The organism is Rikenella sp., from assembly GCF_056799795.1.
The window spans coordinates 1-49965 of record NZ_JBQIQO010000014.1 but is presented as its reverse complement, the minus strand read 5'-3'; the positions used below and the strand labels follow the sequence as shown (position 1 = coordinate 49965).

Annotated in this window: 44 protein-coding genes and 5 tRNA genes; 22 read left to right on the top strand and 27 right to left on the bottom strand. The window is 58.1% G+C overall.

Going from position 1 to position 49965, the window contains the following annotated elements; all coding sequences use genetic code 11:
• Positions 1-290: 290 nt before the first annotated feature.
• From ACTO3O_RS05155 to ACTO3O_RS05130, 6 genes are all read right to left on the bottom strand, one after another.
• Positions 291-779 (bottom strand): ExbD/TolR family protein, encoded by a 489-nt coding sequence (locus tag ACTO3O_RS05155; protein ID WP_294594408.1) that lies wholly within the window; start codon positions 777-779, stop codon positions 291-293.
• A 2-nt stretch (positions 780-781) separates the two neighbouring features.
• Positions 782-1360, bottom strand: coding sequence for an ExbD/TolR family protein (locus ACTO3O_RS05150; RefSeq protein ID WP_294594406.1), 579 nt, complete (start codon positions 1358-1360; stop codon positions 782-784).
• 12 nt (positions 1361-1372) lie between these two features.
• A complete protein-coding gene (locus ACTO3O_RS05145) occupies positions 1373-1795 on the bottom strand; it encodes an ABC-2 transporter permease (RefSeq protein ID WP_294594404.1) in 423 nt (140 codons plus the stop codon).
• Between the two features lie 109 nt (positions 1796-1904).
• Positions 1905-2714, bottom strand: coding sequence for a MotA/TolQ/ExbB proton channel family protein (locus ACTO3O_RS05140; protein ID WP_297625346.1), 810 nt, complete (start codon positions 2712-2714; stop codon positions 1905-1907).
• A gap of 483 nt (positions 2715-3197) precedes the next feature.
• Positions 3198-3285: transfer RNA gene (locus tag ACTO3O_RS05135), tRNA-Ser, on the bottom strand.
• Positions 3286-3468: 183 nt separating this feature from the next.
• The gene (locus tag ACTO3O_RS05130) at positions 3469-4482 is read right to left on the bottom strand and encodes an asparaginase (RefSeq protein WP_297831339.1); all 1014 of its coding nucleotides are present in this window, start codon (positions 4480-4482) and stop codon (positions 3469-3471) included.
• A 116-nt stretch (positions 4483-4598) separates the two neighbouring features.
• On the opposite strand from ACTO3O_RS05130, the gene ACTO3O_RS05125 reads away from it, so the two are divergent.
• On the top strand, positions 4599-4757 hold the full coding sequence (locus ACTO3O_RS05125; RefSeq protein WP_297831336.1) for a hypothetical protein: 159 nt from the start codon (positions 4599-4601) through the stop codon (positions 4755-4757).
• An 825-nt stretch (positions 4758-5582) separates the two neighbouring features.
• On the opposite strand, the gene ACTO3O_RS05120 is transcribed toward ACTO3O_RS05125, so the two are convergent.
• A complete protein-coding gene (locus ACTO3O_RS05120; protein ID WP_297625359.1) occupies positions 5583-6137 on the bottom strand; it encodes an NADH peroxidase in 555 nt (184 codons plus the stop codon).
• Positions 6138-6174: 37 nt separating this feature from the next.
• Positions 6175-6603, bottom strand: a complete 429-nt coding sequence (locus ACTO3O_RS05115; protein ID WP_297831333.1) for a Fur family transcriptional regulator — start codon at positions 6601-6603, stop codon at positions 6175-6177.
• Between the two features lie 318 nt (positions 6604-6921).
• Here ACTO3O_RS05115 and ACTO3O_RS05110 point away from each other — a divergent pair, with 318 nt between their 5' ends.
• From ACTO3O_RS05110 to ACTO3O_RS05075, 8 genes are all read left to right on the top strand, one after another.
• Complete coding sequence (locus ACTO3O_RS05110) at positions 6922-7194, top strand: NVEALA domain-containing protein (protein ID WP_297831331.1); 273 nt, start codon at positions 6922-6924, stop codon at positions 7192-7194.
• Between the two features lie 58 nt (positions 7195-7252).
• Entirely contained in the window at positions 7253-8371 is a 1119-nt protein-coding gene (locus ACTO3O_RS05105; protein WP_297831326.1) for a DUF4934 domain-containing protein, read from the top strand.
• Positions 8362-8916, top strand: a complete 555-nt coding sequence (locus ACTO3O_RS05100) for a hypothetical protein (protein WP_297831321.1) — start codon at positions 8362-8364, stop codon at positions 8914-8916. Before ACTO3O_RS05105 ends, ACTO3O_RS05100 begins: the two co-directional genes overlap by 10 nt.
• 252 nt (positions 8917-9168) lie before the next feature.
• Positions 9169-9834 carry a succinate dehydrogenase cytochrome b subunit gene (locus ACTO3O_RS05095; protein ID WP_297831318.1) on the top strand — a complete coding sequence of 222 codons (666 nt, stop codon included), beginning with the start codon at positions 9169-9171 and terminating at the stop codon, positions 9832-9834.
• A 49-nt stretch (positions 9835-9883) separates the two neighbouring features.
• The gene (locus ACTO3O_RS05090) at positions 9884-11830 is read left to right on the top strand and encodes a fumarate reductase/succinate dehydrogenase flavoprotein subunit (RefSeq protein ID WP_297625383.1); all 1947 of its coding nucleotides are present in this window, start codon (positions 9884-9886) and stop codon (positions 11828-11830) included.
• Between the two features lie 362 nt (positions 11831-12192).
• Entirely contained in the window at positions 12193-12936 is a 744-nt protein-coding gene (locus ACTO3O_RS05085) for a succinate dehydrogenase/fumarate reductase iron-sulfur subunit (RefSeq protein ID WP_294593598.1), read from the top strand.
• Positions 12937-13125: 189 nt separating this feature from the next.
• Entirely contained in the window at positions 13126-14310 is a 1185-nt protein-coding gene (locus ACTO3O_RS05080; protein ID WP_297830111.1) for a M43 family zinc metalloprotease, read from the top strand.
• 87 nt (positions 14311-14397) lie between these two features.
• Positions 14398-14625 (top strand): hypothetical protein, encoded by a 228-nt coding sequence (locus tag ACTO3O_RS05075; RefSeq protein ID WP_294593602.1) that lies wholly within the window; start codon positions 14398-14400, stop codon positions 14623-14625.
• Between the two features lie 1160 nt (positions 14626-15785).
• Here ACTO3O_RS05075 and ACTO3O_RS05070 read toward each other — a convergent pair.
• Positions 15786-16526, bottom strand: a complete 741-nt coding sequence (locus tag ACTO3O_RS05070; RefSeq protein ID WP_297830113.1) for a polyprenol monophosphomannose synthase — start codon at positions 16524-16526, stop codon at positions 15786-15788.
• A gap of 60 nt (positions 16527-16586) precedes the next feature.
• Here ACTO3O_RS05070 and ACTO3O_RS05065 point away from each other — a divergent pair, with 60 nt between their 5' ends.
• The 5 genes from ACTO3O_RS05065 (at position 16587) to ACTO3O_RS05045 (ending at position 20821) form a co-directional block, all read left to right on the top strand.
• Positions 16587-17582 (top strand): hypothetical protein, encoded by a 996-nt coding sequence (locus ACTO3O_RS05065; RefSeq protein ID WP_297830115.1) that lies wholly within the window; start codon positions 16587-16589, stop codon positions 17580-17582.
• 37 nt (positions 17583-17619) lie between these two features.
• Positions 17620-18072, top strand: coding sequence for a D-aminoacyl-tRNA deacylase (gene dtd, locus ACTO3O_RS05060; protein ID WP_297830117.1), 453 nt, complete (start codon positions 17620-17622; stop codon positions 18070-18072).
• Between the two features lie 64 nt (positions 18073-18136).
• Complete coding sequence (locus tag ACTO3O_RS05055; RefSeq protein WP_297830118.1) at positions 18137-19138, top strand: polyprenyl synthetase family protein; 1002 nt, start codon at positions 18137-18139, stop codon at positions 19136-19138.
• A gap of 32 nt (positions 19139-19170) precedes the next feature.
• Entirely contained in the window at positions 19171-20544 is a 1374-nt protein-coding gene (locus tag ACTO3O_RS05050) for a dihydroorotase (protein ID WP_297830120.1), read from the top strand.
• A gap of 130 nt (positions 20545-20674) precedes the next feature.
• Positions 20675-20821, top strand: a complete 147-nt coding sequence (locus ACTO3O_RS05045; RefSeq protein WP_297830123.1) for a hypothetical protein — start codon at positions 20675-20677, stop codon at positions 20819-20821.
• A 568-nt stretch (positions 20822-21389) separates the two neighbouring features.
• Here ACTO3O_RS05045 and rpoC read toward each other — a convergent pair.
• The 18 genes from rpoC to pyrE form a co-directional block, all read right to left on the bottom strand.
• A complete protein-coding gene (gene rpoC / locus ACTO3O_RS05040; protein WP_297830125.1) occupies positions 21390-25640 on the bottom strand; it encodes a DNA-directed RNA polymerase subunit beta' in 4251 nt (1416 codons plus the stop codon).
• A gap of 411 nt (positions 25641-26051) precedes the next feature.
• On the bottom strand, positions 26052-29894 hold the full coding sequence (rpoB, locus tag ACTO3O_RS05035; protein ID WP_297830127.1) for a DNA-directed RNA polymerase subunit beta: 3843 nt from the start codon (positions 29892-29894) through the stop codon (positions 26052-26054).
• A gap of 722 nt (positions 29895-30616) precedes the next feature.
• On the bottom strand, positions 30617-30994 hold the full coding sequence (rplL, locus tag ACTO3O_RS05030; RefSeq protein ID WP_294592379.1) for a 50S ribosomal protein L7/L12: 378 nt from the start codon (positions 30992-30994) through the stop codon (positions 30617-30619).
• A gap of 253 nt (positions 30995-31247) precedes the next feature.
• On the bottom strand, positions 31248-31778 hold the full coding sequence (gene rplJ / locus ACTO3O_RS05025; protein WP_294592381.1) for a 50S ribosomal protein L10: 531 nt from the start codon (positions 31776-31778) through the stop codon (positions 31248-31250).
• 25 nt (positions 31779-31803) lie between these two features.
• Positions 31804-32493 (bottom strand): 50S ribosomal protein L1, encoded by a 690-nt coding sequence (gene rplA / locus ACTO3O_RS05020; protein WP_297830129.1) that lies wholly within the window; start codon positions 32491-32493, stop codon positions 31804-31806.
• Positions 32494-32516: 23 nt separating this feature from the next.
• The gene (rplK, locus tag ACTO3O_RS05015) at positions 32517-32960 is read right to left on the bottom strand and encodes a 50S ribosomal protein L11 (protein WP_294592387.1); all 444 of its coding nucleotides are present in this window, start codon (positions 32958-32960) and stop codon (positions 32517-32519) included.
• Positions 32961-32985: 25 nt separating this feature from the next.
• Positions 32986-33549 (bottom strand): transcription termination/antitermination protein NusG, encoded by a 564-nt coding sequence (nusG, locus tag ACTO3O_RS05010; protein ID WP_294592390.1) that lies wholly within the window; start codon positions 33547-33549, stop codon positions 32986-32988.
• An 80-nt stretch (positions 33550-33629) separates the two neighbouring features.
• Positions 33630-33818 (bottom strand): preprotein translocase subunit SecE, encoded by a 189-nt coding sequence (secE, locus tag ACTO3O_RS05005; RefSeq protein ID WP_297830132.1) that lies wholly within the window; start codon positions 33816-33818, stop codon positions 33630-33632.
• A gap of 131 nt (positions 33819-33949) precedes the next feature.
• Positions 33950-34023, bottom strand: a tRNA-Trp gene (locus ACTO3O_RS05000).
• Between the two features lie 65 nt (positions 34024-34088).
• Positions 34089-35276, bottom strand: coding sequence for an elongation factor Tu (tuf, locus tag ACTO3O_RS04995; protein ID WP_297830134.1), 1188 nt, complete (start codon positions 35274-35276; stop codon positions 34089-34091).
• A gap of 49 nt (positions 35277-35325) precedes the next feature.
• A tRNA-Gly gene (locus tag ACTO3O_RS04990) sits at positions 35326-35398 on the bottom strand.
• Positions 35399-35716: 318 nt separating this feature from the next.
• Positions 35717-35798, bottom strand: a tRNA-Tyr gene (locus tag ACTO3O_RS04985).
• Positions 35799-35948: 150 nt separating this feature from the next.
• Positions 35949-36608 carry a S24 family peptidase gene (locus ACTO3O_RS04980; protein WP_297830136.1) on the bottom strand — a complete coding sequence of 220 codons (660 nt, stop codon included), beginning with the start codon at positions 36606-36608 and terminating at the stop codon, positions 35949-35951.
• A 264-nt stretch (positions 36609-36872) separates the two neighbouring features.
• A complete protein-coding gene (locus ACTO3O_RS04975) occupies positions 36873-37385 on the bottom strand; it encodes a PH domain-containing protein (RefSeq protein WP_294592405.1) in 513 nt (170 codons plus the stop codon).
• Positions 37386-37887: 502 nt separating this feature from the next.
• Positions 37888-38712 (bottom strand): TatD family hydrolase, encoded by an 825-nt coding sequence (locus tag ACTO3O_RS04970; RefSeq protein WP_297830138.1) that lies wholly within the window; start codon positions 38710-38712, stop codon positions 37888-37890.
• Positions 38664-40889, bottom strand: a complete 2226-nt coding sequence (locus ACTO3O_RS04965; RefSeq protein ID WP_297830140.1) for an alpha-N-acetylglucosaminidase — start codon at positions 40887-40889, stop codon at positions 38664-38666. Before ACTO3O_RS04965 ends, ACTO3O_RS04970 begins: the two co-directional genes overlap by 49 nt.
• Entirely contained in the window at positions 40889-41320 is a 432-nt protein-coding gene (locus ACTO3O_RS04960; RefSeq protein ID WP_297830143.1) for a polyketide cyclase, read from the bottom strand. The genes ACTO3O_RS04965 and ACTO3O_RS04960 overlap by 1 nt, the downstream gene beginning before the upstream one ends.
• A 671-nt stretch (positions 41321-41991) precedes the next feature.
• Positions 41992-42621 carry an orotate phosphoribosyltransferase gene (gene pyrE, locus ACTO3O_RS04955; protein ID WP_297830145.1) on the bottom strand — a complete coding sequence of 210 codons (630 nt, stop codon included), beginning with the start codon at positions 42619-42621 and terminating at the stop codon, positions 41992-41994.
• A gap of 12 nt (positions 42622-42633) precedes the next feature.
• Here pyrE and ACTO3O_RS04950 point away from each other — a divergent pair, with 12 nt between their 5' ends.
• From ACTO3O_RS04950 to ACTO3O_RS04915, 8 genes are all read left to right on the top strand, one after another.
• Positions 42634-43293, top strand: coding sequence for an NUDIX hydrolase (locus ACTO3O_RS04950; RefSeq protein WP_297830147.1), 660 nt, complete (start codon positions 42634-42636; stop codon positions 43291-43293).
• A gap of 146 nt (positions 43294-43439) precedes the next feature.
• Positions 43440-43517: transfer RNA gene (locus ACTO3O_RS04945), tRNA-Pro, on the top strand.
• A 96-nt stretch (positions 43518-43613) separates the two neighbouring features.
• Positions 43614-43850 carry a hypothetical protein gene (locus ACTO3O_RS04940; protein ID WP_297830149.1) on the top strand — a complete coding sequence of 79 codons (237 nt, stop codon included), beginning with the start codon at positions 43614-43616 and terminating at the stop codon, positions 43848-43850.
• Positions 43835-44062, top strand: a complete 228-nt coding sequence (locus ACTO3O_RS04935; protein ID WP_297830151.1) for a hypothetical protein — start codon at positions 43835-43837, stop codon at positions 44060-44062. The genes ACTO3O_RS04940 and ACTO3O_RS04935 overlap by 16 nt, the downstream gene beginning before the upstream one ends.
• A 1276-nt stretch (positions 44063-45338) precedes the next feature.
• A complete protein-coding gene (locus tag ACTO3O_RS04930) occupies positions 45339-45824 on the top strand; it encodes a NanQ anomerase/TabA/YiaL family protein (protein ID WP_297832691.1) in 486 nt (161 codons plus the stop codon).
• Positions 45825-46002: 178 nt separating this feature from the next.
• Complete coding sequence (locus tag ACTO3O_RS04925; RefSeq protein ID WP_482596530.1) at positions 46003-47610, top strand: sulfatase family protein; 1608 nt, start codon at positions 46003-46005, stop codon at positions 47608-47610.
• A gap of 6 nt (positions 47611-47616) precedes the next feature.
• Positions 47617-48300 (top strand): hypothetical protein, encoded by a 684-nt coding sequence (locus tag ACTO3O_RS04920; protein WP_297832685.1) that lies wholly within the window; start codon positions 47617-47619, stop codon positions 48298-48300.
• Positions 48297-48779 carry a pyridoxamine 5'-phosphate oxidase family protein gene (locus ACTO3O_RS04915; protein ID WP_297832682.1) on the top strand — a complete coding sequence of 161 codons (483 nt, stop codon included), beginning with the start codon at positions 48297-48299 and terminating at the stop codon, positions 48777-48779. Before ACTO3O_RS04920 ends, ACTO3O_RS04915 begins: the two co-directional genes overlap by 4 nt.
• Positions 48780-49965 lie beyond the last annotated feature (1186 nt).

Here is a 49965-nt window from a genome sequence, read left to right as displayed (position 1 = left end):
GCGTGGCGCGCGGCTGTTCTACGGGAGGGTACTGCCCTCGGGCCGGGCGGGCCCCACGTCCCGTGGACGGGAAATGCTTACGCATTTCAACTGGCAGCCTCAGCCAACCCTTTGGCCCGCACCAGGCAAATGAGCCCCAGCTTCCCGCAATGCCTTTCGCAACAAAAAAAGGGTTTCTCTCGAATGAGAGAAACCCTTAACTATCCTATGCGAGTAAGTCTTAGAATTTTGAGTCGAAACCCGCTTAACTAAGCCTACTTTCACACAGCTACAACAGGCCCGATAAAAAGCTACCGTCCCTGCTGAGCCTTGTCTTTTTCCTTTGCCGCCGCATAGCTGATCGAAAGCGCATTAGCCCGCCGCAACTCCTGTTTGATATCCGTCACCAGCCCCATCTTGGTCGTGGCGTCGATCTTCAAGCTGACGGTCATATCCGGCCGTTCGTTTTCTTTCAGTTTGTCGCGTTCGGCAGCGATGAACTCGGTGATGTTGGTCAGCGAGCTATACGCTCCGTTGAGCTGGATACGCGGCGCCGTCCCGAGTTGCTGAACGAACTCTTTCTTGGGCGGCCCCACATAGATGTAGCTGACCAAAGATTTTTTTTCGAGTTTCTGTGCTTCGCTCGCCTTCGGAGAGTCGATCTGCACCTTCAGTTCCACCTCGCGCATCGTCGTGGTGGCCATGAAGAAGAACAGGATCATGAAGACAATGTCCGGCAACGAAGAGGTAGAAATCCCCGGAGTACCTTTTCCTCCGCCCTTTCTTTGAATGATTGCCATAATTATTTTCCTCCTGTCAGGTTACGCGGTTCGGCTTCCGAGATTTTGACCGGAATCGCCTTGTTAATCGCCTTCTGCTGTTCAGGGCTCAGGTCGGAATACGGCCTCCCGAACGATTTTTGCGCCAGGTCGTTCTTCGCTTCATTATAGGCCTTGGTCAGTTCGTTCTGCACCTTGAGGTACATTTCGTAACTGGTACCGCGGTCGTTCTGGAGCGAGATCAGCCCTTTGCTCACCGGATAGCTGCCGAGCAGCGGGATTTCGGTCATCTCCTTCTCCGGCATAGTGGGATCGTTGGTCGGGTTGGTGATAAAGGTTTTCGCCTTTTCGCTCAGCCCCGATATATCCATCCGTTGTCCCGCCACCAGGAGCTGGTTATTGCCGCTGACGAACACCTGGAGCACATTCCGCTCGTGGGCGTCCATCCCCGGGTCGTTGTCCTGTTCGACCAGAGGGGGCAATTTCCGAGAGATCCCCGAATCGACGTTCATCGAAGTCGTCATCAGCCAGAAGATGAGCAACAGGAACGCGATGTCGGCCATAGATCCGGAATTGATTTCTGGAACTTTTCTTTTCGCCATCTTCGTGAGCGGTTATTTTTTGATGAGTTTGTAGACTTCACCGAAGAGGATGCTGAGGATCACCCCGATGAAGGCGATGTAGGTGGCATAGAGCGCCGTATCGCTGAACTTGAGTTCGAACGAGTCGTCCATCGTCTTGCCGCTGGCGAGCCGGATCGGTTCGTCGCTCGCCAGAGCGTACGACACGAGGAGCACGACCACCAGCACACCCAGTCCGATCAACGAGCGGGTCGCGCTCTTCGGATTCTGGAAGACGGCGAACAGCGGCATGATAATCACCAGCGCAATCGTGAGGAGCACCATCACCAAAGCCCAGATGAGCATCATGTTGAGCGTCACGCTCTCTTCGCCTTCGACGAAGGTCGCTGCCCCGACAACCACCAGAATGGCCGAAACGATCAGGAGGATGTATTTAATAATCGAAAGGTATTTCATAGTTTCGTTTGTGCCAAAAGCACGCCACGGTCGCTCCCGCAGTCCGCCCGGCCGGGAAGTTCACTCCCTCGCCGGTCGCCGCACGGAGCCGGAGCCGTGTATGCGCGGGTTATTTTTTCAGGTATTTGGTCAGGATGTCCACCAGCGAGATGGAAGCGTCTTCCATCGAGATCACGATGCTATCGATCTTAGCAACCAGATAGTTGTAGAAGAGCTGGAGAATCACAGCGGCGATAAGCCCGGCCACGGTGGTCAAAAGGGCGATTTTCATCCCCCCTGCAACCAGCGCCGGAGCGATATCCCCTGCCGCTTCGATGGCGTCGAACGCCGCGATCATACCGACCACAGTACCCATAAACCCGAGCATCGGCGACAGAGCGATGAAGAGCGAGATCCACGACATACCGCTTTCCAACTGCCCGGCCTGTACCGACCCGTAGGAAGCCACCGATTTTTCGACCACGTCGATCCCTTCGCTGGTCCGGTCGAGCCCCTGATAGAAGATCGAAGCCACCGGCCCGCGGGTATTGCGGCACACGTCCTTGGCAGCTTCGATACCGCCGTTATTCAAAGCATCTTCAACCTTTTCGAGGAGTTTTTTGGTATTTACGGTAGCGAGGTTCAGATAAATCACGCGTTCGATCACGATCGCCAGACCCAGCACCAAGCAGAGGAGGATCGGCGACATCCAGCCCACACCCCCTTCGATAAATTTCTGTTTCAGTGCCTGGTGCATCGGCTGCCCGCCCAAGTCTTCGCCGGCCACAGCGTCAGCAACGGCTTCTTCGGCCGGGGTGATTGCGTCGGTCTGTTCGGTCTGAGCCGCAGCGGTCGAGTCGGCAGCCTCTTGAGCGTACAGGTTCACGGTTCCGAAGGTCAGCAGACCTACCATGGACACGATTGTCAGAAGTTTTTTCATAGTGACGGTAATTTGATTAGTTGTTTTTTGTTTGTTTCGTTAGTTGTTCGTATGGTTTTCGCCCCGCAGTCGACGGGCGAAACGGTTCGGTTTCGAGTTCGGGGAACGAGGCTCATGTTTTGAATCAACCGCCTCCTTATTTTACCGCTCCTGCCGTCCGGCATTGGAGTCCTCGAACGGGATTAACCGCGCCGCTATGCAACTTGTCTTCTTTGTTTATGCCTCTCGTCAAGAGAAATTTTCGAACGCGGGATTAACTACACCCTTGTTCCTCTCGCTTCCCGTCAATTGAAATTCCCGCCCGGGATTAACTTCGCCGCTACGCGGCTTGTTTTTCCCTTGCCTCCCGGTGGGACCGCTCAATTGATTGAGTCCGAAAATCACAAGATTTTTGCCAACAAGAACGTCTCGTCCCACGGAATAAATTCCGCGGCCGGACGTTCCGTCGGCAAATGCCTTCCGGCATCCCGACTCAATCGATTGCGGAGGAAAAGGGATTCGAACCCTTGATACCCTTTTGAGGTATACACACTTTCCAGGCGTGCTCCTTCGACCACTCGGACATTCCTCCTTAAAAAATACAACCATCAAAAGACCGCATTACCGCGTGATCTCCAATGCGTTACAGCGCACCGAAGACCGACCGGCACGAGCCGGAATCGCGGGAAACGAGCCGTTTCAACGGGTTAAAGTTAGCATAAAAAATTTATTGTGTACCATCTCCCCGAAAAATTCCTCCATTTCGGCCCCTCCGTCAGACCGTCATTTCGCCCCGGATCGACATACCGAGGTAGTTCACCAGCTGTCCTTTCGACAACCCGCGCCCCAGGAGATACATCAGCTTCGCCACCGCCGCCTCGGTCGTCATGTCGTGTCCGCTCACCCCCCCCGCCTTCAGAAGCGCCCGCCCGGTGTCGTAGAGCTCCATATCCACGCTTCCCGCCGCACACTGCGTCACGTTGATCACCACGACGCCGCTGGCGACCGTTTCGGCCACCGTCTCGACGAACCACCCGTCTGTCGGGGCATTGCCCGCCCCGTAAGTCTCCAGCACGACGCCCCGCAGCCCCTCGACACGCAGCATGGCCCGGAAAATCTCAGGCCTCAACCCCGGAAAAATCCGCACCACGGCCACCCGCGTCTCCAATGCCGTATCGACTTTGAGCGACGGCAGAAAGCTGTCGACTTTCCGAATATACGGTTCGTTGTATTTGATCGCAATCCCGGCCTCGGCCAGCGGGGGATAGTTCGGGCTCCGGAAGGCGTTGAAGTGTTCCGCGTTGTATTTGATCGTGCGGTTGGCCCGCAGCAGGCTGTTCTGGAAATAGATACACACCTCGGGCACCGCCCCCGAGGCGGCGATTTCGATGGCCGAGACGAGGTTTTCGCGTCCGTCTGTCCGCAACACGCCGATCGGGATCTGGCTTCCGGTAAAGATGATCGGTTTGGCCAGATTCTCCATCATGAAGCTGAGCGCCGAAGCGGTATAAGCCATCGTATCCGTCCCGTGCAGGACGACGAATCCGTCGTAGCCGTCATAAGCGTCCCGAATCGTGACCGCGAGGCGTTCCCATTCGACGGGGCTGACATTCGAGGAGTCGATCACGGGGTCGAAAGCGACGGTGTCGATGCGTATCCCGAATTTGCGCAATTCGGGCACTTCGTTCCCGATTTGGGTGAAATCGAACGGGGCGAGGGATCCGGTTTCGGGGTTGGTTTTCATCCCGATCGTCCCGCCGGTGTATATGAGAAGTATCGACCTGTCCATAGATTATGTGCAAAGCTAACATTTTTATTTCGTAACGCGCATCCTCCCCGCCTTCGATCGTGCGCCTGTCGCAGCGCCCCGCCCCGGGCTACCGCGGAGCAGGTTTTGCCGGACGTTTGGGGACTCTGCATGGCGTCGGGGGCGAAGGATCCGTTTGGTCTTCTTCATCTTACGAGACAAACAGCATCTACTTGCGTTTTTTCATGACAGAAGTCCAACCCGATATCGCTTACCTGCGCGGCCACGGTCTTCAGTTGCGTTGCCTCTCGGAATAAACGGACCGCGGGCCCGCGGTGGGCAATGGGCTAGAACTACCCTAAGTAACTGACCACCCAACCCTGCATTTAAGTTGCATCCCTGCGGCTCGCAGAGCCACAACAGCAACGCCCCATTATTCATCGCTCAAACCTTGCAAATTCGATCTGTTCCCAACAGTTCGCCGCCAGCGGTGAGTGCAACGAGCTCCGTCGAGTTGCAGTCCGCCGCGTGGGGTGGCGGCGAACTGCGCGACTCTGCGAGTCGCAGCTGCTCAGCCCAGTTCTCTGCCCCGTGTCAGCCTCACTGCGGCTTTGCTGTCGCTCCGCCGCGTTTTCGCGCGCCTGCGCGATTCATTCTATTTCGGCGGTAAGCCGAAATAGTTGAATCGCTTCTTTAGGCGGCGGCGCGCGAGCAACTGGGAAGTAATAACGGCCGCGCGCCATGACGCGAACGCGTCCGCCGGGCGGGCGGTACCTCCCGACACTCGGAATGAGCAGCCTCTACCCCAAGGCCGCCTCGGCCCAATTCCTCCTCAATTCTTCGTCCGCGCGCTGGCGGAAATCTTATTCAAACGCGAACAACGCGTTTGAATGATTTCCTTCTTCAGCAGTCACGCGCGGAAGAGCTTTGTCCCGCCTCAAATCGTTCCTTTTGTGAACAAAAGGAACCGAAAAAACTTTAGAAGGATGCTGACACATCCTTAGGCTGCCGGCGACCCTAACCAATGCGACAACTTCGTTCCCCCGCCCAGACACCTTAAAAAGCACAAAAAGAACGGGTTGCGCCTCGCACTGAGACCCAACCCGTTCCAAATAGATGATTTCGTAAGCCTGACGAACGCCCTACTTCTTGAAATAGCGGTTGTACAACCCCTCGAAGCCCTTGCCGTGCCGAGCCTCGTCCTTGCACATCTCGTGCACCGTGTCGTGGATCGCATCCAGCCCCAGCTCCTTCGCCCGCGTCGCGATGCGTTTTTTGTCTTCGCACGCCCCGGCTTCAGCCTCCATGCGAGCTTTCACATTGGTCTTCGTATCCCAGACCACCTCGCCCAGCAGCTCGCAGAACTTCGCCGCATGTTCGGCCTCTTCCCACGCATAGCGTTTGAAAGCCTCCGCAATCTCCGGATACCCCTCGCGATCCGCCTGCCGGCTCATCGCCAGATACATCCCCACCTCCGTGCACTCGCCCGTGAAGTGCGCCTTCAGCCCGTCGAGCACCTCCGCATCGACCCCTTTGGCCACCCCGATCACATGCTCGTCCACAAAAGTCAGCCCTCCGGCCTGTTCCACATACTCCTTGAATTTGCTCTTCGGCTGTTTGCACTGCGGGCAGAATTCCGGCGCTTCGTCCCCTTCGTGAATGTAGCCGCACACCGTACAAATGAATTTCTTTTTCATACTGAATCGTTTTGTTTGTTTGGTTTGGAAATGGTTATTAATTGTTCTGAGAATTTTTCTTTTCGCACTCCCGGCAAACCCCTCGACAGTAGAGCTGCACCGCCTCGATCCGATGCCCCTCCGCCGCCGGCAGTCGCGGCACCTCGTCGAAAAAGAGATCGTACACTCCCCCGCAAGCCGTACAATACAGGTGCCCGTGCACCGACATATCCCCGTCGAACCGCGAACACCCCGGTTCGATCGTGAGGTGCGCCGCCGCCCCCCGCTCCACCAGCAGGTTGAGCGTATTGTAGACCGTCGTTTTCGACAGCGTCGGCATCTGCGGCGCCAACGCCCCGTAGACCTCCTCCGCCGTCGGATGCGTGCGATGCTTCAGGAGGTAGTCCATCACCGCCACCCGCTGCACCGAAGGCCTCACCCCGCATCGGCGCAACACCGTCGCCGCATCTGCATCGAGTCGTTCCATAATTTGTAATAATTACAAATCCATAACGAATACAAAGTTAAAATTATTTTGTCGAGTCCTCCAAATTTTCTTTCGCTTTTCCTCCGAAATAATTATCTTTATTTTTACCATTCTTTCTCAACAAAAGAGACCCCATTCTCCTAACGAAAGGCTAAGACAAAACACATTAAAGCGACATAATTATTATCGAATAATTTTAAAAATAAAATAATTCGTCCGAAATTAGGAATATTCGATTGTGATATTTATGTTTGAAGTGCGGTTTGATTTCAAATCGAGCAGTAAAACTATTTTTTCACTTTTTAAATTCATGTTACCATGAAGAAATTAACCAAAATCTTGTTGGCAACCGGCGGCGCAGCCCTGATTTGCGGGGCGTCGGTGATGACCTACCTCAAAGCGCAGACCCAACAGCCGGAGATGTCCGACCTGACTCTCCAGAACCTTGAAGCTATGGCCACCATCGACGTGCCGGACATGAACTGGGCGAACGGTCCCGGCAAGAATGTATCGTGTTCTCGTTGCGGCTCGGTACATTTGCACTGCCTAGCTCGTAACGACAACCGATGCAGCCAGACATCGTGTCTGTAAGTAACATATTGAAAAGACGGCAGTCAAGAGCCGTCTTTTCTCCTTAAACCATCTTTTCATGAAACCACAACTCTTCGGCCTGGCCTTTTTAGTCTCTTTAGCCCTGTCTTCGTGCCAGAAAAGCACTCCTGCCTCTCCGGAATCATCGTTTCCCCTATCCGTCGTCGACTGGCAGGCCGAAAATTTCGGACAACTTTCCGATATCCTCGAATACACCGAGTGTATCGAACTGGAGAATACTCCCGAAGCCGCCTTTTCTACCATCGACTGCATCGTTTGTCAGGACGACCGCTATTTCATTTTCGACAAATACGGCTCGAACAAACTGCTGATGTTCGACGACCGGGGCCGTTTCGTCCGGCAAATCAGCCGACCGGGCCACGGCCCCGGCGAATATGTCCGCCTCGAATCCTTTTCGATTCGGAACGATACCGTTTTCGCTCTGGACGCCAACGGGCAGAAGATTTTGGTCTACGGCATCGACGGCCAACATCTCCGTGATATCCGCATTGCCGACCTCGATTTTCCCGATGCGTTGGCATGGCTTTCCGACGGCTTTTTGTTTTACCGAGGTCTGTATGAAGAAGAATCAGCCGAGGATGTAGTGGCCCTTTTTCGCACGGACAGCCAGGCCGGTTCTGTGGAACCCTATTTCGGGTACAACGAACAATCGTCCCGCGTCAGCTTCGGCCAGCCATTGACAGAGTCCGACTCTTCGATCGTTTTTACTCGTTACCTGAACGACACCGTTGTCCTGTTCGACCGTTCGGGACAGATTGTTAAAGGTATCTGTTTCGATTTCGGCAAACGGCGTATTCCTGATTCCCGGCGCGGCCATATCACAGTACGAGAACTGACCGATTCCCATTGCGCCTTTCTCGCTTCGGCTCCGGTTCCCGCCAGCTCGAAACTCTGCGGGGTCGTCTGCGAAGCCGGCGAACGCATGGTTTTCGCCTACGATTCCCTGACGAAGCGTACCTACATCGACCGGACGGGGCGAACGATACCCGCCCTGCCCTCCAACTTCGCGGCACAAGATTCGACGGGCCTTGTCTCCTGGCTGAATTACGATGTCAAGGATCATTTTCTCTCCTCTTTGGGGGAAGAGCGAATCCGGGAACTGTTGCCCCGCATGGAAGAGGGAAGTGTTTATCTGCTGTTATACCGATGGAAATGAAAATCTCAACTATCGCTTTCTATCTATGCCTTATTCTCGGCTTGTGCTCTTGTGGTAACAGCCGAAAAAAAGACGCTGTCCTTTTGGCCGAGTTGACCCGTTCGGAACTTATTTTGCCCCCTGATCCTACAACGAATCAGCCTCGTATCCTCGTGTACGTCGGCGAAGGAGAGTGCGGTGTTTGTTCGCTCAGACTACCGGAGTGGTATACCAAAATCAACGAATTGCGCCAAACGGGTATCGACTCCGTACAGGTTCTTTTCGTGGTCGAAGAACGAGAGATGCCCCGTATGGAAGCTGCCGTAGCAGAATCTCATATCGCGCGCATCCGAGAGATTGTCGCCATTCGACCGGACAGTGCCAGATTATTCTTAACCACCAATCCCATACCGTCTGATTATCGTTTCCATACTTTCCTTTTGGACAAGGATAATCGCGTCGTGCTCGTCGGCTCGCCGATCGGTAACCCCAAGATGTGGGAACTTTATAAAAGCACCATCGCCCGCCTCGCCGCCCACGGCGGCACCCTTCCCGACGAACAATAGCCCCGCACACCTCCGCCCCCCCTCCGTCGCCGCCCGGCTCCCCCGCCGGCGGCGACAGTCTTTTTTAACCCCCGCCACCGTTTCGCCACCCCAAAAATTTGTGTAATACGAAAAAGGAAAATATCTTTGTTAGCAGAAAAACAGCCCCTCCCGGACGACCGACAGGCGCAAGACAACCGCCCGCTCCGTACCGCCCCATCGACACACCAAATCCGGCTTACAAAATACAAATCATTCAAAACAACCAAACCTATGAGTAAACTCTGGAGCTCCTCCATCGGGAAGAAACTCGTAATGAGCCTCTCGGGCCTGTTCCTGCTCGTCTTCCTGCTCGTCCACCTCGTGGCCAACCTCTTCTTCTACGGAGGGGAAGACGCCTACAACGCCATGTGCGAATTCATGGACACCAACCCCGTGATTCAGGTCATGGTACCCGTGCTCGCCGCCGGCTTCGTGATCCACATCGCGTGGGCCACCGCCATCACCCTGAAAAACCGCATCGCGCGGCCCGTGAAGTACAAAGTACAAGACCTCAGCGCCTCCTCGACCTGGGAATCGCGGAACATGTACGTCCTCGGGATCATCATCCTCGGCGTGCTCGCCTGGCACCTGACCGACTTCTGGAGCCACATGCAGCTCCAGCACTTCATCGGCGGCGAAGCCGTCGGCAACCCCTACGAACTCCTGATCCAGACCTTCGCCAACCCGATCATCTCGATCCTCTATATGGTTTGGATCATCGCCCTGTGGTTCCACCTGCGCCACGGCTTCTGGAGCGCCTTCCAGACCGTCGGACTCAACAACCAGGTCTGGATCCGTCGCTGGCAATGCGCAGCCCGGCTCTACGCCTTGATCGTAGCCGTCGGCTTCATCTCGATTCCGATCGCCGTGCTGATCCTCGCCATCTTCGGCAAATAGACCACCCGGGAAACTCCTATTTTCAGAACCCAATCATTCCGAAAAGCACATGAGCAACAAACTCGACTCAAAAATCCCCGAAGGGCCGTTGGCCCAGAAGTGGAGCAAACATAAAGCAGACATCAAAGTCGTCAGCCCGGCCAACAAACGCAAACTGGACGTGATCGTCGTCGGAACCGGCCTCGCCGGGGCATCGGCCGCCGCATCGCTCGGCGAGCTGGGCTACAATGTCAAAGTCTTCTGCATCAGCGACTCGCCGCGGCGGGCACACTCCATTGCCGCGCAAGGGGGGATCAACGCAGCCAAGAACTACCAGAACGACAACGACTCGGTCTACCGCCTCTTCTACGACACCATCAAAGGGGGCGACTACCGGGCACGCGAAGCCAACGTCTACCGGCTCGCCGAAGTGGCCAACTCGATTATCGACCAGTGCGTGGCACAGGGGGTTCCGTTTGCGCGCGACTACGGCGGACTGCTCGACAACCGTTCGTTCGGGGGCGCACAAGTTTCGCGGACATTCTATGCACGCGGCCAGACCGGGCAGCAGCTTCTGTTGGGGGCTTATGCCGCACTGAACCGGCAGATCCAGAAAGGCTCGGTGAAGTCATACCCGCGGCATGAGATGCTCGACGTCGTGCTGATCGACGGCAAAGCGCGCGGGATCATCACCCGGAACCTCGTGACCGGCCAGATCGAACGCCACGGAGCGCACGCCGTGCTGATCTGCTCGGGAGGGTACGGCAACGTCTTCTTCCTCTCGACCAACGCCATGAACTCCAACGGGTCTGCGGCTTGGCAGTGTTATAAGAAAGGGGCGATGTTCGCCAACCCGTGTTTTACGCAGATCCACCCGACCTGTATCCCGAAACACGGCGAACAGCAGTCGAAACTGACCTTGATGTCGGAATCGCTGCGGAACGACGGCCGGATCTGGGTACCGAAAAAGATGGAAGACGTCGAAGCGGTACGTTCGGGAGCCAAGAAAGCCTCTCAGATTCCGGAAGAGGATCGCGACTACTACCTGGAACGCCGCTATCCGGCTTTCGGGAACCTCGTGCCGCGCGACGTGGCATCGCGGGCAGCCAAAGAGCGGTGCGACGCCGGGTTCGGGGTCAATGAGACGGGTCTGGCCGTCTTCCTCGACTTCTCGACCGCTATCAACCGCTTGGGCAAGGAGGTCATCGCACAACGCTACGGCAACCTGTTCCAGATGTACGAAAAGATCGTCGACGTGAATCCGTACGAGGAGCCGATGATGATCTACCCGGCGGTGCACTACACCATGGGGGGGATTTGGGTCGACTACAACCTGATGACCACCGTTCCGGGGTTGTATGCCTTGGGCGAAGCCAACTTCTCGGATCACGGAGCCAACCGTCTGGGGGCTTCCGCGCTGATGCAGGGCTTGGCGGACGGCTACTTCGTCATTCCGTACACCTTGGGCGACTACCTCTCGCACGACATCCAGACCCCCAAGATCGACACCAACCACCCGGCTTTCGCCGAAGCGGAACAAGCGATCTGGGACAAGATCAACAAACTGTTCTCGATCAACGGGAAACGCTCCGTAGACGACCTGCACAAGGAGCTCGGGAACATCATGTGGGAATATGTCGGCATGGGTCGTACCAAAGAGAGCCTCGAAAAGGCGATCACGGCGATCCAGGCGCTCCGGAAGGAATTCTGGTCGAATGTCCGCGTGCCGGGCAAAGAGGGCGAATTCAATCAGGAGATCGAAAAGGCGCTCCGCGTGGCGGACTTCATGGAGATGGGCGAACTCATGGCGCGCGACGCCTTGAACCGCAACGAATCGTGCGGCGGCCACTTCCGCGAAGAGTTCCAAACGCCGGAGGGCGAGGCGCTGCGCGACGACGACCACTATGCTTATGTGGCGGTCTGGGAATACAAGGGCCCGGACGCGGAACCGGAACTCCACAAAGAAAAACTGGTCTTCGAAACGGTTCACCTCGCTCAACGTAACTACAAAGACTAACCACACTGTTTTACCCATCTTAAAATCGTTCTTTCTGTCCCTGACTGGAGGGTACTGTTCTTTTTGTGAACAAAAAGAACCAAAAAAACTTCAGAGCGCATCCCTACGGGATGCTCTGGCCGTGTCTGCCCTTGGGTTGGGCTGGATTTTCCGGTGTGGCGCGCTATTATGTAGCGAACTACCTTTAAGCGCGCCCACCGGAAAAATCCCAGCCCAACGAAACAAGGCGGAGAAAACCCGTGGTCGTCCCACCGGGACGACCTCTGCAAAAGTTCTTTGGGTACCTTTCTTTCAAGAAAGGTACGGTTCTATCCGGCACAAAGACAGCAAAGAATTGATTAAAAAAATAAGATCAGCTTGTTATGAATTTGAAATTGAAGATATGGCGTCAGAAAGACGCCCATGACAAAGGTCGTTTTGAGGAATACCACGTAGAGAACGTATCCGAGGGTAGTTCCTTTTTGGAGATGCTCGACATCCTGAACAACGACCTGATCCACGCCGGGAAAGAGCCCATCGCCTTCGACCACGACTGTCGGGAAGGGATCTGCGGGATGTGCTCCCTGTTCATCGACGGTCGCGCCCACGGCCCCGACGACGACATCACCACCTGCCAGCTCCACATGCGGAAATTCAAAGACGGAGATACCATTACCATCGAGCCGTGGCGTTCTCGCGCCTTCCCGGTGGTGAAAGACCTGGTGGTCGACCGTTCCGCCTATGACAAGATTTTGCAAGCCGGCGGGTACATCTCCGTGAACACCGGCGGCGTGCCGGATGCCAATGCGATCCCGATTCCGAAGAAAGACGCCGACGAATCGATGGACGCCGCCGCTTGTATCGGGTGCGGCGCCTGCGTGGCCACTTGCAAGAACGGGTCTGCCATGCTCTTCGTGGCTGCCCGGGTGAGCTCGCTCGCCTTGCTGCCCCAGGGGAAAGTCGAAGCCGCACGGCGCGCCAAAGCCATGGTCGCCAAGATGGACGAACTCGGCTTCGGCGGATGTACCAACACCGGAGCCTGCGAAGCGGAATGTCCGAAAGGGATCTCGATCGCACACATCGCCCGGTTGAACCGCGAATTTTTGTGCGCCAAGCTGAAAGACTAACCGTTTGATTTTCTTCGCCAAAGAAAATCAAACTCCGCAAAAAGCGAGGCCGTTCCTGTTACTCGAACAGGAACGGCCTCGTTTTTGTATATCTCCCGTTCGGACAGCGACCGAAACCGATGTCGGCCATCGCATAGTCCGGGAAAAACCGTATTTTTACAAACGTTTAATAGAAACCCGCCTCTCCCCATGAAAAAACGCCTACTCTTCGCGCTCGCACTCCTGCCGGCGATTCTGGTCGGCTGCCAAAAGAGTTCGTCGTCATCGCCCACCCCGCCGAATCCCTCCCTGCCGGAAATCGTCGCCGGAACCATCCCCGTCGTTTTCCACGTGCTGTACGAGAACTCGGCCGATCCGGAACAATACCCCTCCGACGCCGTCATCCAACGCCGGCTCGCGGAGCTGAACAAATTCTACTCCTCCACCCTCTTCACCGACCGGACACTGCCCGGCGTGCCGAGTCAGAAGGTCGGTCTGACCTTCGTGGCCGCCACCCACGACCCGAACGGCAAACCGCTCACCACACCGGGGATCCATCGCGTCGTCTACTCCGGCTCCGCCAACATGAGCGCCGAAAACTTTCTGTACAGCAACTCGCAGAGTCAGCGTAACCAGGATATCTTCTGGAACCCGAACTACTACGTGAATATCTGGCTCTTCAGCTTCCTGCAAGACCCCGGCGCAGCGAACGACGAAAGCGAAGTCACAGGCATCTCGTTCCTGCCTTACTGCACCACGACGCACACGCTGTTCGGCCTAAGGGGCAATGAAGCCAGCGCACCCGGCGAATCCTATTTCCACCGGCTGCCCAACTACATGCACGGCATCGCATTGAACAACCGTAAGTTTCAACCGGAAGCGGGGATCGATCCCGAAGACCAATACACGTGGATTTCCGACGAAGGGATGCTTACCTTATGCCACGAAATGGGCCACTACTTAGGTCTGCACCACGCCTTCGACGAGACCCGGAACGGCTGTTCCGATCCGGACAACGCCAGCGACGACGGATGCGAAGACACGCCGAAATACAACCGGACTGCTTATATGACCGATATTCAGCCTTGGCTGACGGGCCAAAGCACGATCAGCGAGCTGCCTTACCATCCGTTCGAGCGTCAACCTTGCAAAGCTGGTTCCGGCCTCGTTATTTCGACCAACGTAATGGATTACTACTTCGGTTATCGGACTCAGATTACGGCGGATCAGCTGGCCCGAATCAATTTCGTGATGCAGTACAGCCCGCTGATTCCGCGGCCGACGGCGGCTACCAAGGCGATCCGGCCCGAGGCCGATCAACTGGATCCGAACGCCACGCTGCCGGAACCGATTCTGATGCGGTGTTACGCACCGAAGCTCTCGTTACAGCCGTAGAAGGGCTCTACGCCCCACACATGCCATCGGCGCGCTCCTCTCTTTAGGGTATTTTAGGAAACCTTTAGGGAAGCACGCCGATTCTGTTTGTCCGGGCATTCATCCGTCGGCGAATGCAGCTATGCCGCAGCCGCCCCGGGCTTCCGCGCTCGGGATACGGGCGCGTTGAACGGCGTCGGCAATTACGGATACAGTTACGCGTCTACGCCCGGCGGGACGAACAGTCTGTTCATGTGGTTCAATGCGCAACATCTCGATCCCTGCGATGCGTATTATCGTGCCTACGGTCGTCAGTTGCGTTGCCTCTCGGAATAAACGGGCCGCGGGCCCGCGGGAGGCAAAGGAGTGGAATAACCCTGAGTAACTGACCACCCAACCCTGCATTTAAGTTGCATCCCTGCGGTTCGTAGAACCGCCCGAGCCGGAGCCACCCCAGGCGTAGGCCTGCAACGTCGCGATGCTCGTTTCCGGCCACGCTGGCTCTGACCCTTAATATTCACTCTCGCCTAAAGTGAGCCGGGCGCCCGGGAAGAACAGCAATTCTCAACGCGCAAGCGGCGTGTTGCGGGCCGCCCGTGGGCAGGCGGCCGGCCCGCGCGACCCAAAGGGTCGCAAGAGCTCGACCTAATTTGGTAACATTCGTCCTCGGCGCGCCCCCCTCGCGCCGCTATTGCGTCGCTCTCGCCGAGGACGGCGATTCTCTGAATCGCGCTATTCGCTTTTGGTTTAAGCGGGTCGCCGCCAGCGGGGAGTGCAACGAGCCCCGTCGAGTTGCAGTCCGCCGCGTGGGGTGGCGGCGAACTGCGCGGCTCAAAGAGCCGCAAAAGCTCAGCCCAAATATGTCAAATTAGGCGACTTAAAGGTCGCACAAGCACCGCATGAAGACCAGGCACGTCTCAAAGCTCGCCCCAGTTCTCTGCCCTGTGTCCGCCTCATTGCGGCTCCGCTATCGCTCCGCCGCGTTTGCCGTCGCCCGCGGCAATTCTTGCCGGATTGGCCAAGTGCCAACCGGCAGAATATGCCCTCTTAAGCGGGCGGGCGACGGGGTTTGCTTCAGGATCAAGTTTTTTTCGCGCGCGGGTCGAGTTTTGTTCGCGTGCCTTGGGAAATCTTGTCAAAACGTGCCAGCACATTTTGACGATTTCCCTCTTTAGGCGGGGCGCGCGGCTGTCCGACAGGAGGGTACTGCGCTCGGGCCGCGCAGGCCCCACGTCCCGTGGACGGGAAATGCTCGCGCATTTCCACTGGCAGCCTCTACCCGATTCTCTGTTCGCGCGCCTGCGCGATTCAACAATTTCGGTTCACCGCCGAAATTATTGAATCGCTTCTTTATGCGGGGCGCGCGATTAGTTTGAGGGGACTGTTCTCTTTGTGAACAAAGAGAACCAGAAAAACTTTAGAGCGCATCCCTGCGGGATGCTCTGGCCGGGTCTGCCCGCATACGCAAAGCCTCGGCCCAAATCACAAAATAGCCTCTACCCCTGTTCCCTGTCCGCGCGCCGGATACGGCGGAAACGCATCTTCAGAACCCCCCAGAATGCCTCGCCGAAAATCCCGCTGCTCATCTTCGAGCTCCCCCGAGTCCGATCCGTAAAAATAATCGGCACCTCCACGATCCGGAAACTCAGCTTCCACGCCGAATACTTCATCTCGATCTGGAACCCGTACCCCCGCATCCGGATCCGGTCAAAATCGATCGCCCGCAGCACCTCCGCCCGAAAACAGACGAACCCCGCCGTACAATCTCGAACCGGCATCCCCAACACCCGCCGCACATAAGCCGAAGCATAGTAAGACATAATCACCCGCCCGATCGGCCAGTTAATGACATTCACCCCCGTCACATACCGGGAGCCGATCGCCATGTCCGCTCCCTCGTCCGCACAAGCCCGCCAAAGCCGGATCAAATCCGCCGGATCGTGCGAAAAGTCACAATCCATCTCGAACACATAATCGTAGCCCCGCTCCAGAGCCCACCGGAAACCCGCGATATAAGCCGTTCCCAAGCCCTGCTTCCCCGACCGCTCCATCAGGTGGAGCCGCCCGGCATACCCCTCACGCCCCATCGCCTCGCGCACCACCTCCGCCGTCCCGTCCGGCGAGCCGTCGTCGATCACCAGCAGGTCGAACGGCTCCGGCAAACCGAAAACCCGCTCGATCATCGGCCCGATATTCTCGATCTCGTTATACGTCGGAAGAATGACTACCTTTTTCATCCCTGTACTGCTTCTGGATAAGACGTTAAAGATAGCGGAAATTTTCCTTATCTTTGGAAAATGAATTCCCCGAGCAAGATAATCGACCTTTTTTCCGGAACGCAACGCCTGCTCCGGCGGGTCGGCTGCCTGCTGGTGCTGGCGGGAACGATCCTCGCGGCCGATGCCCAACCCAAGAAAGGCCGCTTCCTCGCGCTGTTCGGCGCCCAGAAATTCCGACTCGACAACACCGTCTTCATCTCCACCGACTTCGAACACCGCAGCGTCTCGACCGAAATGGCCAAATGGCTGCGATCGGAAGGGGTGGCCGCATCCAACGCATTCCATAAGGCCCGGAACCGGATCTCGTTCGTGAAAGTCGCCTCGGTGCCGGGAGCCAAGGGGAGCGACGCCTGGCAGATCGAAGTGAAAGCCAAGCGGGTGACGGTCGCTTTCACCACCGAGACAGCTCTGCAAAACGCCATCGCCGCGTTGCAGGGAATGCTCGAACAGGACGAGGCGGGACGGCGCTATTTTCCCGCAGGGACACGGGTGGACTGGGGCGTGCAACACCAGCCGCAACCCAAACGCGAAGCCGTGGCGGACGCGGCGACCGCCATGCGGTCGGTGGACGAGCTGGAGACCGTCCTGAAACAGCTCAGCACCAAGTCCGGAGAGGTCTACCTCATGTTGGTGAGCACAGATAAGTGGCGGATGCAGTGCCCGTCGTTAGAGGCGGCCAGACTGACCGACCGGCTCTACTCGACGGACGGATACTACAACACCCGACAGCTGGAACAGCTGGCCGCGACGGCCAAACGCAGCCGCATCGAGGTGATACCGACGCTGGAGCTGCTGCACGAGAACAAACCCTTTACCGAAGCGTTCGGCCACTCGGTCTTCTCGGTCGAGGGGATGCGCCTCGTGCGGGCGGCCATCGAAGACTGTATCGACGCCATGCACCCGAAGAAGATCTGTATCGGGACGCTGTCGCCGAATACCGACATGCGCTATCTGGAATTCATCTCCAGCCTCGCTTCAATGTTGGAAGTCGAGCTGGTCATTATCGAATCCTAACCCATTCGGCCTCGGGAGACGAGGCCTTTTCCTTCCCATGCGAGCCCTGATACAACGAGTCGCCAACGCTTCCGTCACGGTGGACGGCACGCCGATTGCACAGATCGGAGCCGGGCTGCTGATCCTGCTCGGCATCACGACGGGCGACACCCGCGAAGAGGCGGAACGGTTGGCGGCGAAGATCGCGCGGCTGCGCATCTTCGCCGACGAGGCGCTGGCCATGAACCGGTCGCTGCTCGACACGGGCGGAGAGGCGCTGGTGGTGAGCCAGTTCACGCTCTACGCCTCGACCCGGAAGGGGAATCGGCCGTCGTTCATCGCGGCGGCACGGCCGGAGGAGGCGGAACCGCTCTACCGGTTCTTCGTCGAACGACTCCGCGAGGAGCTGGGGCGGCCGGTGGCCACGGGGCGGTTCGGGGCGGACATGCAGGTCGCACTCACCAACGACGGGCCGGTAACCATCGCCATCGACACCCGGGCTTGGGAGTGAGCGCTCCCCTCCGCTGCCCGCCCATACCATACCCTGACTGCACGAAGAAAACCCACACGCAAACATGGCGCACTTAGACGAAATCATCGCTCCCGTAGCGGCCGCTTTCGAGGCGTTCCGCGAGCGGCTCGACGCGGCCACGCGGTCGGAAGAGCCGTTCATGCGGCCCATCACACGCGACATTCTGCGGAGCGGAGGGAAGCAGATGCGGCCGCTGCTGACGCTGCTGGCGGCGGCGCTGCACGGCGAGGCCGGAGACCCGAAGGCACTGGCGGGGGCGGTGCTGATCGAGATGATCCACTGGTCGACGCTGGTGCACGACGACGTGATCGACGAGGCGTACGTGCGGCGGGGCGAGTGGACGCCGGGGGCGCTCCTGCGGTCGAAATCGGCGGTGCTGACGGGCGACTACCTCTTCTCGAAGGGGCTGGGACAGGCGGCGAGGGCGGGCTGTTTCGGGGCGATGCGGGCGACGACGCGGGCGATCGAGCTGCTGGTGGACGGAGAGCTGATGCAGATGGAGCATGCCCGGCGGATGGACACGACGGAGGCGGTCTACACGGAGATCATCCGTCACAAGACGGCGGCCTTGCTGGCGGCGGCGGCGGAGTGCGGCGCGCTGGCGGCCTGCGGCGACGATCCGGAGGCGGAGGGGGTGCGGAAGATGTACCGCTTCGGCGAGCTGCTGGGGCTGGCGTTCCAGATTCAGGACGACCTGCTCGACTTCGGCTTCGCGGCCAACGGCGATCCGCTGAAGACGGGGAAGGTGCTCTGCAACGACTTGCGGGAGCGGAAGATGACGCTGCCGCTGATCCGGGCGCTGGAGGGTGTCCCGGCTTCGACGCGGCGGCAGGCCTTGAAGCACTTGCGGCGGGCGGGGGAACGGAGCGCGTCGGTGGCGTGGCTGCGGGATTTCGTGGCGCAGAGCGACGGACCGGCCTATGCGGCGGGGGTGATGGGGCGGCACCATGCGGAGGCGGTGGGGCTGCTGGAGGCGTATCCGGAATCGCCGGTGAGACGGGCGTTGACGGCCTATGCGGACTATGTGGTGGGGCGGGCTTTCTAAATTCTCGATCTTCGATTTTTACACACAAGACTATGATACTCATTACGAACGCGCGGATTTGCAACGAGGGGGAGCTTTTCGAGGGGTGGCTGGCGATCGAGGGGGAGCGGATTGCGGACATCGGACGGGGGACGGAGTGTCCGGCGGCGGTGCGGGACGGTGCGACGGAGGTGCTGGATGCGGCAGGGGCGCTGGTGATGCCGGGGGTGATCGACGATCAGGTGCATTTCCGGGAGCCGGGGCTGACGGAGAAGGCGGATATCTTCTCCGAATCGCGCGCGGCGGCGGCGGGCGGGGTGACCTCTTACATGGAGATGCCGAACACGCGGCCGGCGGCGGTGACGATCGACCTCTTGGAGGAGAAATATGCCCGGGCGGCGGAGGTCTCGGCGGTCAACTACTCGTTCTACTTAGGGGCGACGAACGACAACCTGGCGGAGGTGGAGCGGCTCGATCCGGCGCGGAACTGCGGGGTGAAGGTCTTTATGGGCTCGTCGACGGGAAACATGCTGGTGGACAACGAGCAGACGCTGGGGGATATCTTCCGGCTGTCGCCGACGCTCGTGGCGACACACTGCGAGGACGAGGCGACGGTCAGGGCCAATCTGGCGGCGGCCACGGCGGCGTTCGGCGGGGAGATTCCGGTGGCGATGCACCCTTTCATCCGGAGTGCGGAGGCGTGCTACCGTTCGACGGCGCATGCGGTGGAGCTGGCGCACCGATACGGAGGGCGGCTCCATGTGCTGCACCTGAGCACGGCGCGGGAGCTGGAGCTGTTCGAGGCGGGTAAACCGCTGGAGGAGAAGCGGATCACGAACGAGGTGTGTGTGCATCACCTGTGGTTCGCGGCGGGGGACTATGCGGAGCGGGGGACGCGGATCAAGTGGAATCCGGCGGTGAAGTCGATCGCGGATCGGGAGGCGTTGCGGGCGGCGGTGCGGAGCGGACGGACGGATGTGGTGGCGACGGATCATGCGCCGCACCTGCTGAGCGAGAAACAGCGTCCGTATCTGGAAGCTCCGTCGGGAGGGCCGCTGGTGCAGCACTCGCTGCCGGCGATGCTGACGCTGGCCGGAGAGGGGATTTTTACGATACCGGAGGTGGTGGAGCGGATGTGTCATGCTCCGGCGCGGCTGTTCCGGATTCGGGAGCGGGGTTTCCTGCGGAAGGGCTATTTCGCGGACATCGCGATCGTGGATATGAAGGCGCTGTGGAGAGTAGTTCGCGGAACGGAGGGGACGGCGGAGGAGGAGCGGATTCTCTACAAATGCGGCTGGTCGCCGTTCGAGGGGGTGGAGTTCTCGGCGCGGGTGCGCCACACGTTCGTCAACGGGGCGCATGTCTACAACGCGGGGCGGATCAACGATGCTGTCCGGGGGGCGCGGCTGGAGTTCCGGGCGGAGTGATCTCCCCGGGAGGGGCTCCATGCGAGGCGGGGGCAGGGGTTTCGGAAACTTTTAGGAACCTTTTCGGGGCCTTTTCGGGCCCGCCCCGGGCTTCCGCGACGGGGGCATTGAAGGCACCTTGGGTAAACCGATGAAAGTCGGCAACAGCGGATACAGTTGGTCGACCAGAATCAGCAGCACCAACAGTATGCGTTTGAATTTCAATACGACACAACTCTCTCCGAGCCATGCTCACAACCGCAGCCTCGGTCTTCAGTTGCGGTGCCTCTCGGAATAAACGGGCACCCAAAGGGTGTTTTACTGGCCGTGTCTACCCATTTGTGCTTCTGCGGCTCTTTGAGCCGCAAGAGCTCGGCCCAAAGCACTACTCCGTGTCGGCCTCACTGCGGCTCCGCTATCGCTCCGCCGCGTTTTCGCGCGCCTTGGCGATCCATCTATATTCGGCTCACCGCCGAAATAGTTGAATCGCTTCTTTGGGCGGTGGCGCGCGGTTTGGTTTGAGGGGACTGGCCTCGGGCCGGCCGGGCCCCACGTCCCGTGGACGGGCGATGCTTACGCATCGCTGCGGCAGCCTCTACCCCAAGGCAGCCTCGGCCCAATTCTCCTTCCGCACGACGGGGCTCCGCTGGACTCAAGTGGAATGTGCGAACCATAGAAACGGAGAGGGAGGGATGACGCAAAACCCCAGCGGGGGGCTTTCCTACATTGCAGGAAAGCCCCCGGCTGGGGTTTATAACCTTTGTCTCCTCTGCTGTTGACAAGCGGGAGGAGGCCTGGTGGATGGTGCTAAGCGATAAACACGGCGCGGAGATACACTCCGCGCCGTGTAATGGCTTTACACGCGTCTATGCCTCAACGGCCAAGCCGTCTTGTGCAGCTTCCGCGGCTGTGGCTACGGCCTCCTTGGGCCCGACGATCAGGTCCTGGAACTGACGAGTCCCTGTACCGGCCGGAATCAGGTGACCGCAGATCACGTTCTCCTTGAGCTTTTCGAGCGGGTCGACTTTGGCGTTGATCGCTGCTTCGTTCAAGACTTTGGTGGTCTCCTGGAAGGAGGCGGCGGACATGAAGCTGCTGGTCTGCAAGGCGGCGCGGGTAATCCCCTGCAACACCTGATCCGAAGTTGCCGGCACGGCGTCGCGCACTTGCACCTCTGTCATATCCTTGCGACGCAGCATGGAGTTCTCGTCGCGAAGCTGGCGCAGGGTGATGATCTGGCCGGCACGCAAGGTCGCGGAGTCTCCGGCGTCGGTAACGACTTTCTTTTCGTAGATGTCGTCGTTCTCTTCCATGAAGTCCCATTTGTCGACGATCTGTTCGGGCAGGAAGCGGGTGTCTCCCGGGTCTTCGATGCGCACTTTGTTCATCATCTGGCGGACGATGATCTCGAAGTGTTTGTCGTTGATCTTCACGCCCTGCATGCGGTAGACTTCCTGAATCTCGTTGACGATGTACTCCTGCACTTTGGTCGGCCCCTGGATCGACAAGATATCGTCCGGAGTAATGGCTCCGTCGGACAGCGGCATGCCGGCGCGGATATAGTCGTTCTCCTGCACCAGGATCTGTCTGGAGAGCGGCACGAGGTATTTCTTCACTTCGCCGGTGCGCGAGGTGACGACGATCTCGCGGTTCCCGCGCTTGATCTTGCCGAATGATACTTCGCCGTCGATTTCCGACACGACTGCCGGGTTGCTGGGGTTCCGGGCTTCGAAGAGCTCGGTCACGCGGGGAAGACCCCCGGTGATGTCGCCTGCCTTACCGACTGCACGCGGAATCTTGATGAGGATATCCCCGGCAGCCACTTTGGCGTTCTCTTTGACGACGATATGGGCGCCCACCGGCAGGTTGTACTGCTTCTGTTCGTCGCCGTTCTTGTCGAGAATCCGGATGATCGGGTTCTTGGTCTTGTCGCGCGATTCGATAATCACTTTCTCGCGGTAACCGGTGGTTTCATCGGATTCTTCGCGATAGGTGACGTTCTCGATCACGCTGTCGAAGGTCACTTTACCGCCGAATTCGGAGATAATAACGGCGTTGTAGGGATCCCATTCGCAGAGCAAATCCCCTTTCGATACCTTATCGCCGGTATTCACATACAGGGTAGCCCCGTACGGCAGGTTGGCGTTATACAACGTCGCTCCGGTATTGTTATCTACGATCCGCAAATCGGCCAATCGGCTAATGACCATATAGACTTTCCGACCGGTATCGTCTTTGCGTTCGACCATGCGGAGTTCGTCGATCTCGATGTGCCCGTCGTATCTGGCCACGATCTTATTGTCGGCTGCCGAACCGCCGGCAACCCCCCCAACGTGGAAGGTACGGAGGGTCAGCTGGGTACCCGGTTCACCGATGGACTGGGCGGCAATAACCCCGACGACTTCTCCTTTCTGCACCATACGGCCGGTAGCCAGGTTCCGCCCATAGCACTTGGCGCACACGCCTTTCCGCGATTCGCAGGTGAGCACGGAGCGGATTTCGACCATCTCGACCGGGGAGTCTTCGATGGCTTTGGCGATCTCTTCGGTAATCTCTTCTCCGGCTTTGACGATCAGCTCGTTATTGAGCGGGTTATAGATGTCGTGCACGGAGGTACGCCCGAGAATCCGTTCGTACAGCGATTGCACCACCTCTTCGTTCCGCTTAATCGCCGTCGCCTGCAACCCGCGCAAGGTGCCGCAGTCTTCTTCGTTAATAATGACGTCCTGCGCCACGTCGACCAACCGACGGGTCAAATAACCGGCGTCGGCGGTCTTCAATGCGGTATCCGCAAGCCCCTTCCGCGCACCGTGGGTCGAGATGAAGTATTCGAGGACGCTCAACCCCTCCTTGAAGTTCGAAAGGATCGGGTTCTCGATAATCTGCGCCGCTTCGGCGGTGGATTTCTGCGGCTTGGCCATCAAACCACGCATCCCGGAGAGCTGACGAATCTGCTCTTTGGAACCCCGGGCTCCGGAGTCGAGCATCATGTAAACCGGGTTGAAGCCCTGATCGTCTTCGGTCAGCTGCTTCAGCACGGTGTGGGTCAACTTGGAGTTGGTGTGCGTCCAGATGTCGATGATCTGGTTGTACCGTTCATTATTGGTAATGAACCCCATGTTGTAGTTCTCCATCACTTCGGCGACCTGATCGTAACCGTCCTGCACGAGGGCTTCCTTCTCTTTCGGGATAATGACGGCATCGAGGTTGAAGCTCAAGCCGCCCCGGAAGGCCATCTTGTACCCGAGGGCCTTGATATCGTCCAGGAAGTTCGCCGTCACCGCCGCGCCGCACTGTTTCATCACATCGCCGATGATATCGCGCAAGGACTTCTTGGTCAGCAGGAGGTTGATATACCCCACCTGTTTCGGCACCACCTGGTTGAAGATGATCCGCCCGACGGTGGTGTCGATGATGTTCCCGGGCCCGAGCCGCAGTTTCACTTCGGCGTGCAAATCCACCCGTCCCTCATTGTGTGCGATAATCGCCTCTTCGGCCGAGTAGAAGACGAGTCCCTCGCCCTTAACCCCCTTGCGCGGTTTGGTGATGTAATAAAGCCCCAAGACCATGTCCTGAGAGGGCACGGTGATCGGCGCTCCATTGGCGGGGTTGAGGATGTTGTGCGACCCGAGCATCAAGAGCTGCGCCTCCAAAATCGCAGCATTCCCCAACGGCAAGTGCACGGCCATCTGGTCGCCGTCGAAGTCGGCGTTGAATGCCGTACAAGCCAGCGGGTGCAGCTGCAATGCTTTCCCTTCGATCAACTTCGGCTGGAAGGCCTGAATCCCCAAGCGGTGCAGCGTAGGAGCACGGTTCATCAAAACCGGATGCCCTTTGATGACGTTTTCGAGGATGTCCCAGATGACAGGATCTTTGCGGTCGATGATCTTCTTGGCGCTCTTAACGGTCTTGACAATCCCGCGTTCGATGAGTTTCCGCACGACGAAGGGTTTGTACAACTCCGCGGCCATGTCCTTGGGAATCCCCATCTCGTGCATCTTCAGCTCCGGCCCGACGACGATCACGGAACGGGCGGAATAGTCCACGCGTTTCCCGAGCAGGTTCTGACGGAAACGACCCTGTTTCCCTTTCAAACTGTCGGAGAGCGATTTCAAGGGCCGGTTGGACTCGGTTTTCACGGCATTCGACTTGCGTGAATTGTCGAACAGGCTGTCCACCGCTTCCTGCAACATGCGTTTCTCGTTCCGCAAGATAACTTCGGGGGCCTTGATCTCGATCAGACGTTTCAACCGGTTGTTCCGGATAATCACCCGCCGATAAAGGTCGTTCAAGTCGCTCGTAGCGAACCGCCCCCCATCGAGCGGCACGAGCGGCCGCAGTTCCGGCGGAATCACGGGTATGACGCGCATGACCATCCACTCGGGCTTGTTCACTTCCCGGCTGGCGCGGAAGGCTTCGACGACGTTCAACCGCTTCAAGGCTTCGCTCTTCCGCTGCTGGGAGGTCTCGGTGGATGCTTTATGCCGCAGGGAGTATGACAGTTCGTCGAGGTCGATGCGTTGCAGCATGAGTTCTAAGGCCTCGGCTCCCATCATGGCGATGAATTTATTGGGGTCGCTGTCTTCCAAGGCGCGGTTCCCTTTGGGCAGGGTGTCGAGGATGTCGAGGTACTCTTTTTCGGTGAGCAAATCGCCTTCTTCCACATTTTCTGCGGCGCCTTTCTGGATCACGATGTACCGTTCGTAATAGATGATCATGTCCAGTTTCTTGGTCGGTATCCCGAGGAGGTAGCCGATCTTATTCGGCAGGCTCCGGAAGTACCAGATATGGGCCACGGGCACGACCAATTGGATGTGTCCCATCCGCTCGCGGCGCACTTTCTTCTCGGTCACTTCGACGCCGCAGCGGTCGCAGACGATCCCTTTATACCGAATGCGTTTGTATTTGCCGCAGTGGCACTCGTAGTCTTTCACGGGGCCGAAAATGCGCTCGCAAAACAAGCCGTCGCGCTCGGGCTTGTAGGTCCGGTAGTTGATGGTCTCGGGCTTCAGTACTTCACCGCTGGATTTCTCCAAAATCTGCTCGGGGGAGGCCAGGGAGATGGTGATCTTCTGGTAGTTCCCGGGGGCTTTCGTTTCTTTATTATTATATGCCATGTCTTCGTCTTGTTTAAACTGTCTAATCAATCATTCTCTTGCGTGTGTCTGTTGTTCTTCGGTCTGTGAAACCGGAGGACGCTGTCGTTTCGATACATAGCGTATCGTATAACCATTTGGTTATTCAACAACGTTGAACCTGCTTTCGGGTAACTGCTTTGTCCGCGCGCCTGGGAAATTCATCCGTTTCAACGAGCGTTGAAACGGTGTATTTCCTGTTAAGGCGTGGCGCGCGGTCGAGCTGGAACTGCCCTCAAGCCGGGCGGGCTGTTCTTTTTGTGAACAAAAAGAACCAAAAAAACTTTCACGGATGCTGACGCATCCGATGACGGTTCTTCGTGGGGTCACAATAAGAACAGTTCCGTACGGTTCAAAAAACGAAAGAACAAAAACTACTCGACCAAAGAGTGATTATTCGAGTTTGACATTCAGGCCGAGGCCGGTGAGTTCGTGCAGGAGGACGTTCATGGCCTCCGGGATGCCCGGCTGAGGCATGTTGTCGCCTTTGACGATCGCTTCGTATGCTTTGGCGCGGCCCACGACGTCGTCCGACTTGATGGTCAGGATTTCCTGGAGGATATTAGCCGCCCCGAATGCTTCGAGGGCCCAGACTTCCATCTCCCCGAAACGCTGGCCCCCGAACTGAGCTTTACCGCCCAGCGGCTGCTGGGTGATGAGCGAGTACGGGCCGATCGAACGGGCGTGCATCTTGTCGTCGACCATGTGGCCGAGTTTCAGCATATAGATAACCCCTACGGTAGCGGGCTGGTGGAACATTTCGCCTGTCCCGCCGTCGTAAAGATAGGTCCGGCCGGAGTGAGGAATGCCTGCTTTTTCGGCATACTCGTTGATTTCGTCCAGCGTCGCGCCGTCGAAAATCGGGGTGGCGAATTTAACCCCCAGCTCGCGCCCTGCCCATCCGAGCACGGTTTCGTAGATCTGCCCGAGGTTCATACGGCTCGGCACACCCAGCGGGTTCAGCACGATATCCACGATCGTCCCGTCCGCGAGGAAGGGCATATCTTCGTCGCGCACCACTTTGGCCACGATCCCTTTGTTACCGTGCCGGCCGGCCATCTTATCCCCGACGCGCAGTTTGCGTTTCTTGGCGATGTAGACTTTGGCGAGCTGGATAATCCCGGCGGGAAGTTCGTCGCCGTTGGTGATGTTGTATTTCTCGCGTTTGAGGTGTGCGTCGAGCTCCTTGTATTTGATAATGAAGTTGTTGATCAGGGCTTTGATCAGTTCGTTCTTATCTTTGTCGGAGGTCCACTTCGTCGGGTTGATGTTCAGGTAGTCGAGTTCCTGCAAAGCTTTCTGCGTGAACTTGTTCCCTTTGTCGATCACTTCCATGCCGAAGTAGTCGTGCACGCCGGTCGAGGTCTTGCCGTTGACGAGCGACCAGAGTTTGGAGACGAGTATCTCGCGCAGCGCCGCGACTTCTTTGTTGAAGTTCTCTTCGGCGCGTTCGATCTGGGCTTTTTCGCTGGGTTTCCCCTTTTTGCCGGTGGTCTCTTTCCCGGCGCGGGAGAAGAGTTTCTTGTCCACAACGACCCCGAACAAGGACGGCTGGGCCTTGAGCGAAGCGTCTTTCACGTCGCCTGCCTTGTCCCCAAAAATCGCCCGCAGGAGCTTTTCTTCCGGACTCGGGTCGGATTCGCCTTTCGGCGTGATCTTCCCGATGAGGATATCGCCCGGCTTCACGTTGGCGCCGATGCGGATCACGCCGTTTTCGTCCAGGTCGCGCGTCGCATCTTCGCTGACGTTCGGAATGTCGCTGGTAAGCTCTTCCACCCCGCGCTTGGTGTCGCGCACTTCCATAATATACTCGTCGACGTGCACGGAGGTGAAGATATCCTCGCGCATCATCCGCTCGGAGATGACGATAGCGTCTTCGAAGTTATACCCCTGCCACGGCATGAAAGCGACCTTGAGGTTCCGCCCCAGAGCCAATTCTCCCTTTTCGGTGGAGTAGCCCTGGGTCAATATCTGACCGGCCACAACGCGCTCGCCTTTCCGAACCATCGGCTTCAAGGTGATCGAGGTGCTCTGGTTGGTCTTCCGATATTTGGGCAGCTTGTATACGGTCACTTCCGGATCGAACGAAACGAATTTCTCGTCTTCTGTCCGGTCGTACTTGATGTGGATTTCGGTCGAGTCCGAATGCACGATCTCGCCATCCCGCTCCGCAACGACCTGGGTACGGCTGTCCCCAACAACAGCCCCTTCGAGGCCCGTCCCGACGATGGGCGCCTCTGACCGCAAGAGCGGCACGGCCTGGCGCATCATGTTCGATCCCATCAAGGCTCGGTTGGCGTCGTCGTGTTCGAGGAAGGGAATCAACGATGCGGCAATGGAGGCGATCTGGTTGGGAGCGACGTCCATAAGCTGCACCTGATCCGGACTCACCACGGGGAAGTCTCCGTCGAGTCTGGCTTTAATCTGCTCGTCGGTCAGTGTCCCGTCGTTCGCTACGGTAGCCTCGGCCTGAGCGATCACGAGCCCTTCTTCTTCCTCGGCGCTATAGAATTTGATGTGCGAGTTGTCGGTATCCACTTTCCCGCCTTCGACGGTGCGATACGGGGTCTCGATGAAGCCCATGTCGCTGATCTTGGCGAACACGCACAGGGAGGAGATCAACCCGATGTTCGGCCCTTCAGGGGTTTCGATCGGGCACAGCCGCCCATAATGGGTATAGTGCACGTCGCGCACTTCAAAACCCGCCCGTTCCCGCGACAGACCGCCCGGCCCCAAAGCTGACAAACGCCGCTTATGGGTCAATTCGGCCAGGGGGTTGGTCTGATCCATGAACTGGCTGAGCTGGTTGGTGCCGAAGAAGGAGTTGATCACAGAGGACAGGGTCTTGGCGTTGATCAAGTCCACGGGGGTAAACACTTCATTGTCGCGCACGTTCATCCGTTCGCGGATGGTTCTGGCCATCCGGGCAAAACCGACGCTGAACTGATTGGCGAGCTGCTCGCCGACGGTTCGCACCCGTCGATTACTCAAGTGGTCGATGTCGTCGACGTCGGTCTTGGAGTTGATCAGCTGGATGAGGTACTTGATGATGGCGATCATGTCCTCGCGGGTCAAGACCTTGACTTCGCTCGGGATGTCGAGGTTCAGTTTCTTGTTGATCCGAAACCGGCCGACATCGCCCAGGTCGTACCGCTTGTCGGAGAAGAAGAGTTTGTCGATGACGTCCCGGGCGGTAGCCTCGTCCGGCGGCTCGGAGTTGCGAAGCTGTCTGTAAATATACACCACGGCTTCTTTTTCCGAGTTGCAGGGGTCTTTCTGCAAGGTGTTGTAGACGATGGAGTAGTCATTTGCGGAAGCCATCTCTTTGTGCAAGAGGAGGGTCTTCTCGCCCGACTCGAGAATGTCGTCGATGTGCTCTTCGGCCAGCACGGTCTCGCGGTCGATGATGATCTCGTTCCGCTCGATGGATACGACTTCGCCGGTGTCTTCATCGACGAAGTCTTCTGTCCACGATTTCAAAACCCGTGCGGCGAGTTTCCTGCCGACTGCCTTTTTCAGGTTGGCTTTATTGACTTTGATCTCGTCGGCGAGACCGAAAATTTCGAGGATCTGCCGATCGCTCTCGAAGCCGATGGCGCGCAACAGGGTCGTGACGGGCAGCTTCTTCTTCCGGTCGATGTAGGCGTACATCACGTTATTGATGTCGGTCGCGAATTCGATCCAGGAGCCTTTGAACGGAATAATACGCGCACTGTACAGCTTCGTCCCATTCGAGTGCATGCTCTGACCGAAGAATACGCCGGGAGACCGATGGAGCTGCGATACGATCACGCGCTCGGCTCCATTGATCACGAATGTCCCGCGAGGGGTCATATAGGGCACGGCACCGAAGTAGACGTCCTGGATCACGGGGTCGAAATCCTCATGCTCCGGGTCGGTACAGTACAATTTCAGCTTGGCCTTCAAGGGCACGCTGTAGGTCAGGCCGCGCTCCAGACACTCGTCGATGGAGTATCTCGGGGGGTCGATATAGTAGTCGATGAATTCGAGGACGAAGTTGTTGCGGGTGTCGGTGATGGGGAAGTTCTCCATGAACACTTTGTACAACCCTTCGTCGAGCCGGTTCTCGGCTGTGGTCTCGAGCTGAAAGAAATCTTTGAAGGATTTCAGCTGTACCTCCAAAAAGTCGGGATAGGCCATCCGGAGATCGGAGGAGGCGAAGCTGATGCGTTGCGGGTGCGATTGAGTCCCGCTGGGGGTGGCTTTCGTCGGCATGTTCGCTTTTTACGAATGAGTAATGTGTTGAACAGCGCTAAATCTAGGTTCCAGAACTTTCTTCTCCTGTCTCTTTCGTTCGCTTTTTACACGCCATTCTTTGTGCCGGATAGAACCGTACCTTTCTTGAAAGAAAGGTACCCAAAGAACTTTCATGATAGCTACGCTACGCCTTAGGCTCCGCAGTCCTCATGTTTCGCGACTGCTTTTGGGTCGGGGTTGTAGCGCGCTTCATGCGAGCTAAACCTTATGGCGCGCTACAACTCCCGGCCCAAAAAAGAGTCCGAGACTTGGGCCGCCGGCAGCTGGAGGATGCGCAAGCATCCGTCGAAAGTCTTTTTGGTTCTTTTTCTTCAGAAAAAGAACGGTACCCTCCAACACAAGGTAAAGGGTGCAAAAAATGAACGATGACGAAAAAGGAGTAAGCAGACCGTTCCGGAGGAGGAGGGGGTGTTTCTTGTCCGGGTCGCCTTTAGCCTGCGAGGCGGACAACTCTGCTCCCCTGCTCTTGTGGGTCTGTTATTTCCTTGTGCTGAGGGCCGTCCGAGGGGCGGCTTCGGCGGGTGGTGTTCGAGGGCGCGGAAGGAGGCGCTTTCAAAAACCAGAAAAAGGTGCAAAGCCCACGCGAGGTGAGCCTTACACCGTTCATGATTCCCGGGATGGTGGTTTTCAGCGCGTTAGGGTGAAAGCCGAGTGGGTATCCCGGAAAGATGGGAAGCGTCTTACTTCAGTTCGACTTCTGCGCCTGCTTCTTCGAGCTGTGCTTTCAGGGATTCGGCTTCTTCTTTCGAAACGCCTTCTTTCACTGCTTTCGGTGCGCCGTCTACGAGGTCTTTTGCTTCTTTCAGGCCGAGACCGGTGAGTTCTTTCACCACTTTCACTACCTGCAATTTAGCCTGGCCGCCGGATTTGAGGATCACGTCGAACGAGCTCTTTTCTGCTGCGCCGCCTGCTTCGCCGCCTGCGGCCGGTGCTGCTACTGCGACTGCTGCTGCGGCCGGTTCGATCCCGTATTCGTCTTTGAGGATGGTTGCGAGTTCGTTGACTTCTTTAACGGTCAGGTTTACCAGCGATTCTGCCAGTGCTTTGATGTCTGCCATCTTGGGTATTGGTTTGAATGGTTATTAATTGGCTTGTTTGTCTCCTTCCGAGGGATGTTACCGCTACCTTTGGGCCCGGACGTCCGGTTTCACGCGTGGGTTCGGAGGGTCTCTCCGACGGGTGGAACCTGTCACGGTTGTCGTGGGTCTACTCGGTGTCGCGCCCCTCTTCTTGGGGTTACAAACGGGTTTTCGGTTTTCGAGGTATCAGGCGGCTATGCTGCGATGGTGCTGCATGGGTCGCCGATGCCGATTACTGTGCCCGGTTTTCCAAGGCTTTGACGAGCCCGGAGATTTTTCCGCCAGCAGATCCCTGCAAAGCCGAGATAACGTTCTTGGCGGGGGATTGAAGCAGGCTGATAACGTCGCCGATGAGTTCTTCGCGGGATTTGATGTTGACGAGCGCTTCGAGCGATGCTTCGCCCATATAGACGCATTCGTCGACATAAGCCGCTTTGAGCATGGGCTTATCGCCGCCTTTGTCTTTGCGGAATGCTTTGATCAGTTTGGCGGGTGCGTTCCCGGTGTTGGAGAACATAATGGAGGTGGAGCCTTCCAAAACGCCTACCAGTTCCTGGTCTGCTTTGCCGGTCTGTTCCAAGGCTTTGCCGAGCAGGGTGTTCTTGACGACGATCAGTTTGATCTCCTTTTCGAAGCAGGAGCGACGCAAGGCTGCGGTTTGCTCTGCATTCATGCCGGAGATGTCGGCGAGGTAGAAGTGGGTATAGGTTCCGAGCTGATCGGCTAAACTCTTGATTACTTCGGATTTTTGTTCCTTTCTCATCTCTCAGTTTCTTGTGGTTAGTCGATTAGTCTACGGATTTCGGGTCGATCTGCAAACCGGGGCTCATGGTGGTGGAGAGGTAGATGCTCTTCACGTAGGTCCCTTTGGCAGCTGCGGGTTTGAGTTTCAGGATGGTGCGCAGGAACTCTTTGGCGTTGTCTTCGATCTGTTTGGCTTCGAAAGAGACTTTCCCGATAGAGGTGTGCACGATCCCGAATTTATCGACTTTGAAGTCGATTTTCCCGGCTTTGACTTCTTCGACTGCTTTGCCGACTTCCATGGTTACGGTACCGGTCTTGGGGTTGGGCATGAGGCCTCGGGGGCCGAGCACGCGGCCCAAGGCGCCGACTTTGGCCATGACGTTCGGGGTACAGATAATGACGTCGACATCGGTCCACCCTCCCTTGATTTTCTCTACGTATTCGTCGAGGCCGACAAAATCTGCGCCTGCTGCATTAGCTTCGGCTTCTTTGTCGGGGGTGCAGAGAACGAGTACGCGAACGGTTTTCCCCGTCCCATGAGGCAAGGTAACGACGCCGCGGACCATCTGGTTGGCTTTCCGGGGGTCGACGCCGAGACGGACGTCGATGTCGACGGAGGCGTCGAATTTGGTGAAGGTGATGTCTTTGAGCAATGCCGCTGCTTCGTCCACTTTGTGAACTTTTCCGGGTTCTACTTTGGCGAGGACGGCTTTTCTATTTTTGGTCAGTTTCATAGGGTGTGGTCTCCTCTCCTCGGTTAGTTGTTTGTCGGAAATTCACCGGTGACGCTGATCCCCATACTGCGGGCGGTACCTGCGACCATCCGCATGGCGGATTCGACGGTGAAGCAGTTCATGTCTTCCATCTTCTCTTTGGCGATGGTCTGGATCTGTTCCCAGGTCACGGAGGCGACTTTTTTCCGGTTGGGTTCAGCAGAACCTGACTGAATCTTAGCGGCTTCTTTGAGCTGTACTGCCACCGGGGGTTGTTTGACGATGAAGTCGAAGGACTTGTCGCTGTAAACGGTAATGACCACGGGCAGTACTTTGCCTGCTTTGTCCTGCGTCTTTGCGTTGAATTGCTTGCAGAACTCCATGATATTGACCCCCTTGGAACCCAAGGCGGGGCCTACGGGCGGCGAGGGGTTCGCCGCGCCACCTTTGATTTGCAGTTTGATGAAACCTGCAACTTCTTTGGCCATAGTGCGTGTCTAAAAAATCGTGTGATTACTCTTTTTCTACTTGCATAAAACTCAGTTCCATCGGAGTCTTACGCCCGAATATCTTGACGGAAACGTGGAGTTTTTTCCGTTCGTTGTCGACTTTTTCGATGGTGCCGACGAAGGAAGCAAAGGGTCCGTCGATCACCTTGACGGATTCGCCTTCCACGTAAGGGGTTTCGTTTTCTTCCTCTTGCGTGGCGAGCTCGTCCACCCGACCCAGAATCCGACTGACTTCCTGCGGCCTGAGAGGGGTGGCTTGCAGGGTGGATTCTTTGGTGTCGCTCAAAAAGCCGAGTACGTTCGGGGCGTTTCTCAAGATATGCGGTATTTCGCCCACGAGGGCGGCTTGTACCAAGACGTAGCCGGGATAGGAAATGCGTTCTTTGGTGATTTTCTTCCCGTTGCGTACCTGATATACTTTTTCGGTGGGAATAAGCACTTGGGCGATGGAGTCTTCCAGGTGCAAGGTGCGGATCTCGGATTCGAGATATTCCTTGACTTTTTTCTCTTTACCGCCGATGGCGCGTATGACGTACCATTCCAGGACGGGTTTTTCTCCGTTGCTCATTCCGCGTGTACTAATATTCTGAAAACCTACTTGCTGTGGGTGCGATGGGGATCGCGCCGGAAGGGGGGTAAATTACGGGGCTAATACAAAATGCTGTATATGCCTTTCATAATGGTTTCGAAGCTGATGTCCATGGCGAGGATCACGAGGGCCAGGATCAGGGAGGCGATCATGACGACGATGGCGCTGTTCTGGAGGGAGTTCCAGGAGGGCCAGGTGACTTTGTGGACGAGTTCGTTGTATGCTTCTTTGAAGTAGGTGGATTTCATAATCGGGGTTCCATTAAAAACGGGAGAGGAGTGGTGTGCTCCTCGTCCGAATGGGATATATTTCTGCTGTGTATCTGGTTCGAGGTCGCCTGGGGGGTCGAAATGATCTCGACAGGTTCCGGTCGTTTTTCTGGCAGGGGTGGAGAGATTCGAACTCCCATCAACGGTTTTGGAGACCGCTATTCTGCCCTTGAACTACACCCCTGTAAAAATGAGGCGGCGCGGTGGGCACCGCCTCATGGTGTATGGCATCCCTTGCGGGATAATTAGTTAGGCGATGATTTCGGTGATCTGCCCTGCACCTACGGTACGGCCGCCTTCGCGGATGGCGAAACGGAGACCTACGTTGATAGCTACCGGGTAGATGAGTTCCACGGTGATGGTAACGTTGTCGCCCGGCATGACCATTTCAACGCCGTCGGGGAGTTGTACTTCACCGGTTACGTCCAAGGTACGGAGGTAGAACTGCGGACGGTATTTGTTGTGGAACGGGGTGTGACGCCCACCTTCTTCTTTCTTCAGGATATAGACTTCAGCTTTGAATTTGGTGTGCGGGGTGATCGAACCCGGTTTGGCAACGACCATACCGCGTTTCACTTCTTTCTTGTCGATACCGCGCATCAGCAGCCCGACGTTGTCACCTGCTTCCCCTTCGTCGAGGAGTTTGCGGAACATTTCGACACCGGTACATACCGATTTCTTGGCTTTTTCGCCCAAGCCGACGATTTCGACTTCATCCCCTACGTGGATAACGCCGGTTTCGATACGGCCGGTCAGCACGGTACCGCGACCGGTGATCGAGAAGACGTCTTCGACGGGCATCAGGAAGGGTTTTTCGTTTTCACGCGGCGGGATCGGAATATAGGTATCCACCGCATCCATGAGTTCCATGATTTTGTCTTCCCACTGTGCTTCGCCGTTCAAGCCGCCGAGGGCAGAACCGCGAATGATGGGGGTGTTGTCGCCGTCGAATTCGTATTTGCTGAGCAGGTCGCGTACTTCGAGTTCGACGAGGTCGAGCATTTCGGGGTCGTCGACCATGTCGCATTTGTTCAGGAAGACGACGATACGGGGTACGTTCACCTGACGGGCGAGCAGTACGTGTTCGTTGGTCTGGGGCATCGGACCGTCGGTCGCTGCTACAACCAGGATGGCGCCGTCCATCTGTGCGGCACCGGTTACCATGTTCTTCACGTAGTCGGCGTGGCCGGGGCAGTCTACGTGTGCGTAGTGGCGGTTGGCGGTCGAGTATTCTACGTGCGAGGTGTTGATGGTGATCCCGCGTTCTTTTTCTTCGGGAGCGTTGTCGATCGAGTCGAACGAACGGAGTTCGGACAAACCTTTCTTGGCGAGAACGGTGGTAATCGCTGCGGTCAAGGTGGTCTTACCGTGGTCTACGTGACCGATGGTACCGATATTGACGTGCGGTTTCGACCGGTCGAATTTTTCTTTTGCCATGGGTTGTAAGCGTTTTTAATTGTTGTTTGTTTGTCTCTTTATACAAAAGAGCGGAAGACGAGATTCGAACCCGCGACCCTTAGCTTGGAAGGCTAATGCTCTACCGACTGAGCTACTTCCGCTTGTTTTCGGTGGTGTTTGCGAGGGGGTGTGCCGTTGTTCTTGTATGCCTCTTTTGTTTTAAGGCGGAGAGGACTACGTCACTAATGTGCCGTGATCATTGTCTCCGTTTACCCCTGAGATGGATTACGTCACTGGCGTGCCGTGATCCACGGCCTCCCGGCGGGACCCCTACAAAACTTTCACTTCGATAAAAAGTGCCGAACTGCGTTCGTTGTTTTGAGTTTCTGACAGCGCCCTTTTGCAAACAAGTTTGCAAGGTCGTATCGGAAACTCAAAAACGCCTGGCGGCGATGCTCTTTTTATCGAAGAACGATTTGTGGGCGGAGATGGATTCGAACCACCGAAGTCGAAGACAGCAGATTTACAGTCTGCCCCATTTGGCCACTCTGGTATCCGCCCGAGTTTCAATCTGTTAGCATTTCCCCGAAAAAGGGAGAACAGGACATTTCGGACGACAAAGATAGGCATTGGTTTTGAATTTCCAAACTTTTTCGTCCTTTACCCTGCTTTTTTTCAACCTATTAGACGGGAGGGGTGAAAAAGGAAGGGTTACAGAACTTTGCGGATGACGATTCCCTGGACGAGATAGAGGTGGCGGATGCGGTCGCGACGGAGGCCGAGGGGGGGCTGGTCGCTGCCGGAGGGGGGGTCGAGCCAGAGGCCGGAGGCGACTTTCCGGTCGGGGCGGATGTAGCCCATTCGGGCGTATTCGCTGGTCACGAGGAGGTAGATCTCGCCGGGGAGAACGGGGCCTTGGGGGTCGACGCGGCGAAGGGCGACGATGGCGCCGGAGGGGATGTCGGGGGCCATGTGGTCGCCGGTGCAGAGGGCGGCGAGGTCGCAGTCGTCGATGCCGGGGATGGAGAGGTGGCCGTCGGGCTGGGCGGTGGCGAGGAGGGAGGGGTCGGAGGCGAGGCGAAGGGCGTCGAGCGGGTAAAAGGGGATGCGTCCGGAGGCGGTGTCGGGACGGGGAGGGAGGGGAAGGGCGGAGAGGTCGGGGCTGGGGCCGTCGCCGGTCAGGAGCCACGAGCGGTCGAAAACGGGGTAGCGACGGACGATCCGGTCGGCGAGGTCTTTGCTGATCCGGTTGCGGTGGCGTTTGATCTGGTAGAGGTTCTGGCTCCGTTTCAGGCCTATGGAAAAGGCGAAGGCGTTGGTGGACAGGCCGGTCCACCGGATGATTTGTTCGAGCCGCTGCCAGTCGGTCATGGTGCAGGAGGTTTGAATGTTACTGCATTATGTTGCAAAGTTGCATCATAATGTTTAAATTTGCTTTATACATTTTATACATGAAATCGAATAACTAATTGCTAATCAAAGATAAAACTCGCATCCGACTATACAATAAAATATTTAAATTCGAGTTATCGTCTCCCGGTTTACTATTACTTATCTTCTTTGTATGCAGGACGTTCCGAAGGGCTGCCACCGTTCGGAACGTCTCTTTTTTGTATCCGGAGGGGAGAGAGGGGGCTATTCGTACTGCTCGACGGCGCGGATGAAGGCGGCGGGGTCGTCGCAGCTGATGATGTATTGTTCTTCGTAGATGTCTTCGATGAGGACGAAGCCGCTCCAACGGGAGGCGCAGAGACGAAAGAGGCGGCGCTCGCGGAGGTTGAGGTAGAAGCCGTAGTACCCGCCGAAGCCGTAGACGCCCCAAAGGGGGATGCAGTAGCGCATCTGGCGGGGTTCGACGAAGCGGATGTGGCGGATGTCGGAGAGGGGGATCTTGATGAGCTCCATGACGCAGTGGATCTCGACGGAGTGGGGGGAGACGCGCATGAAGCGGGGGATGGAGAGAGAGGCGAGCAGCAGCAGCACGACGACGATGGTGGCGAACCAGGCGGGGAGGTAGCTGGCGCCGGAGAGGTAGAAGAGGAGGCCGACGAGGGTGCCGACGAGGAGGAGGGTGGCGAGGGTGAGCCACCGGGCGCGGCGGTCGAGCCGAAAGCGGAATTTGGGGTCGATGGTGATGGGGTCTTTCATACTATCTACACTACAATATAGGTCGCTGAGCGACGAAGGGGCGGGGTCTTCAGGCCGGCGGAGGCATTCGGCCGACGATGGGCCGCCGATATAGGTGGCCGGGTCGGGTGGCCCGGGTTGAACCGCTTGGGTTTGGGGGCCCGGAAGGGGTGGCCGGTTGGGTGGCCCGGGTTGAACCGCTTGGGTTTGGGGGCCCGGAAGGGGTGGCCGGTTGGGTGGCCCGGCATGGGTGGCCGGGTTGAACCGTTCGGGTTTGGCCCCCGGGTTGGGTAACCGGAGGGATGCCGCGTTGGGTCGCCGGAATGGTCGGCCGGAGGGAACCGCTCGAGGTTGAGTGGCCGGAATGGTCGTCCGGATGGAACCGCCCGGCAAGGGTGGCCGGGTTGAGCCGCGCCGGGATGGCCCCCGGGATGGGTAACCGGAGGGATGCCGCGTTGGGTCGCCCGGGTTGAACCGCTCGGGATGGTCGCCCGGGAGGAGTGGCCCGGCAGCCCCCCATCGATCAAAGGAAGAGGCCGGCGGCACGGGCGGTGGTGGCGGCCCGAACGGTTTCGACGGAGAGGCCTTTGATCTCGGCGAGGCGGGCGGCGATGACGGGAATGTGGGCGCTCTCGTTCCGGGTCCCGCGGTAGGGGACGGGGGTCAGGTAGGGGGAGTCGGTCTCCAGCACCATGTTCTCGATGGGTATCTGCTCTAGAACTTTCACGACGGAGGAGTTCTTGTAGGTAATAAAGCCGCCGACGCCGATGGCGAAGCCGCCGAGGGTGGCGATGCGTTCGTAGTCTTTGAGTGTCCCTTGGAAGCTGTGGAAGACGCCGCGGATCTGGCCTTGCAAGGGTTCGAGGAGGGGGAATATCTCGTTCCAGGCGTCGCGGACGTGCAGGATCAAGGGGAGGTCGTATTCGATGGCGAGTTGCATCTGAATGACGAGGGCTTGGCATTGCGCGGTGAGGGAGCTGGTGCTCCAGTGGAGGTCGAGGCCGACTTCGCCGATGGCGCACCACTTCACAGGGGGCTCTTTGAGAAGCTGCCGAACGATCTGAAGTTCTTCGCGCCAGCGGGTGTTCTCGTTGACGGAGGTGGGGTGCATGCCGATGGCGGCGCGGCACATGTCGGGGTAGGCCCGGACGGTGTCGAGCAGGGCGCGGTGGCTGCGGGAGTCGACGGCGGGCAGGATGATCTGGCGCACGCCGACGGCGGAGGCACGGGCGAGGGTCTCGGCTCGGTCGGGGTCGAAGTCGGGATCGAAGAGGTGGGCATGCGTGTCGACGTAGTAGTCTACGGACGGGAGGGATGCCGGGTGAGGAGTCGGTTGTAAACTTTCCATGCCGTTTCTATTGGGTGGGTCTCGGCCTGAATGGGGTATGGCGCGGTGGCTGCGGCCCAGGCGGATTCCATGGGGTAGTAGTCCGCAGGGGGGGCGTCGCCCCGGTTCATGGCGTCGAAGAAGGTTTGCCAGCGGGGGTAATAAAAGTCGCGCAGGAGGCCGCTCCATTCGCGGTGGGCGTAGTCGCGGAGGCCGCCGAGGTCGGCGGCGTGGCGGTTGCCCCACGTGGTAATGAGGGTGCGGGCGTTCCAACGGTAAAAGTCTTGCTGGGGCCGCAGCCGGCTCCACTGCATGGCGCTTTCGATCCAGGGGCCGACCATGAATTCGGGTCGGGAGCTGAGGAGGGTGTCTTGCAGCAGCAGGAGGCTGAGGAAGTCGTCGCTGAGGCGCCGAAAACGCTCGCGGTCGTTCCGGTCGAAGGCGGTCTCGATCTGGCGCAACAGTACATTGGCGTGGTCGGCCAGGGCTTGACGGGCGACGTCGACAAGGTCGTATTCGAAGTTGTTGCAGCCGCGGTACCGATCGGCGACTTGGAGCATCAGGCCCAAGGCGCGACGGGTCTCGTCGGGGTCGTAGTTGAGTCGGGCGGAGCCCCAGCTGGAGACGCGGTCGACGCGCAGGGCGGGACGGGCGCAAAAGACGGATTCGGTGGTTCCTTCCTGTGTGCCGTCATAGGGGGCGTCATAAACTGTATTGGCGAGTATTTTCCAGGCTTCGACCACGGGTGGCAGGGTGCGTCCGTACCGGGCCTGCACATAGCCCTCGACCCACTGGATCCGGTCGAATTTCTCGGGACGCCACGGCAGTTCGTAAAGCAGTTCGAACATCACGGGGTTGTTCTCGATCCCTTCGGGGGTGGTGCCGACGCCGCGAAGGAAGCGGGCGCATGAGCTGTCGGCGTGCTGCATGTCGCGGGCGAGGTAATAGCTGTCGATGAGGCGGCGCATCTTGCCGTGCATGCCGACGTTGCCGCCGAAGTTCAGGAGCATGCAGTAGACCCAGTCGTGCCGTCCGTAGCCGCCGTCGCGCCACCAGGGGGATCGCCGATCCCCGCCCCACATGGGCCGGCTCTCGCTGAAAAGGTCGAGCACGAGCATATCCCCGCCGGGCAGGTCGCGGATCATCTCGGGGTGGGGGCAGCTCTGCCAGGCCTGGGCCACCCACACGGCGCCGGGGTTGGCGCGTTTCATGGCGTCGTAAATGGCTTGCCCGGCGGCAGGAAGGTCGACGCCTTGTGTAGAGCCGCCTTCATGGAAGGGGTCGATGGCGAAATAACGGGCGTCGTCGCCGTACAAGGCTTTGAGGTTCTTATAATAGGTGTCGGCGATGGTCCCGAACCGGGGGTCGGTGGGCAGCAGGAAGGCGGGGCGCCGATAACCGCACCAAAGGCCGGGGTCTTGCACTTGGGTGAGCCCTAACTGCCGCCACATGGCGGTGTCGTTGGGCACCATTCCGCCATACCCGGCAAAAACGGGCTGCATGCCCCACTCCCGATACCGCTGGACGATCTTCTGCTCCAGTTCGGCTTGTTTGTCGTACCAGTCGGCAGGGTTGGGCCCGCCCCAGGCTTCGAGGTTGTTCATGAGCCACCAGGCTTGATGTGCGGGCCCGGCGATGAAGCGGTCGATTTGCTCTTTGTCGAACCCTAAATCGAGCAGGGTGTTCCGCCAGACGGTGGCGGAGCCGGTCAGGGACAAGGGGGTGGTGATGCCGTGCAGGGCCATCCAGTCGATCTCTTGCTGCCAACGTTCCCAGTCCCAAAACGGGGTGGAATAGGAAAAGGTGCAGTAGTTCATGTAGTACCGCACGAGCATGTCGGTGGCATGCCGCTCCACGGTCTTAGGCTTGGGAAACTTGAGATGGCTCAGGCGCGGGCGGGGATTGTTCCAGGTAATCTGCACGCCTGCATAGTACTTGAGGTACCAGTTGAGGCCTACGGCGATGGAGAGGTAATTATTGCCGCGAATGACGATTTTCCCTCCTTTGGCGTCGAGTTCGAAGAAGTCTCGGGGGGATTGCTGGTCTGCGAGTTCGAAGAGGAAGCGGGAGCTCTGGCCGGGCTGGATGCGGTCGACGAGGGCGGACACAGGATTCCCGGCCGCGCTGCCGAGGGCGGCGAGGGGGGCTCCGAAAAGGGTCAGGAGCAAAAAGAATGCTATGGCGAAACAGCGGCGCATCAAAGGTGGGCGTTGTTAAAGGCGTGGGCGATCTGGTCGGCGATGCCGTCGACGGCGCCTTGCAGTTTCCCGCCGACCATCATCTTCAGCATGGGGTTGAGCTCGATGTCGAGCACGATGCGCATGTGGGTACGGGGGGTCGCAGAACCGTCGGGGGTGCTGTCTTGCATCTGGGTCCAGAAGGTGAAGGGGATGGGGGCTCCGCCGGCGGTGTCGTCGGCGCACACTTTTATGTGCTTGTTGGGCTGACGCTCGACCATCTTCAGTCCGATGGTAAATCCTTTGGCACGGAAGCGGCAGGTCTCTTCGGTGGCTTCCCAACTGTCGACTTTGTCGGCCAAAATCGGGGTGAAGTTCTCGAAGCTGGACAGAACGCGGAATATGCGCTCGTCGGAATGGGTGATCTGGACTTGCTTGCTGGTATAACGCATGGCTAATTCTGTGTTTCGTTCGTTTACTGTGTCTGCCCGCAGGAACTGCCGCTTTTTTTGGGGGTCGGTTCGCGCGCCTGGGGAAATCTTGTCAAAACGTGCAAGCACATTTTGACAAGATTTCCCTCTTTAGGCGGGGCGCGCAGGAAAACTGTTGTCGCGCGCCTGCGCGATTCATCTATATTCGGCTCGCGCCGAAATAGATGAATCGCTTCTTTTGGCGGCGGCGCGCGGTTTGGTTTGAGGGGGCTGGCCTCGGGCCGACCGGGCCCCACGTCCCGTGGACGGGAAATGCTTACGCATTTCAACTACCAGCCTCGGCCCAATTCCTCGCCCCATTCTTTGTTCGCGCGCCGGGGAAATCTTGTCAAAACGCGCAAGCGCATTTGGACGATTTCCCTCTTTAGGCGGGGCGCGCGGGAGAACTGTTGTCGCGCGCCTGCGCGATTCATCTATAATTCGGCTCGCGCCGAAAGAGTTGAATCGCTTCTTTGGGCGGCGGCGCGCGATCGGGACACTGCCCCGGATAGAACTGCCGCTTTTTGGAAAAAGCGGCACCAAAAACTTTTAGTTAGCTACGCTACGCCTTAGGCTCCGCAGTCCTCAGTCTTTGCAATTGCTTTTGGTTCCTCCAAGGTGCAATTAAACGAACGATTAAAGGGGGCGGTTTCTTATTTGCCCCAGGTGTCCGGTGACTGACGCCACTCGCGAAGGGTGGCTACATCTTCCTGCTGCACGTAGCCTTGTTCGGTCGCCAGCTCGATCAGGGTGTTGTAGTCGGACAAGGTATCCAGCTCGACGCCGGCCTGCGCGAAGTTGGAGGAGGCGGTCGGAAAACCGTAGGTGAAAATAGCGACCATCCCGAGTACGTCGCACCCGGCGGAACGCAAGGCTTCGACGGCTTTTAACGAGCTACCGCCGGTCGAAATGAGGTCTTCGACGACGACGACTTTAGAGCCGGGTTCGAAATGGCCTTCGACTTGATTGGCCATCCCGTGATCCTTAGGGGCGGAGCGGACGTAAATAAACGGTTTGCCGAGCGCTTCTGCGGTCAGCACGCCGCAGGCGATGGCTCCGGTCGCCACGCCGGCGATCACGTCGGCATGGGGATACTTCGCGGTGATCAGGGAGGCGAAGGATTCGTAGATCTCGCGACGGGCGGCCGGATAGGACAGGGTCTTCCGGTTGTCGCAGTAGATCGGCGAACGCCACCCGCTGGCCCACGTAAACGGATTTGCAGGGCTGAGTTTTATTGCCTTAATTTGCAGCAATGTTTGTGCAATCTTTTTGCCGGTTTCCATACCTAACTACTTATGAAAAAGGTCTATCGTTCGGATAATGTCGTCGCGTTCGGCACGCCGGAGGAGTGCGCGGCGCTGGCGGCGGCGACGGAGGCGTCGTGGCTGGTCATGCAGGCCGATACGCTCGGGCCGGACGGCGGGGCGACGCTCGGATTAACAAATTTGCAGAGAATTTTCGAAACGGCCAAATCCGTAGCGTTCGTTTCGAGGACGGAGGAGGAGAATGAACGATTCTTCGCGCAGTTTGCGGCGCAGTTCCTGCCGATAGAGGCGGCGGGGGGGCTGGTCGTGTCGCCGAGGGGGGAGGTGTTGATGATTTTCAGGAACGGAAGGTGGGATTTGCCGAAGGGGAAGCTGGAAAGGGGGGAGGAGTTGGCGGAGTGTGCGGTGAGGGAGGTGGAGGAGGAGTGCGGGATTCGGGGGCTGGCGGTGGGTAAGTTGCTGACGAGGACGTATCATCTCTATGAGTCGCATTACGAGGCGAATGACCGGTGGGTGCTCAAGCGGACGACGTGGTTTGCGATGGAGAATGACGGGAATGAGGAGCTGAGGCCGCAGACGGAGGAGGGAATTACGGATATTCGGTGGATTGCGGCGGATAGTCTGGCTTCGTACATCGAAAATACGTACAGTACGATTCGGGATGTATTCGCGGCGGCGAAGAGGTTCTGAGGGGGGCTTTTTCTTGTGGGGACTTAGGTGTTGATTTTCATGAGTCTAAGGGGCTATTGCGAGATTCCCGGCGGCGTTTTTTCACTTTTTATCGAAAAACTGTTTGCGGGTTCGGAATTTTAGCTTACCTTTGTCTCCGGAATTTTCGGGGTGTAGCACAGTCCGGTTAGCGCGCCACGTTCGGGACGTGGAGGTCGGAAGTTCGAATCTTCTCACCCCGACCACGAAGTTCCCAAAGGCTCTCATCTTGCGATGAGAGCCTTTTTTGTTTCGCGGGGGCGGTGCCTATCGATAAAAGTGAGACGGGCCTACGGGGGCGATTGAGGGTAGAGGCATTTGGGGTAGAGGCGGCCAGTAAAACGCCCTGTGGGCGCGCCCCGGGCTTCCGCGACGCGCTTTCGGGCGGAGTCGGGGGAAGTGCCAATCACGGTTACAGTTGGTCGTGCTCCACGGACAAAATCAACTGTGTCTACTTGCATTTCTACACGCTGGATCTCAGCCCCACTAATGCGTACTATCGTGCTCACGGTTTTCAGTTGCGTTGCCTCTCGGAATAAACGGGAAGGAGAACCCCGCCCCGGGCTACCGCGATTACGGGCCACAAAACTTCGAAGGCCTGACAAGAAATGTCTGCAACAGTGGCTACAGCTGGTCTTCTGCTACGAGCAGCATTCAAGGGCTGGATCTGGGGTTTTATGCTCAAGGATTCAATTCCGGCAACGCTGATTACCGGGGTCGCGGTCTTCAGTTGCGTTGCCTCTCGGAATAAACGGACTGCTTGGCACGCGAAAGATGGCAATCTCAACCCAAAGCAGGTCGGACGCCCGGGAGGTACAGCAACTCTCAACGCGAAGCGGCGTGTTGCGGGCCTCCCGGTGGGAGGCGTCCGGCCCGCGCGACCCGTTGGGTCGCAAGAACTCCGCCACCAGCACCGCCCCAAGGCTGTCATATTCGGCCTGTCGCCCATCCCCCCGAGCGGCAAAGCCGCTGGGCGACAAGGCCGGAGGTTCCATTCGGAATCGCACTACTCGCTTTTAGTTTAAGCGGGTCGCCGGCAGCGGTGACTGCAACGAGCGTCGGCGAGTTGCAGAAGCAACAACCCATTCACCTCCTCAATTCTTTTGGGTTCGGGCTGCGCGCTCCGGGGGTGGGCCGAACGGCCCAGCGCGCAGGCCCGGCGGTTCTACGAACCGCAGAAGCACGGCCCATTCGTCCGCGACCTGTTTGCAGTCGCCGCCAGCGGAGAGCAGCAACGAGCGCCGGCGAGTTGCAGTCCGCCGCGTGGGGTGGCGGCGAACTGCGCGACTCTGCGAGTCGCAGAAGCTCGGCTCAAAGCACTGCCCAGTTCTCCGCTCCCGGACTGCCTCTACTCTATTCTCTTTTCGTACGCGGGAGAACTTTTTTCGCGCGCCTGCGCGATTCATTCTATTTCGGCTCACCGCCGAAATAGCTGAATCGCTCCTTTAGGCGGGGCGCGCGGTTTGGTTTGAGGGGACTGCGCTCAGGCCGCGCGGGCCCCACGCCCCGTGGACGGGAAATGCTTACGCATTTCCACTGGCTGCCTCTACCCCTATGCAACGCGGGCAGCCTCAGCCTAATTCCTCGCACCGCTCTCTGTCCGCGCGCTGGCGGAAATCTTATTCAAACGCGAATCACGCGTTGGAATGATTTCCTTCTTCAGCGATCGCGCGCGGGTCGAGCTTTGTTCGCGCGCCTGGGGAAATCTTGTCAAAACGTGCCAGCACATTTTGACGATTTCCCTCTTTAGGCGGCGGCGCGCGTTTGGTTTGAGGGGACTGTTCTTTCTGTGAACAGAAAGAACCAAAGAACCGACGCAACAACCGAGAGCCATCAAACTTGTTTGAATGGCCGAGGTGCCAGGAGGAAGGCGTAGCCAAACTTCAGAGCGCATCCCTACGGGATGCTCTGGCCGGGTATACCCGCATAACACAAACGAGCAGCGGCGACGCAGCGGCTTCCCTAAATCCCGATTATCGCTTTTTTACTATATTTGTCTCTCGGAACAATCCTTATAACAGAAAATCATGATACACGACGCGTTAGATTCCTCGGTGCATAAATATGCGCGCATACATCCGCTCTTCGCCGTGGCTTTCGAATACCTGGCACAACACCGAGCGGAACTGGACGATCCGGCGTTCAATGGCAGGCATGAGATCAATGGGGAGGATCTCTTCGTGATGGTCGGAGAGCACAGGCTAAAACCGGCGGAAGATACGGTGCTCGAAGCGCACGACAAATACATCGACTTACAGGTGATGATCGACGGAGGAGAATCGTTCGGTTGGGCGCGGAGGAATGCTTGTTCGCAACAGAAGGGGGTGTTCGACGAGGGGAATGACATCGTGTTCTATAACGACGAGCCGACGAGCCGGGTGACGGCGAAAAAGGGGGAGTTCGTGATCTTCTTCCCGGAGGATGCGCATGCGCCGCTGGGCAGACCGGAAAAGGCGGAGGAAGAGGCGATGAGTCGAAAGGCGATCGTCAAAATCAGGGTCGAGGCGCGATAACTGCCTGGCTCTTTACAAGCGTATGAAGCCATATATACTACAAGGAAAAACGACGTGCAGGCGCGAAACCCGATCCTGATTCACCGTGTAAAGCCATAGTATACAACCAAGGAAAAACTTTCTGCAACCCAAACTCGATATGACTGACTTGAAAACGAAACTGAGCCTGTGGGCCGCAATGGCGGCGGGAGTGGCGGGAACGGTGAAGACGGCGACGGCGACGGAGGCCGGAAACAAAACGAAAAACAACCCCGAGAAACCGAATGTGGTCATTATTCTGGCGGACGACCTGGGGTTCGGAGATATTGCCTGCAACGGGTCGCAGGGGACGATCCGGACGCCGAATACGGATCGGCTGGCGGAGGAGGGGGTGCGGTTCGCGGATGCGCATGCCACGGCGGCGACGAGTACGCCGGCCAGATACAGCATTCTGACGGGGGAATATGCGTGGAGAAGGCCGGGGACGGGAATTGCGCCGGGGGATGCGGCGATGATCGTCACGCCGGAGCACAAAACGATGCCGAGGATGATGCAGCGGGCGGGATATACGACGGCGGCGGTCGGTAAGTGGCACCTGGGGCTGGGCGACCGGGCGGGGGCGCAGGATTGGAACGGGGTGGTGACGCCGGGACTCAAGGATATCGGGTTCGACTATTCGTACATCATGGCGGCGACGGCGGATCGGGTGCCGTGCGTATATATCGAAAACGGACGGGTGGTGGGGCTCGATTTGGCGAACCACCCGGAGGATTCGATCCGGGTGAGCTACAGCAGGCCGTTCCCGGGGGAACCGACGGGACGCAAAAATCCGGAGAGGCTCAAACTACAGGCGAGTCACGGGCACGATATGGCGATCGTGAACGGGATCGGAAGGATCGGATATATGACGGGCGGAGGAAACGCCTTATGGGTGGATGAAAACATTGCGGATACGATTACGGAGCGGGCGGTGAGGTTCATCGAACGTTCGGTGGCGGCACAGCAGGAGGCAAAGAAAACCGGGGCGGAAAAACCGTTCTTCCTCTATTTCTGCACGAACGATATCCATGTGCCGAGGGCGCCGCACGAACGGTTCGTGGGAAAAAGCGGGATGGGGGCCAGGGGGGATGCGATCTTGCAGTTCGACTGGTCGGTGGGACGGATTCTGGGGGTGTTGGATTCGCTGGGGATTGCTGAGAATACGCTGGTGATCTTGTCGTCGGACAACGGGCCGGTGGTGGATGACGGCTATCGGGATCGGGCGGTGGAGTTGCTGGGGAGTCACAAGCCGTGGGGACGGTTCAGGGGGGGGAAGTATAGTATCTTCGAGGCGGGGACACGGGTGCCGGCGATTGTCAGGTGGCCGGGGAGGGTGCCGGCGGGGAGGCTGAGCGAGGCGCCGGCGTCGCAGGTGGACTGGTTCGCTTCGCTGGCGGAGTTGGTGGGTGAGGAGCTCGCGGAGGGGGAGGCGCAGGATAGCCGGAATCACCTGGCGGTCTGGCTGGGAAAAGACCGGAAACGCACCAGGGGACGGGAATACATTGTCGAGAATGCGGGCACGCTGTCGATTACGGTGGACGGGTGGAAGTACATCGCGCCGAGCGGCGGGGCGGCGAAAAATCACGATGTAAACATCGAGCTGGGGAATGCGAAGGAGCCGCAGTTGTATCACCTGACGGAGGATATCGGGGAACGGAACAATGTGGCGGAGCTCTATCCGGAACGGGTGGCGGAGCTGGCGGCGCGGCTGGAGGAGGTGCGACGGCTGCCGGATCGGCGGGGGGAGATTTCCGATTCGAAAAAATAACGGAATATGATACGTTTTCGCGGAGCCAGCCTCAGGATTATCCTGGGGCTGGTGACTTTAGTAACGGGGTGTGGGGTAAGGGGAATGGAGCCGGAGAAATACGAGTGGCTGGAGGCGACGCGGGTGTTGGTGGGAGAAATGTGCGAGCTGGCGCGGAACGATGAGGCGCTGGAGTGGTTCACTAGCAATGCAGGGCTGTTGGATCGTATGCGGGAGATGGGGGAGGGAACGTACGATCGGCCGCAGATGGGATGGGTAGCGGAGGTGCCGAAAGAGATATCGATGGGGTTATTAACGTGGTCTGAGAAGGAAGCCACGGAAGAGAAGTGGAGGAACCGAGGGGTGCCGGAGGCGCTGTGTAATCGGGGTATTCCGTCGGCGATGGTGGCGGCGTTTCAGGGGGGCGGAGGAGAATGGGAGGTCGAGGTGAGGGCCCGTTCGATACTGACGAGGAGCAAAAGATATGTCCGCCCACAGGACTGGAGGGAGAATCTGCTGGTGGTGCTGGATTATGGCGAAAAATATGCGGTGGCGGCGACGTTCTGGGAGTCGGGGGAGGGGACGGTGACGGGGTCGGTGACGTTCGTCAGGGCGAAAACGGGGAGGCCGATGTACGAGTGGTTCGAGGGGGGACGGAAGATGAAGATATGGAGGTTGTCGGAGGTGGATTTACAAAAGATGACTTTATGAATTTCAGAAAAGTACGCCGGCAGGATCGCCTGTGGGAGGAGGGGGCGGCGAAGGAGCTGTTAGAGGCGGGGGAGTTCGGTTTTCTGGCGATGTGTGCGCCGGAGGGATATGGATACGGGCTGCCGATGAGTTATGTCTATCGGAGGGAGCGGAATTGTATCTATTTCCACTGCGCGCGGGAGGGGCACAAAATCGATGCGATCGGGGCGAATGACGGGGTGAGTTTCTGTGTGGTGGGGAAAACGAGGGTGGTGCCGTACTCGACGGGATACGAGTCGGTGCATGTGTTCGGCAGGATCGCCCAAGTGACTGATGAGGGGGAGCGGTGGGAGGCGCTCGTGGCGCTGAGGGAGAAATACAATCCGGAGCTGGGGCCGGCTCCGGAAGAGGACGCATACATCCGGAGGTCGTTCGATCGAACGGCGGTTTTGCGGTTGAAGATCGAGCACCTACAGGGCAAGTGCAAGAGGGTGCGTTAAGGGGGGATTCGCAATCTTTATAAAGGCGCCTGGTCAAGGGGCTGGTATTTAAGTCGAGGCGGCCTTTTTTCGAGTCCCGCGCGGCCCCGGGCTACCGCGGTAACTCTTCTGGCGTACCGGGGGGCGTCGGCGGCTACGGCTATAGCTGGTCGTCTGCGGTCTCCGGTATCATCGGGCGGTTCTTGCACTTCAACGCGCAGAGCCTCACTCCCAGCAACGCGGACTATCGTGGCTACGGTCTTCAGTTGCGGTGCCTATCGGAACAAACGGGAAGGAGTGCTTTCGCCGGAACAGATTGGGGACTTAGAACCCGGGCTTGTCCCTTTTTCGTATTTTTGCGGTTCGTAGAACCGCGCGGGCCGTTGGGCCGCAACAGTTTCGCCCAAACCACCGCCCGTTTATCACCATATTCTGTCAAGTTCGGCCTGTCGCCCACTCCCCCGAGCGGCAAAGCCGCTGGGCGACAAGGCCGGCGGTTCGGAGAACCGCGCTACTCGCTCTCGGCCCAAATTCCAGCCCAAAACTCGGCCCAGCGCGGCTCAAAACCGTAAACGGTTTTCGAGCCAAAGAACAGCACTACCCAAAGCTCACCCCAATTCTCCGCCCCGTATCCGCCTCACTGCGGCTCCGCTTTCGCTCCACCGCGTTTTGCCGTCGCCCGCTGGGATTTCATCTCGATTTTGCTCACCGCAAAACGAGTGAAATCCCTATTTAAGCGGGCGGGCGACGGATTTCACGCGCCGTTCTTTGTTCCCTCTTTAGGCGTCGGCGCGCAGTTTGGTTTGAGGGTACTGGCCTCGGGCCGGCCGGGCCCCACGTCCCGTGGACGGGAAATGCTGGCGCATTTCAACTGCCAGCCTCTACCCCAAACGCGGACTGGGCAGCTATGGAGAAACAGGCTTCTATTGGTGGGGAGAAATGGGAGAAGGAGGAAAGACAGGGTCTTTCGCCCGATTGCTGTGCCGGAGGAAAGGCTCTTGAAGATTAAGGCTTGGTTATCACGAGCAACGTATGGGAGGGGCTCCAAAAAAGCTGGCGGGTGAAAAGAAAAAGGGGCTTTCGTTCTATTGCGGGGTCGCAGGAGAGGTTCTTGAATAAAAAAAGCCTCTGGTTATCTTACGATAGCCAGAGGCTTGAAGGAGGCGGCGACCTACTCTCCCACAACTTCGTGCAGTACCATCGGCGC

What these genes read in the sequence shown, in the direction of transcription:
- ACTO3O_RS05155 (WP_294594408.1), bottom strand. Translation starts at nt 779, where the DNA reads ATGGCAATCATTCAAAGAAAGGGCGGAGGAAAAGGTACTCCGGGGATT.
- ACTO3O_RS05150 (WP_294594406.1), bottom strand. Translation starts at nt 1,360, where the DNA reads ATGGCGAAAAGAAAAGTTCCAGAAATCAATTCCGGATCTATGGCCGAC.
- ACTO3O_RS05145 (WP_294594404.1), bottom strand. Translation starts at nt 1,795, where the DNA reads ATGAAATACCTTTCGATTATTAAATACATCCTCCTGATCGTTTCGGCC.
- ACTO3O_RS05140 (WP_297625346.1), bottom strand. Translation starts at nt 2,714, where the DNA reads ATGAAAAAACTTCTGACAATCGTGTCCATGGTAGGTCTGCTGACCTTC.
- ACTO3O_RS05130 (WP_297831339.1), bottom strand. Translation starts at nt 4,482, where the DNA reads ATGGACAGGTCGATACTTCTCATATACACCGGCGGGACGATCGGGATG.
- ACTO3O_RS05120 (WP_297625359.1), bottom strand. Translation starts at nt 6,137, where the DNA reads ATGAAAAAGAAATTCATTTGTACGGTGTGCGGCTACATTCACGAAGGG.
- ACTO3O_RS05115 (WP_297831333.1), bottom strand. Translation starts at nt 6,603, where the DNA reads ATGGAACGACTCGATGCAGATGCGGCGACGGTGTTGCGCCGATGCGGG.
- ACTO3O_RS05110 (WP_297831331.1), top strand. Translation starts at nt 6,922, where the DNA reads ATGAAGAAATTAACCAAAATCTTGTTGGCAACCGGCGGCGCAGCCCTG.
- ACTO3O_RS05105 (WP_297831326.1), top strand. Translation starts at nt 7,253, where the DNA reads ATGAAACCACAACTCTTCGGCCTGGCCTTTTTAGTCTCTTTAGCCCTG.
- ACTO3O_RS05100 (WP_297831321.1), top strand. Translation starts at nt 8,362, where the DNA reads ATGGAAATGAAAATCTCAACTATCGCTTTCTATCTATGCCTTATTCTC.
- ACTO3O_RS05095 (WP_297831318.1), top strand. Translation starts at nt 9,169, where the DNA reads ATGAGTAAACTCTGGAGCTCCTCCATCGGGAAGAAACTCGTAATGAGC.
- ACTO3O_RS05090 (WP_297625383.1), top strand. Translation starts at nt 9,884, where the DNA reads ATGAGCAACAAACTCGACTCAAAAATCCCCGAAGGGCCGTTGGCCCAG.
- ACTO3O_RS05085 (WP_294593598.1), top strand. Translation starts at nt 12,193, where the DNA reads ATGAATTTGAAATTGAAGATATGGCGTCAGAAAGACGCCCATGACAAA.
- ACTO3O_RS05080 (WP_297830111.1), top strand. Translation starts at nt 13,126, where the DNA reads ATGAAAAAACGCCTACTCTTCGCGCTCGCACTCCTGCCGGCGATTCTG.
- ACTO3O_RS05070 (WP_297830113.1), bottom strand. Translation starts at nt 16,526, where the DNA reads ATGAAAAAGGTAGTCATTCTTCCGACGTATAACGAGATCGAGAATATC.
- ACTO3O_RS05065 (WP_297830115.1), top strand. Translation starts at nt 16,587, where the DNA reads ATGAATTCCCCGAGCAAGATAATCGACCTTTTTTCCGGAACGCAACGC.
- dtd (WP_297830117.1), top strand. Translation starts at nt 17,620, where the DNA reads ATGCGAGCCCTGATACAACGAGTCGCCAACGCTTCCGTCACGGTGGAC.
- ACTO3O_RS05055 (WP_297830118.1), top strand. Translation starts at nt 18,137, where the DNA reads ATGGCGCACTTAGACGAAATCATCGCTCCCGTAGCGGCCGCTTTCGAG.
- ACTO3O_RS05050 (WP_297830120.1), top strand. Translation starts at nt 19,171, where the DNA reads ATGATACTCATTACGAACGCGCGGATTTGCAACGAGGGGGAGCTTTTC.
- ACTO3O_RS05045 (WP_297830123.1), top strand. Translation starts at nt 20,675, where the DNA reads ATGAAAGTCGGCAACAGCGGATACAGTTGGTCGACCAGAATCAGCAGC.
- rpoC (WP_297830125.1), bottom strand. Translation starts at nt 25,640, where the DNA reads ATGGCATATAATAATAAAGAAACGAAAGCCCCCGGGAACTACCAGAAG.
- rpoB (WP_297830127.1), bottom strand. Translation starts at nt 29,894, where the DNA reads ATGCCGACGAAAGCCACCCCCAGCGGGACTCAATCGCACCCGCAACGC.
- rplL (WP_294592379.1), bottom strand. Translation starts at nt 30,994, where the DNA reads ATGGCAGACATCAAAGCACTGGCAGAATCGCTGGTAAACCTGACCGTT.
- rplJ (WP_294592381.1), bottom strand. Translation starts at nt 31,778, where the DNA reads ATGAGAAAGGAACAAAAATCCGAAGTAATCAAGAGTTTAGCCGATCAG.
- rplA (WP_297830129.1), bottom strand. Translation starts at nt 32,493, where the DNA reads ATGAAACTGACCAAAAATAGAAAAGCCGTCCTCGCCAAAGTAGAACCC.
- rplK (WP_294592387.1), bottom strand. Translation starts at nt 32,960, where the DNA reads ATGGCCAAAGAAGTTGCAGGTTTCATCAAACTGCAAATCAAAGGTGGC.
- nusG (WP_294592390.1), bottom strand. Translation starts at nt 33,549, where the DNA reads ATGAGCAACGGAGAAAAACCCGTCCTGGAATGGTACGTCATACGCGCC.
- secE (WP_297830132.1), bottom strand. Translation starts at nt 33,818, where the DNA reads ATGAAATCCACCTACTTCAAAGAAGCATACAACGAACTCGTCCACAAA.
- tuf (WP_297830134.1), bottom strand. Translation starts at nt 35,276, where the DNA reads ATGGCAAAAGAAAAATTCGACCGGTCGAAACCGCACGTCAATATCGGT.
- ACTO3O_RS04980 (WP_297830136.1), bottom strand. Translation starts at nt 36,608, where the DNA reads ATGACCGACTGGCAGCGGCTCGAACAAATCATCCGGTGGACCGGCCTG.
- ACTO3O_RS04975 (WP_294592405.1), bottom strand. Translation starts at nt 37,385, where the DNA reads ATGAAAGACCCCATCACCATCGACCCCAAATTCCGCTTTCGGCTCGAC.
- ACTO3O_RS04970 (WP_297830138.1), bottom strand. Translation starts at nt 38,712, where the DNA reads ATGGAAAGTTTACAACCGACTCCTCACCCGGCATCCCTCCCGTCCGTA.
- ACTO3O_RS04965 (WP_297830140.1), bottom strand. Translation starts at nt 40,889, where the DNA reads ATGCGCCGCTGTTTCGCCATAGCATTCTTTTTGCTCCTGACCCTTTTC.
- ACTO3O_RS04960 (WP_297830143.1), bottom strand. Translation starts at nt 41,320, where the DNA reads ATGCGTTATACCAGCAAGCAAGTCCAGATCACCCATTCCGACGAGCGC.
- pyrE (WP_297830145.1), bottom strand. Translation starts at nt 42,621, where the DNA reads ATGGAAACCGGCAAAAAGATTGCACAAACATTGCTGCAAATTAAGGCA.
- ACTO3O_RS04950 (WP_297830147.1), top strand. Translation starts at nt 42,634, where the DNA reads ATGAAAAAGGTCTATCGTTCGGATAATGTCGTCGCGTTCGGCACGCCG.
- ACTO3O_RS04930 (WP_297832691.1), top strand. Translation starts at nt 45,339, where the DNA reads ATGATACACGACGCGTTAGATTCCTCGGTGCATAAATATGCGCGCATA.
- ACTO3O_RS04925 (WP_482596530.1), top strand. Translation starts at nt 46,003, where the DNA reads ATGGCGGCGGGAGTGGCGGGAACGGTGAAGACGGCGACGGCGACGGAG.
- ACTO3O_RS04920 (WP_297832685.1), top strand. Translation starts at nt 47,617, where the DNA reads ATGATACGTTTTCGCGGAGCCAGCCTCAGGATTATCCTGGGGCTGGTG.
- ACTO3O_RS04915 (WP_297832682.1), top strand. Translation starts at nt 48,297, where the DNA reads ATGAATTTCAGAAAAGTACGCCGGCAGGATCGCCTGTGGGAGGAGGGG.